This window comes from Carboxylicivirga sediminis, assembly GCF_018156225.1.
GTDB lineage: Bacteria > Bacteroidota > Bacteroidia > Bacteroidales > Marinilabiliaceae > Carboxylicivirga > Carboxylicivirga sediminis.
In genome coordinates, this window is sequence record NZ_JAGTAR010000016.1 from 1 (window position 1) to 57671 (window position 57671).

Annotated in this window: 29 protein-coding genes (1 of these 29 running past the window's edge); all 29 read left to right on the forward strand. The window is 40.6% G+C overall.

Annotated features, from left to right (window positions below):
* The first annotated feature begins 333 nt into the window (after positions 1–333).
* Positions 334–1794: a sulfatase family protein gene (locus KDU71_RS11285; RefSeq protein ID WP_212190908.1), complete on the forward strand. Its 1461-nt coding sequence runs from the start codon at positions 334–336 to the stop codon at positions 1792–1794.
* Between the two features lie 163 nt (positions 1795–1957).
* The gene (locus KDU71_RS11290) at positions 1958–3406 is read left to right on the forward strand and encodes a sulfatase (protein ID WP_212190909.1); all 1449 of its coding nucleotides are present in this window, start codon (positions 1958–1960) and stop codon (positions 3404–3406) included.
* 52 nt (positions 3407–3458) lie between these two features.
* Positions 3459–5099 carry a right-handed parallel beta-helix repeat-containing protein gene (locus tag KDU71_RS11295; RefSeq protein WP_212190910.1) on the forward strand — a complete coding sequence of 547 codons (1641 nt, stop codon included), beginning with the start codon at positions 3459–3461 and terminating at the stop codon, positions 5097–5099.
* Between the two features lie 660 nt (positions 5100–5759).
* Positions 5760–8795, forward strand: a complete 3036-nt coding sequence (locus KDU71_RS11300; protein ID WP_212190911.1) for a SusC/RagA family TonB-linked outer membrane protein — start codon at positions 5760–5762, stop codon at positions 8793–8795.
* 10 nt (positions 8796–8805) lie between these two features.
* Positions 8806–10701, forward strand: coding sequence for a RagB/SusD family nutrient uptake outer membrane protein (locus tag KDU71_RS11305; protein ID WP_212190913.1), 1896 nt, complete (start codon positions 8806–8808; stop codon positions 10699–10701).
* Between the two features lie 37 nt (positions 10702–10738).
* On the forward strand, positions 10739–13543 hold the full coding sequence (locus KDU71_RS11310) for a SusC/RagA family TonB-linked outer membrane protein (protein WP_212190916.1): 2805 nt from the start codon (positions 10739–10741) through the stop codon (positions 13541–13543).
* A 17-nt stretch (positions 13544–13560) separates the two neighbouring features.
* Positions 13561–15306 (forward strand): RagB/SusD family nutrient uptake outer membrane protein, encoded by a 1746-nt coding sequence (locus KDU71_RS11315; protein WP_212190918.1) that lies wholly within the window; start codon positions 13561–13563, stop codon positions 15304–15306.
* A gap of 26 nt (positions 15307–15332) precedes the next feature.
* The gene (locus KDU71_RS11320; protein ID WP_212190920.1) at positions 15333–16625 is read left to right on the forward strand and encodes a fibronectin type III domain-containing protein; all 1293 of its coding nucleotides are present in this window, start codon (positions 15333–15335) and stop codon (positions 16623–16625) included.
* 92 nt (positions 16626–16717) lie between these two features.
* Positions 16718–18223, forward strand: a complete 1506-nt coding sequence (locus KDU71_RS11325; RefSeq protein ID WP_212190921.1) for a right-handed parallel beta-helix repeat-containing protein — start codon at positions 16718–16720, stop codon at positions 18221–18223.
* A gap of 384 nt (positions 18224–18607) precedes the next feature.
* Positions 18608–20116, forward strand: coding sequence for a sulfatase family protein (locus KDU71_RS11330; protein ID WP_212190923.1), 1509 nt, complete (start codon positions 18608–18610; stop codon positions 20114–20116).
* A 31-nt stretch (positions 20117–20147) separates the two neighbouring features.
* Positions 20148–21554: a sulfatase-like hydrolase/transferase gene (locus tag KDU71_RS11335; RefSeq protein ID WP_212190925.1), complete on the forward strand. Its 1407-nt coding sequence runs from the start codon at positions 20148–20150 to the stop codon at positions 21552–21554.
* A 54-nt stretch (positions 21555–21608) separates the two neighbouring features.
* Positions 21609–24074: a glycoside hydrolase family 2 TIM barrel-domain containing protein gene (locus KDU71_RS11340; protein WP_212190927.1), complete on the forward strand. Its 2466-nt coding sequence runs from the start codon at positions 21609–21611 to the stop codon at positions 24072–24074.
* A gap of 156 nt (positions 24075–24230) precedes the next feature.
* A complete protein-coding gene (locus KDU71_RS11345) occupies positions 24231–25628 on the forward strand; it encodes a sulfatase (RefSeq protein ID WP_212190929.1) in 1398 nt (465 codons plus the stop codon).
* 157 nt (positions 25629–25785) lie between these two features.
* Positions 25786–28380 carry a GH116 family glycosyl-hydrolase gene (locus KDU71_RS11350; RefSeq protein WP_212190931.1) on the forward strand — a complete coding sequence of 865 codons (2595 nt, stop codon included), beginning with the start codon at positions 25786–25788 and terminating at the stop codon, positions 28378–28380.
* 48 nt (positions 28381–28428) lie between these two features.
* On the forward strand, positions 28429–30375 hold the full coding sequence (locus KDU71_RS11355; protein WP_212190932.1) for a sialate O-acetylesterase: 1947 nt from the start codon (positions 28429–28431) through the stop codon (positions 30373–30375).
* 17 nt (positions 30376–30392) lie between these two features.
* Positions 30393–31913 carry an alpha-L-fucosidase gene (locus KDU71_RS11360; RefSeq protein ID WP_212190934.1) on the forward strand — a complete coding sequence of 507 codons (1521 nt, stop codon included), beginning with the start codon at positions 30393–30395 and terminating at the stop codon, positions 31911–31913.
* Between the two features lies 1 nt (position 31914).
* A complete protein-coding gene (locus tag KDU71_RS11365; RefSeq protein WP_212190935.1) occupies positions 31915–32466 on the forward strand; it encodes an RbsD/FucU domain-containing protein in 552 nt (183 codons plus the stop codon).
* On the forward strand, positions 32459–33610 hold the full coding sequence (locus KDU71_RS11370) for a glycoside hydrolase family 43 protein (protein WP_212190937.1): 1152 nt from the start codon (positions 32459–32461) through the stop codon (positions 33608–33610). The genes KDU71_RS11365 and KDU71_RS11370 overlap by 8 nt, the downstream gene beginning before the upstream one ends.
* A gap of 571 nt (positions 33611–34181) precedes the next feature.
* A complete protein-coding gene (locus KDU71_RS11375; RefSeq protein WP_212190939.1) occupies positions 34182–36092 on the forward strand; it encodes a LamG-like jellyroll fold domain-containing protein in 1911 nt (636 codons plus the stop codon).
* 87 nt (positions 36093–36179) lie between these two features.
* Positions 36180–38174 (forward strand): T9SS type A sorting domain-containing protein, encoded by a 1995-nt coding sequence (locus tag KDU71_RS11380; RefSeq protein ID WP_212190948.1) that lies wholly within the window; start codon positions 36180–36182, stop codon positions 38172–38174.
* A gap of 42 nt (positions 38175–38216) precedes the next feature.
* A complete protein-coding gene (locus tag KDU71_RS11385; RefSeq protein WP_212190950.1) occupies positions 38217–40289 on the forward strand; it encodes a hypothetical protein in 2073 nt (690 codons plus the stop codon).
* A gap of 12 nt (positions 40290–40301) precedes the next feature.
* On the forward strand, positions 40302–42035 hold the full coding sequence (locus KDU71_RS11390; RefSeq protein WP_212190952.1) for a family 43 glycosylhydrolase: 1734 nt from the start codon (positions 40302–40304) through the stop codon (positions 42033–42035).
* Positions 42035–45286 carry a T9SS type A sorting domain-containing protein gene (locus KDU71_RS11395; protein ID WP_212190954.1) on the forward strand — a complete coding sequence of 1084 codons (3252 nt, stop codon included), beginning with the start codon at positions 42035–42037 and terminating at the stop codon, positions 45284–45286. The genes KDU71_RS11390 and KDU71_RS11395 overlap by 1 nt, the downstream gene beginning before the upstream one ends.
* 88 nt (positions 45287–45374) lie before the next feature.
* A complete protein-coding gene (locus KDU71_RS11400; RefSeq protein WP_212190956.1) occupies positions 45375–47543 on the forward strand; it encodes a sulfatase-like hydrolase/transferase in 2169 nt (722 codons plus the stop codon).
* Between the two features lie 12 nt (positions 47544–47555).
* The gene (locus tag KDU71_RS11405) at positions 47556–50270 is read left to right on the forward strand and encodes a sulfatase-like hydrolase/transferase (RefSeq protein WP_212190958.1); all 2715 of its coding nucleotides are present in this window, start codon (positions 47556–47558) and stop codon (positions 50268–50270) included.
* 5 nt (positions 50271–50275) lie between these two features.
* Complete coding sequence (locus tag KDU71_RS11410; RefSeq protein ID WP_212190960.1) at positions 50276–51670, forward strand: sulfatase-like hydrolase/transferase; 1395 nt, start codon at positions 50276–50278, stop codon at positions 51668–51670.
* Positions 51671–51699: 29 nt separating this feature from the next.
* The gene (locus KDU71_RS11415) at positions 51700–52155 is read left to right on the forward strand and encodes a DUF4625 domain-containing protein (RefSeq protein WP_212190962.1); all 456 of its coding nucleotides are present in this window, start codon (positions 51700–51702) and stop codon (positions 52153–52155) included.
* Positions 52156–52516: 361 nt separating this feature from the next.
* A complete protein-coding gene (locus KDU71_RS11420; protein WP_212190971.1) occupies positions 52517–54841 on the forward strand; it encodes a T9SS type A sorting domain-containing protein in 2325 nt (774 codons plus the stop codon).
* 68 nt (positions 54842–54909) lie between these two features.
* On the forward strand, positions 54910–57671 hold the 5' portion of the coding sequence (locus KDU71_RS11425) for a hybrid sensor histidine kinase/response regulator transcription factor (protein WP_212190973.1). 1285 nt of this gene lie beyond the right edge of the window; the window shows 2762 of its 4047 coding nt (coding positions 1–2762); its start codon is at positions 54910–54912; its stop codon lies off the right edge, out of view.

A 57671-nucleotide genomic window follows, 5' to 3' on the forward strand; every position in this document is an offset into this window, starting at 1 on the left:
AATCTGAATGAGGATATCAGTCAACAACATAATGTGGCAGAATCACATCCGGATAAACTAGCAGAGATGGTAAATGCTTTTAAAGCTATACGTGGTGAAAACTACTCTAAGACGCAGAAGTTAGAGTTGAAGTAAGCGACAATTAGTTTAATAAAAAGTCTGATCAAATCAATTGATCAGACTTTTTATTTGAAATAGAATGGATATGGCAGTTTAGCACTCATTCGTAATCGTTGATGAGTAGAAAAATAAAAATCTGTTAATAATCGTTCGATATGTGGTCAGCTACGTGATAAGACGAGTGTATCTTCGAACAATTAATTATCGATACAAATGAAGAATTTAGTATTAATATTCACCTTAGTAGTGGCATGTACCTGTCAAGTGTATGCCAAGAGTAATAATAAGCGACGACCAAATCTGGTAATCATCCACACCGATGAGCATAACCTGCGTACATTAGGTTGTTACCGCGAAACCATGAGTGATGAACAAGCTTTGATGTGGGGCCAAAAGACCATTGTTGAAACACCAAACTTGGATAAAATTGCCAGTGAGGGTGTATTATGCGAAAACTGGTACGCTACATCACCGGTTTGCACGCCATCCCGGGCTTCAATGATAAGTGGACTATATCCGATTGCGACTGGTTCACACCAAAATGATCTGCCTTTACATGATAACCTGATTTCTTTCGCTCAAATTCTGAAGGATAATGGCTATGCTACATCATATGTTGGTAAGTGGCACCTCGATGGTGAAGATAAACCTGGTTTTGCCCCAAAGCGTCAGTTTGGTTTTGCTGATAATCGTTACATGTTTAACCGGGGACACTGGAAGGCATTGGCAGAAGATGAAAAAGGATTACGCGTAGACCAGGCTATTACAAAAAAGGGAGTGGCTTTCGATGTAGAAAAGGTTACTGAAGAGTCTTTCACAACTGATTTCCTTATTGATCGCTCCTTGGAAATTATCAAACGAGATATGGATCAACCCTTTGCTTTGATGCTATCCATCCCAGATCCGCATGGACCTAATCAGGTAAGAGCACCCTATGACACTATGTTTGATCATATGCACTTCGAAGATCCACGAACCATGCATCCTGATCCGGAAATGTCGCCGAAGTGGTTGAATTTACAAGGGAAAAAGAATCGGGCATTGTCATTAAAGCAAGACCAAATGGCTGATTACTTTGGCATGGTAAAATGCATTGATGACAATGTAGGACGCATACTCAATTTTTTGGAAATGGAAGGATTGAGTGAAAATACCATCGTTGTTTTTACATCCGATCATGGCGACCTGATGGGCGAGCACGGTAAGCATAATAAAGGCTTACCATATGAGATGTCGGCTCGTGTACCATTCTTACTTAAATATCCAGACCAGGTGATAGCTGGAAAGCAAATTCAAAAAGCATTCACAATGGCAGATTTTACACCAACAATTCTTGGTTTAATGAATGTGGATCATTCTGCCTATAATTTTCATGGTGAGGATTTGTCCACAGATTTTACCAACAAAGCCAAGGTTCTGACAGATGATCGCATTGTTTATATCACTAATGCTTTTGGTCGCTGGGTGGCAGCAGTCAATAATCGTTATAAGTTAGTATTATCACCAACAGATGAGCCTTGGTTATTCGATTTGAAAAAAGACCCGGATGAGTTAGTTAATTTTTATGAACAGCCCGAATATAAGGAGATTGGGGAGCGATTGAAGAATGAATTATACAAGCAAATGGAGGACTTTGATGAGCCATTATTAAATGAAGGGACCATTATTCAATAGTTATTGAATAATAATATATTATACCACTCAGACTAAGGTTCATAAGGGGAAGGTTTTGCAACATTCTTTTTATTTTGAAGGAGAAATACCACGACGTGGGTAGGTGGTTATTTTAAGAATATAACTGCCTTAGTCATTTATGAAAAACTATTCAACTGTAGTTATGAAGCTAATAATAACAATATCGCTACTGCTGCTAATCACTTCATCAGCATGTGTTACTGCATCTAATAAAAAGAAATCGGCCGAAAAAGCACCCAATATTCTTTTCATCGCCATTGATGATATGAATGACTGGACGGGCTTCCTTGGCGGACACCCTCAGGCCATAACACCTAACATGGATAAACTTGCCGCTAAAGGTGTGAACTTCACCAATGCCCATTGTTCAGCACCAGGTTGTTCACCCAGTCGTAATGCATTACTTTATGGTGTAGAACCTTTTAATTCTGGCTTGTATCCTTTTTATGAGCATGATATTCATGAGCAGTTGATGGATCGCTACATAACATTGCCTCGTCTTTTAAAGGAGCATGGATACAATACCTATGGTGCCGGTAAAATACATCATGGCTTGAAAGATGATCCGCGCGAGTGGACAGGCTACTTTGAATTGAAATATTCCAACAAAGAATTTAAAGCAGGAGCCGGCTATCAGGTTGGGAATAGTAAAAAGAATTCCTTTCGGCCAACAGTGAATGCTGATGATGAACATGTTGATTACCAGGTGGCATCCTACGGAGTTGATATTCTACAAAGCGAACATGATAAGCCATTTTTTCTGGCTGTTGGAATTGTAAAACCTCATTTACCTTTTGATTGTCCTGAGCGATTCTTCAATGCATTGCCAGAAAAGATTGAGGCACCAGCCATTTTAGAAGATGATTTATTAGATATCCCGGCTGAAGGCAATAGTTTCAGAAGAGCGGGTGACGATAAGCGTTTTAAAAATGATAAAGCATGGGAAGATGTGCGCCGGGCCTATCTGGCCTGTATCTCATGGGCCGATTATAACATAGGTCGTGTATTGGATGCATTAGAAGCAAGTCCATATGCTGATAACACCATTGTGGTGCTTTGGTCTGACCATGGTTTTCATTTGGGCGAGAAGATGAGCTTTAAAAAGTTTACACTTTGGGAAGAAGCAACTCGTGTGCCTTTTATTATTTATGATGGTCGTGAAAAGGCTCATCAGGGAGGTCAAAACTATTCAGAGGCCGTTTCACTTATCAATATTTATCGCACCCTGGCTGAATTGTCAGGTATTGAAGCACCAGGATATGTTGATGGAGAAAGCCTTGTGCCTGTGTTAAAGAATACGGATGAACAATTAGTTAAACCAACCATCACCTCATGGGGAAGAGGTAACTATGCGGTACGCACCAAAGACTGGCGTTATATTCGCTACTTTGATGGGACCGAGGAGTTATATCATCACAAGTCAGATGCTAACGAATGGCACAACCTGGCCAACGATGTTAAGCATAAGAAGGTAAAAGAAGAATTGGCTGCCAGATTGCCTAAGCGGGATGCTGAAACCATTCAGGAGTTTATTTCTCCATGGAGTGTATATGGCGTCGATAAAGAAAAGTGGAAAACGAAGAAGAAATAGCATTAGATAATAAGTACTTAACCGTTATTTTTAATGGTATAAATAGAAAAGGATGATTAAAAAACTAAGCATAGTTCTCATAGCTTTATTAATAAGCTTACCTCTTTGGGCCAATACGTATTATGTTGACGCCAATAATGGAAGTGATTCCAATAATGGATTATCAAAAGATGCAGCCTTTAAAAGCCTAAACCGTGCCAGTGCATTGCCTTTAAAAGCGGGTGATAATCTATTGTTGGCCAATGGGCAGGTCTTTTCTGGAAGCCTGGAACTAAAGGATGTTAGCGGTAGCAAAAGTCACCCAATTATCGTGTCCAATTATTCACTCAGTAAAAATGACCTGAAGCACTTACCAATTATTGATGCAAAAGGTTATCCTAACGGACTGTTATTGATGAACTGTAGCCATATACATGTGAGTCATCTGCACATAACTGCTGATGCAGGTGGAGTACCTGAGGGAACATCTACAAAGGACGATATGCGCTGTGGCGTACTGATTACTTGTGATAATGCTGCAGAATACGAAAATATCAGATTATCACGGTTAAATGTAACAGATATATTCTACGCCGCTAAAAGTGTGGTTCGCAGCAAGAAAGAAACCAATTCGGCCAACGGAACGCAGGCTTATGGTTGGGGCATACGGTTGATTATTCGTACCAAAGGAGCGCTTTTAAAAGATATGATGGTAGAAAATTGTCATGTTGAGAATGTTGGGCATACCGGAATTAAAGCCACAGGAGGAAAGCACAGCATAAAGGGTTTAAAGTTGTATGATAATACGGTTAAACATACCGGAGGACCTGGTATGCAGATGAGTGGTATATTAGATGGACACGTCAAAGGCAATACCATCACTTATTCTGGTAGCACAACCGATACACGAAAATGGGGCAGAGGTAGCGGTTTGTGGACCTGGGGATGTTCACGCGTATTGATTGAGCACAACTCATTTCGATTCGCTAACGGTCCTGCTGATTCTGCAGGTTGTCACATTGATTTTAACTGTGATAATGTTATCGTTCAATATAATGTGAGTGAAGGAAACGCTGGTGGTTTCTGTGAAATTTTGGGAAATAATTATAATTGTGCCTACCGTTATAATATTAGTATTAATGATGGACACCGGGTTAAAAAAGTAAACGGTGCTTTTCAGGAAGGTAAAATATTTTGGCTGAGTGGTTTCAATGGTAAGGGAAAAGAACATAATGGCCCATTTAACTCGTATTTTTATAATAATACCATATACGTGAAAAATGATATTGTGGCAAAAATGGCCGTAACGCGAACTGCGCAAGGTGCTTTATTGGCCAATAATATCTTTTACATCGAAGGAGAGAGTAAACTGGTATTGGGCGATCAGTATAAACCGGCAACCACTGGAGAGTCGCTGGTTAAAAACATCATATTTAAGAACAACCTTTTTTTAAAAGCGGATAACTGGCCTGTAGATGCATTAATTCAGGATGAGGCACCAATAATAGGTAATCCTAAGTTCACCAACGTTAATGGTAATACAGCTGAAGATTTTGTTCCTAAGCATGTGCTTTTAATAAAGGATAAAGGAATTCAGATTGTTAGTATACCTGATGATAAAGAGGGTTTATTCGTAGGATTAAAAGTTGAAAAAGATATTCTTGGTAATAAAATTAATGGACTGCCAGATATAGGTGCAATTGAAATAGAATAAAGGTCTACAACTTCAACAATTGAAAAAGTGAATTCTTAAGAAGGTAATAAACAGAAAGTATACCTCTTAATGGTTTCACTTTTTTATTTTGACTATCTGCGGTTTAAGGGATATGAATAATAGTTAATCAAATATATTGTTAGTGCCCATAAACTTGCTTATTGCGTGATTTGAAAAATGAAGTGGTTTTTAAGTATACACCTGATAGTAATACAATCCGATCAATTAAATTTAAAAGTGAGTATTCTTCCAGATTTGTCCCTGATAGTTAATGTGGCAATATGTGGTCAGTATTGGATAATTAATGAAGAATTATAGTATTGGCCTCCCCCTATATTTGAAATGTAAATAACTGTTAAAAACTCATGCTAAAACATCAGTTTTCTTGATAGTATATCGACAATTTTATATATAAAATTAGCATTGTATCACAGGGTTTGAAATTTTCTAATAGATTGAAAAGCAGTGCTTGAAGTTGTTTTTTGACGCAAAACCAACAAATATTAACAAATAATGGACATGTCTTAATTATTGTCAATGTAAATGTGAAAATGTGTTAATGTAATATGTGTTGTAGAGGTAGTTTTGAGTGTAATTTTTCTCAGAAAGGGAGAACAAAATAACGAAGAGAGAGTAAATAGTAATATTAATTCAAAGTGTATGAAAAGATTCTTTAAAACATTCATTTTTGTCTGCACCTTGCTGTCAATAGCCATATCGGCTTCTGCTCAGCAAAATGTAACAGGTGTTGTGACCGATGATAAGGGTGATCCCATAGTCGGGGCCACGGTTGTAATCGAAGGAACAACAACTGGTACAATTACAGACTTTAACGGAGTGTACAACCTGCGGGTTGAAACGGGACAAACATTAAGCATTAGCTTTATTGGATTTACAACCCAGCAGGTTCAGGTTGGGAGTGAAACCACAATTAATGTTCAACTGGTCAGTGAGGATATAGGTTTGGACGAGGTTGTAGTTATTGGTTTTGGAGAGAAAAAGAAAGTAACAGTAACAGGGTCCGTATCAACAATCAACAGTGAGGAGCTACTAAAATCGCCAACAGCTAACGTGACGAATGCGCTGGCTGGTAAAATTTCTGGTATCTCAGCGGTTCAGAATACTGGTCAGCCAGGGGCTGATGAGGCAGCACTGGCTATTCGAGGCAACCGTAATATTCTAACGATTGTGGATGGAGTTGAAAGACCGTTTTCGCAGATAGATCCTGAAGAAATTGAAAGTATATCAGTACTAAAAGATGCATCCGCAACTGCCGTTTATGGTATTCGTGGGGGTAATGGTGTTTTAATTGTTACTACAAAACGTGGTGAAAAAGGTCGTGCGAAGATTTCTGTTTCTTCCTCAATTGGTTTTCAGCAACCAACCATGTTAGCTGAGAAATCCAATAGCTATACCTATGCCATGGCGCATAACGAACGAGCTGCTAATGATGGAACACCTGAGGAGAATTTTGTGTTTGGTCCTGAGGCACTTGAGGCTTTTGCAAATGGAGGTAATCTACTATATCCCGATATGGATTGGAATGAGTACTTATTTAGAGACAAGGCATTTCAGAGTAAAACAAACTTCACCATGAGAGGTGGAACTGACCGGGTTCGCTATTTTGTGGCTTTAGGTTATTTAACTCAGGATGGTTTATTGAAAAACCTGGACCCCCGATTTGATGAGAACTTTACCTTCGATCGATACAACTATCGCACTAACCTGGACATTGATGTCACAAAATCAACCTTGCTAAAATTGAGTTTGGGTGGTCGTACAGAAGTGCGCAATCAGCCAAGAGCTAAAGATGCAGAACAGGGAATCTGGAAAGAGGCCAGTTGGGCGCAACCAATGTCGGGTTCAGGTATTGTTGACGGAAAGTGGGTCACCACTTCTGCTGACAATGTATCTATTGAAATGAAAGATCCATTGAATGCCTTTTATGGTCTTGGTAACGAAAATCAGACAAGGGCTGTGCTAAATATGGACCTGGATGTTATTCAAAAGTTAGACTTCGTGACACGTGGCTTGAAATTGCGTGTGAAAGGTTCGTACAATACAACGTATACACATTCAAAAACGCGTAGCTCGTCACCAGACAGATACGAAGCGATTAAAGATCCCATGGATCCTGATAATATTGTGTTCAGAAAGATCAATGATGAAGGTTCTCTGGGCTATAAAGAGCCGGATCCAACCAAAGCACGTAACTGGTATGTGGAAGGTGGATTAAACTACAATCGCAAATTTGGTAATCACGATGTTAGCGGTTTATTATTATATAATCAGCGTACGGTTTATTATCCATCTCAATTCACCGATATACCAAACAGAACGTTAGGTTTGGTGGCACGTATGACATATAACTATAAGACCAAATACCTGGTAGACTTTAACCTTGGTTATAACGGTTCCGAAAACTTTCCTGAAGGCAAACGTTTCGACTACTTCCCTGCAGTATCATTGGGTTACATTATAACGGAAGAAAGCTTTATGGAAAATATAGGTGTGTTTGATTATCTGAAATTACGAGCATCCTATGGTCAGGTGGGTAATGACCAGATAGGTGGTGGTCGCTTCCTGTATCAGCCTGATGCCTGGAATTATGACGCTGCAGGTTATAGCTTTGGTTATGAATCAGATTATATCGATCAGGGTGCTCTTGAGCTTCGTATCGGTAATCCAAATATTACATGGGAAACAATTACACAGAGGAATATTGGTTTTGATGCCAAGTTTTTGAACGCACGTTTAAGTGCCAGTGTTGATTTATTCCATGAGAAAAGAGAAGACATGTTGGTAACACGTCAAACAGTACCAAACTATGTAGCTGCCGTATTACCTGCAGTGAACCTCAAAGAGCGTGAAAATAAAGGATATGAAGTTGAATTAGGTTGGGACGACAATGCCGGAGGTTTTAGATATTACATTAATGCCAACCTTTCATTCGCACGTAACAAGATTATTTATATGGACGAGGTGCCTCAGCCATATGCATACCTGGAAAGAACAGGTAAGCCTGAGGGACAGCCTTTTGCATACATCAGTGATGGCTTCTTTACTGAGGAGGTGAATACAGATATGGATCCAAATTATCCAAATCAAGGCTATCGTTTTCCAGGTGATGTGAAGTATAAGGATTTAAATGGCGATGGAAAGATCGATGATTTAGATCAGAAAGCAATCGGATACTCGCCTAATGTGCCAGAGTATAACTTTGGTCTGAATACCGGATTTAACTGGAAGAATTTTGATTTCTCGATGACGTGGTCGGGTGTGGCCAATACCTATCGTTTATTACCAAATGTTTTGCGTCAACCATTTGCAGGACAAAACCGAGCTTTATACGATCACTTGTATGATGGCAGATGGACACAGGAAAAAGCTGATGCGGGCGCGCACATTGAGTATCCGCGTTTATCATTGGCAAGCAAGGATAATAATTACCAGGTATCCGATTTATATTACCAGGATGCTTCTTTTATTCGATTGAAGAGTGTAGAGCTAGGTTATACTATTAAAGCAAACTTTTTTAAACGCGCTGGACTGCGTGATGTTAGAGTATATGCAAATGGATTTAACCTCTTGACATTTAGTGATTTTGATATCTATGATCCTGAGTCAAATCCGGGATCAAATGGTCTGTACCCAATGGTTAAGATGTATAACATGGGTGTTAAGTTTAATTTCTAAAAGAGCAGCGATGATGAAACATATAACATACTTAAAATTCGCTTTTCTGGCGGTTGTAATTAGCATCTTATCAGTATCGTGCGAAGATATTGGCCCGGGTGCGTTAGAGAAGCCTGATGGACAGGATGTGACCATTGACACCATTTTCTCGTCAACAGAGTATGCTGAACGGGTATTATTTAATTCCTACCGTTCATTACGATCAGGGATCTTAAAAAATGGCCGAAGCCATGCTATCGGACAGGATCTTCAGGAAGACATTACTGATTTATCACATACCTTTAAATCATGGGGTACGGCAATGACTACTTATTATGCAGGTGGCTTAAACTCAGCCAACTCACATGTAACTTCAGGTCATCCGGATGCCTGGTTAGCACCAATGTGTATTTTACCATATGGTGATAGACCAGACAAGGGGATTACGACGTTTAAGGCGATACGTAATTGTCATATTTTTTTAGATCATGTTCACAAAGTGCCCGATATGTCAGAAGGTTATCGTGAGCAACTAAAAGCAGAAGCGCGAGTAATTATCGCCTATAATATGACGGAGCTATTCCGCAACTACGGTGGAGTTCCAATGGTTGGCAAGGTATATACGCCCGATGACGATTTTACAAATCCACGAATGACTGTAGAGGCGACTGTGGATTCAATTGTGAGCTTATTGGATAAGGCGATACCAAATTTACCATGGCAATTTAGTGAGGCGGATATGAGTTCATTGGCGGGTCGTTTCACTCAGGCCGGTGCGATGGCACTAAAAACACGTTTATTATTATTTGCTGCTAGTCCGCTGTTTAACAGTTCAGAACCATATATGCCTGGTGCTAATTCTGAGGAGGAGCTATACTGGTGGTATGGCAACTACGACGACAGTCGCTGGCAGAGAGCTGCTGATGCTGCTAAAGCTCTGATTGATAAAATTGAAATAGAAGGTGGTTATGCATTGGAGATGCCCGAGACCAATGACGTTTGGGGATATCGTGATGCTTATCGCCGAGGCTATTATTTTGCGGGTAACTTCAGTACCGGCGCATCACGCCGCAGTACCGAGGTGCTGATAAGCATTCGTGATGGCTACGAAAGTCAAGCACGTTGGGGAGGTGGAATGTATGACTCCATGTTAAATTATGGCGGAGGTACCTGTACCAATGAATTTATGCGTATGTTCCCAATGGCTGATGGTACACCTATTAGCGATCCTACGTCTGGTTGGGACGAAGCAGTCGATCCATTGGGAAGTGAAAACCGCACGTTTAACCGTGACCCTCGTTTATATGAAACCATGCAGTGTTTAAATGATGACTGGGGTGGAGAAAAAGTTCAGAACTGGAAAAACAACCAGGGCGGATGGGCGAAGCACGTTGCAGGACCACGTCGTACTAATGGCTCAGGAAGTACTGTTATTCGTAAATTCATCCCAGGTTGGGCAGGAAACTTCTATCCAATAAAGGATCATCATTTTCCATACATTCGCTTACCCGAAATTTATTTGTCATACGCAGAAGCAATGGCTCATCTAGGTAATATGGGGGAAGCTTATACCTATATTAATAAAGTACGTAACCGTGTAGGTTTAAAAAATATTGAAGACATAAAAGCATGGGGACCCGATGAATTGGTTCAACAGATATTGACAGAACGAGCTTGTGAATTCGGTTTTGAACAGGTACGTTGGTTTGATATGACCCGTCATAAATTAGAAAGTGCATTTAACCAGACATTGCATAATGTATGGATTACTAAGAATGCCGATGGCACATTTAGTTATTCATATCCTGAAATTAATGTTAACAGCCGACTTTGGTGGACATTCTTCGAGCCAAAATGGTACTTGCTACCTTTCCCGATGAATGAAATTCAAAAAGGATATGGCTTAGTTCAGAATCCAGGTTGGTAACCAATGGGAAGAATGTAAAACAGAAAAAAGTTAGAATATGAATATAAAAAATATAATAAAAGCTCTTTTCGTATCCTGCACCAGCTTGCTGACCATTGGGCAACTATCAGCGCAAGAGTCAGATTCAACGCTTGTGAACCTTGGATATGGCATGACGCAGGCTGCTAATGAAACAACAGCAGCCACTGGCGTAGCTACCGCGGAGAATTTATCAAAGTATTTTGCTATTAATCCTACGAATGCTTTGTATGGTCAAATTCCCGGACTAACCGTTATGCAAAATGGGGGAGACTGGTGGGGCCAGGGTGCAAGTATGTTTATTCGCGGTCAGGCCAATTTAGATAACACATCAGCCCCATTGGTATTGGTTGACGGCTTTGAACGTAATCTGGCAACTCTAACTGTTGCTGAGATTGAAAACGTAACTATATTAAAAGATGCAAGTGCAACTGCCATTTATGGACAAAGAGGTGCCAATGGTGTTATCCTGGTGACCACTAAGCGCGGTAAAGATGAAGGCATGAAGGTGGATTTCTCTTATGAGTACAGCACCAATAAAGCCTTCCGTATGCCCAAAATGCTGGATGCTTATGGTTATGCCAGCGCAATGAATGAAGCTCTTGCATTGGATGGACAGGACTATCTGTACTCTGCTGAAGAATTGGATGCCTATAAGAATGGTACCTATCCGGAGTATTTTCCTAATGTCAATTGGATGGAGGAAGTACTGCAGAATACAGGATTTGTGCATGACTTTAACTCAACCTTCCAGGGTGGTAAAGGCCGTACACGCTATTTCGTTAGCTTGAATTACATGGATGGTAATGGGCTGTTAAAGCAAGATCGAAATGAAAACAGCTTTTCAACACAATTAAATTATCGTCGTGCTAATTTAAGAACGAACCTTGATATTGAGTTAACCAAAAGTACCTTGCTGAAGATCAACCTGGCCGGACGTATTTCGGGAACAAATCGCCCAGGTAAAGCAACTTCCGAAAAATTATTCGGACGTTTGTATGGGACACCTGCTAATGCCTATCCAATTCAGTATTCAAATGGTGTATTTGGTGGCTCTCCAACTTATCCATATAATCCTATAGCAGATGTGAATGAAACTGGTTATGCTATCTCTCACGAGCGCACTTTTTATGGTGATATTACGCTTGAACAGGATTTAAGTGCATTAACTGAAGGGTTGTCAATTTCAGCATCCGTATCTTTTGATAATAATGTATCATACTGGGACAACAAATCAAAGGACTATGCCTATGTTTATAAAACGGCAAAAATCGATGAAGTAAATGAGGAGTTATACGATTTTACATCAACCAGTGGTGGTGAAAATACAGCCTTAAATTTTAACACAAGTGTTGGTGGTCAGGCGCGTCATGCCAACGGAATTGTAAAGTTAAACTACGACAAACAATGGGGTAAACATAAAGTAAATGCACTGGGTTTATTTCATGCAGATACGGAAACAACTTTTGGGCAGAATAATACATTCCACCGTGTGAACTATGCAGCCCAGGTGAATTATGCATACAATAAAAAGTACCTGGCAGGTGTGACAGCTTCATATAGCGGTAATAATATTTTATCTCAGGAAAACCGTTTTCAGTTTTATCCGGCTGTTTCATTAGGTTGGGTAGTATCAGAAGAAAGCTTCTTAAGTGGTGTTGATGCGATCAACCTATTAAAGTTAAGAGCTTCGGCCGGTTTGGTTGGTTTGGAGCAGAATGAGCAGCACTTGCACCGTCAGAAGTTTAGCGGTGGAGGAAAATACTGGTATGGTGATAACAATAATCAACTAGGAGGATTACAGGAGAGTCGCCGTGCCAACCCTAATGTGTTACCAGAAAAAAGTACACAGGTTAACATTGGTTTAGATGCCCGACTCTTCGGAGGTTTGCGTCTGAATGCAGATGTTTTCTATGAAGAGAGGAGTCAGATTCTGGTATCTGAAGCCAGTTCAACATCCAATGTAATCGGTGTGCCGGCCACAATGGTGTCAGACGGTATCGTCGAAAACAAAGGGTTTGAGGTAGCTGCCTTATGGCAGGATCAGATTGGAGACTTTAGTTATAGCATTGGTGCGCAATACTCAATGGCACAGAACGAAATTATTGAACAGAATGAAGTGTTCCGTGAATGGGATTATCTGAGCAGAACAGGTCATTCAGTTGATCAAGTGTTTGGTTTGCAGGATGCTGGTTTCTTTAATGAAGGAGAAGTAAATGAGGTTGACAATATCTATAACGGCGTTGAATATACCTTTACACAGGTATTAAGACCGGGTGATGTGAAGTATGTCGATCAAAATGGTGACAACAGAATTGACGAGTTTGATGTTGTAGCCATTGGTAAGAACTGGTTACCTGAAGTGAATTATGCCTTAACATTGGGTGCAGAATATAAAGGTGCTGGTTTTAGTGCCATTTTCCAGGGAGCCAGCAATGTTTCTGTTATGCTCAATACACCAAGTATATTCTGGCCATTGTATAATAACAACAACATCTCTGAATTCTCAAATGACCGTTGGACACCGGCAACAGCTTCAACAGCCACATTACCACGTTTAACACCTGAGAAGAATGAGAATAACTACCGTGCCAGTACCGTTTGGCAGCGCGATGCTTCCTATCTTAAGTTGCGTACTTTAGAAGTATACTATCACTTACCACAGACATTGGTCGAAAAAGTGAAGTTGAAAAGAGCAAAAGTATTCTTCAGAGGCATGAACTTATTCTCTGTAGATAATATTGAGATTATGGATCCTGAGGAAATAGGAGCCGTTTACCCAACGCTCACATCGTATAATATTGGTTTAAGCGTAGGATTTTAATTTTAAAAAAGGTAGACATGATTAGAAATATTATATTATCAATTTTTCTGGTAACACTCTTCACTGGGTGTGATGATTTCCTGGACTACACAGAACACTCGTTTTACGATGATCCGGAAACCATCTTTAGTACCTATAACCGTACCCGACAATTTCTTGCAGATATTTATAGCACCTTGCCATCCGATTATGATTATGACGGCATTAAAAAGGATGAGGCCAATCAGGCTATGCGATCGGCTGCGACTGACGAAGCTGAGTATGTTAAGCAGAATCATGATGTACAGAAATTCACCAACGGTCAGTGGTCTGCGTTTAACGCTTTGGACAACAACTGGTCTAAATACTATACCGGTATTCGTTCAGTTAACTTATTTTTGGACCAGATTGATGGACGTACCTTCGACGATTACAAGTACAATGAAGATTATGAAGAAGAGCAGGAGCGTTATGACAAGTTTCAATACGAGGCTCGTTTCCTAAGAGCTTTCTTTTACTTCGAATTGGCTAAGCGTTATGGTGATATTCCAATGCCTGAAGGTGTCGTAAACGATGTGGACGCAATCAATAACATTCAGCGTTCAAGCTTTGAGGATGTAATTGATTACATTGTTTCGGAATGTGATGCTATTAGTGAAGAACTGCCCGTTACCTGGAGCAACCAGGTATTTGTAGAAACTGGTCGTGTTACAAGGGGTGCTGTATATGCCCTTAAAGCAAGGGCTTTATTATATGCGGCGAGTCCTCTGCATAATACCTCTGGCGATGTGACAAAGTGGGAAGCGGCAGCAACAGCTGCCAATGCGTTTTTGATTAACCCGGATTTTGCATATGGCTTTGATGCGCAATATTACAATAGCAGTGATATGGCAAAGGGTTCATTTAATAACCGTACCAGTGCTGAACTGATTTTTGAAAGAAGAGAGGAAAATTCTAATGCCTTTGAGAAAGCTAATTTTCCAATGGGTTTTGAAGGTGCCAATGGTAATGCTACCTGTCCAAGTCAGAATCTGGTTGATGCTTATCAAACAACAGATGGTTATGATGTGATATTAAACAATGGCGTTTGGTCGGCACCGGGTAGTTCGGTATTTGATCCGGCTAATCCTTATGAAAACCGAGATCCACGTTTAAAACAAACAATTATTGTGAACGGTAGTACATGGAAATCCACCACAGTTGAAACATTTAAGGATGGTGCAAACGGTTTACCATTAGCAGATGCCACCCCTACAGGTTATTATCTGAAAAAATATGTACGCGAGGATATTACAATTGCCGGGAGTAATACAAATACTAAAGAACATGCATGGGTGATTTTCCGCCTGTCGGAGGTGTATTTAAACCTGGCAGAAGCTTTAAATGAAGCTTATGGCCCAACAGGTGCACCTGCTGGTTTTGCCATGGATGCAACAACGGCTTTAAACATGGTACGTACACGAGCAGCAGTAGCTTTACCTGCAGTTTCCGGACTATCACAAGCTGAATTACGTGCAGCTATTATTCGCGAGCGTCAGGTGGAGCTGGCATTCGAAGATCACCGATTCTGGGATGTACGTCGTTGGCGATTATTTGATAGCAGTAATCCAGATAATGTGACGGAAGATATTTATGGCATTGATATTACCAACAATGGTGGTGCATTGAGCTATAGCAAAAAGCTGGTTGACGATCGTCTTTGGGATGAGAAGATGTATCTATACCCGATTCCTTACAATGAAACGACAATTAATACAAACCTTGGACAAAACCCGGGTTGGTAGGATATGAACATTTAAAATTTTTGAATATGATACGCAAAAATATATTTCTTACCCTGCTGACTGCCACAATGGTTTTTGCAGGTTGTGAAGAACAGTATACAATTGGGGATTTTGAAACAGATGCTACGCTAACACCTGGACCACGAACAGATGGTCCAATAGCACCAGCTGCAATTGTGGCTTCGTACGATGACTTTTGTGACAAAGTTGAAATCAACTGGATGCCAACAGTTCGTACAACAGCTTATGATGTTTACAAAAATGGTGAAGTATTAGCTGCAGGATTAACGGATACATTTTATGTTGATACAGAAGCTATGACTGTTGATACCGAGTACACCGTCTATTCTGTAAATGCCAATGGTGATTCTGAAACATCGGCAATGACAGTTGGTCGTATGGCAGCAACACCTGCTGCACCAACCAACTTTGAAGCTACCGACGGAGCGTATGAATCGAAAGTTGATTTATCATGGGATGCTGTTGATTTTGCTCAGCATTACATTGTTAAACGTGGTGATGTGGTATTAAGCGATGCAGTGATTGGTACAACTTTTTCTGATTCAGATAATGCACCAACTGAAGCGGCTGAGTATACCTTAATAGCGGTTAGCGTTTGTGGAGAGTCAACAGAGGTAACAACTACGGGTTATTGTGATCCGTTGATTGCCTTCAGGTTCCCAATAAATGAAAACTTTGATGGTTATGATGTTGGTTTTAACTTGAGTTCAATGGATCTATTCCAACACATGATTCAGTATGATCCATTAGGAGGTCCTGGTACATTTACTGTAACGGATGAAACATCAGTTAGTGGTGCAAAAAGTGCTAAAGTAATATACAATGATGTAAACGCTAACACCAGTGCAGCTGGTTCTATTCAGTTAATATTTAGCAATTTTAGCTTATTGGAGGGAGAGCGCTACCGTATCAGTTATAAGTTAAAGTGTACAATACCTACTTCAATGCACATTGCAGTTGATGGCGATGGAAGTGGTAATCCAAGTAAAGGAGATGGTGTTGATAATTATCTGTTGCCAACGGCTGTGAACACTAAAAATGGTAATTTATATGGTATCCAGATGGATGCTAAACCGGAATGGACTGAAGTATCCTATGAGTTCCCTGCAACAGGCGATTTAGTGCAAAACGACCTTGATCCGGATGCTACAGCTTTGGCATGGACACCAACAACCATTCAGGCAGGTCAGGAAACACCTTTAATTTCTATAACATACTGGGTGGGTAAGAATAAGGCTCCTAATTTGCAGAATCCTCCTATTTATCTGGATGATCTGAAAATTGAATTGATTAAGTAATGGATTTATTCAATTATAAATAGGATGTAATTGAATGGCAGGTCTCACTGAGGCCTGCCATTCTTTTCTTAAACATTTTGACTATTAAGATTATGAAGATTTCATATTATATATCATTATTAGTGATTGCCATTCTTTGTCTTGGTTGTTGTACAAAAGATAATATCAAACAAGCAGAAAAGGCTTTCATTACTTATTATGTTGATGCAAACACAGGTAATGACAATAACTCAGGAACTTCTCCAGATCAGGCTTTTGCTACATTAGAAAAGGTTAATACTCTATCTTTAAAAGAAGGAACTCATGTTTTATTTAAGAGTGGAACATCCTATGCCGGACAACTAAAACCAAAAGGAGGAGGTGTATCCGGGAATCCAATTATCATTTCAAAATATGGCGGAGAAGCCAGACCTGTTATAAATGGTGAAGGTCGTTATATTGCAGCTGTTCATTTTTATAACATGGCCTATATTGAATTACGAGATTTAGAAATTACCAATACGGGTGCAGAACAGCAAAATGGAAGGCGTGGTGTTGTTATCGAAGCCGAGAATTGCGGTAAGACCAAACACATTATCCTTGATAATCTGTTTATCCACGATGTAAATGGCAGTTTGGTAAAAAGCAAAGGAGGCGGCTCAGCCATTCTTTGGCGAAACCATGGTGATAAATCCATAACAACCTTCGATAGCCTCATAATTCAAAATTGCCATTTAAAAGACTGTACACGCAATGGCATCAATGCACGTGGTTATACTAAACGTGATAACTGGCACCCGTCAACAAATGTGATTATCCGTAATAACCTGTTGGAAGGTATTCCTGGAGATGGTATTGTACCTATCGGAACTGATGGTGCTTTAATTGAATACAATGTAATGCGCGATTGCCCGGATATACTATCACATGCAGAAGCAGCTGCAGGCATCTGGCCCTGGAGTGCTGATAATACCCTAATACAGTTTAATGAGGTTTCAGGCCATAAGGCTAAGTGGGATGGACAGGGTTTTGACTCCGACTGGAATTGTTTAAATACCACTATTCAGTACAACTATAGTCATGATAACTATGGTGGTTTTTTGTTGATTTGCAACAAAGGCAACACCATTAATACACCATCCAATATTGGGACAAAAAACACCATTGTACGCTACAATGTGAGTGTCAACGATGGTATTCGTCCTTATCCAACCGAACGACGAGGTTGGTTTTCACCATGCATGCACATTTCCGGGCCTGTAGAAAATAACTTCATTCACCATAACCTGTTTATTTTTCCTGAGAAAGCTAATGTTGATATTGACCGTACTTTTATTCAGATGGACAACTGGGGCGGTCCTTGGGCCAATAAAACCTTAGTTGCTAATAATTCACTAGAGTTTTCAGAGCCGTATAAAATGTTCTACGGTAAGAGTAAACAAACTTGTGGTATCAATAATGAATTTGATTCGAAAATGTTAGGTCTAACTCGAGAAGAACAAGTGCCGGTTTGGGCTAAGGATTACCTTAATGATTATGATACAGAGTGGAAAGAAAAGATGATTGAAGCTTTTTTTAAGGATGATGATGAGATGAAGAACATTCTAATAGATAATTAATAATATAATCAGATAAAATAAGTGTGATTACCAAGCTATTTTGTCTGATTAAGGCTAATATTAAATGGTTCAATAGCTGAATCAAAGAAATAAACAAAATGCTGTCGTGTAAACGAGTTGAGATCAAGCGTACTAATCATAGAAGTGGAATGTTTACTTTGCAGGTTGTCACATTAGGTAAGCAACAGTCAAAACGAATTATTGTATTGTAAATCAATAAAAAGGCCATAAGGCTTATCGAAAAAGGTGCACAAATCAACCCAAAAATTAACACAAAACCACCAATGGTATATATCAGATAGCCATTGATTAATCTGCGGACATATTTAACATGCTTTATAGCTAATTTTAAAATTGATAAAATGTCAAATTTTAGAAACGGATATGAAGAAACTATCTTTAATCATATTGAGCCTGCTGCTTATTAGTCTTGTTAGTGCTCAGAATACTAGACCCAATATCGTTATCATTTACGTGGATGATTTAGGTTATGGCGACTTAAGTTGCTATGGTGCTACTGAAGTACAAACCCCAAATGTTGATAAATTAGCCAATGGCGGTGTTAAGTTTACCGATGGACACTGCTCGGCCGCTACCTGCACACCATCTCGTTATTCATTGCTAACCGGACGTTATGCATTCCGTAAGGATGCGGCTGTATTACCCGGTGATGCCCCCTTATTGATTAGTGCCGACAGGCCAACTCTGCCAGGTATGTTAAAACAGAATGGATATCGCACAGCCGTTATTGGTAAATGGCACCTGGGTTTAGGAAATGGAGATGTCGACTGGAATGGCAAGGTGGCTCCGGGCCCGCTTGAAATTGGCTTTGATTACAGTTACCTGATACCATCAACCGGTGACCGTGTGCCGTCTGTTATGCTGGAGAATCATCACGTGGTGGGCCTTGATCCGGAAGATCCTATTAAAATTAATTACAAGAAGAAAGTGGGTAATGACCCAACGGGAATAGAAAATCCGGAATTACTACGTTATCCTTCTGATACCTTTCATGGTAAAACTATTGTTAATGGCGTTAGTCGTATCGGTTATATGTCTGGAGGTAATTCGGCACGCTTTAGAGATGAAACAGTACCCTACCAGATGTTGAATAAAGCACGTTTGTTTATCGACGAAAGCCAGGAGGAGCCATTCTTCCTGTATTTCGCCTTTCATGATATACATGTGCCACGCTTGCCGGATGCCCCGTTTATTGGCGCTACCAACATGGGGGTGCGTGGCGATGCCATTGTTCAGATGGATTACATAACCGGTGAATTAATTAATCATCTAGAAAAAAGAGGTTTAAGTGAAAATACCATTATTGTTTTTTCCAGTGATAACGGTCCGGTCTTAGATGATGGTTATTCAGATGAAGCTGTTGAGCTCTTGGGAAAACATAAACCCGCAGGTCCTTTTCGTGGTAATAAATACAGTGCCTACGAAGCCGGCACACGGGTACCAACCATTGTGTATTGGCCTGGTACATTGGAAGCAAAAGAAAGTGATGCGCTAGTAACTCACACTGATTTATATGCCTCTTTTGCCGAGTTAATTGGCCATCAATTGAACGAGACAGAAGCACCGGATAGCGAGGCCATGTGGTCAACTTTTGCAGGTGAATCAAAGAAAGGTCGTGAATTCCTGTTAGAAGAATCCGTCACGCTTTCTTTGCGTCATGGCAATTATAAATACATCCATCCGACAAAGAAAAATCCAAGTTGGATCAAGGTTGAGAAAAATATAGAGTCCGGCACTTCCATCGAGCCTCAGTTATTTGATTTATCAAAAGATATAGGAGAGAAAGTGAACATAGCTGCTAAGAATAAAAAGCTGGTTAAGAAGCTGCAGAAAGAAATAGAACGCATTCAAAACAACGAAGTAACACGTTAAACGTGCTTCAGATAAAAAAAACCTCACAACAATGAAGAAACTACAGTTTATATATCCATTAATAATGGCCTTTGCTTTGCTTTCGTGCAGCACAAAGGAAAAGACTGAATCGACCCAAAAACGTCCTAATATCCTCTTACTTCTGGCTGATGATATGGGCTATGGCGAATTGGGTTGCTACGGACAAGACAAAATTAAAACTCCTGTATTAGATAGTTTAGCCCAGCAAGGCATGCGTTTTACCGATTTTTACGCGGGTAACGCAGTCTGTTCGCCATCACGTGCTGTATTGATGACGGGTAAGTCCTCATCCTACAATACCATACGTGGTAATAGCGGATATTATGGTGATGACCAATGGATGCGTGTAGCGCTTAAAAAAGAAGATATTACCATGGCCGAAATGCTCAAACAAGCAGGTTATCAAACGGGTTTCGTTGGTAAATGGCATTTGGGCGACCCGAATGACCTGTCAACCTGGGCCTATAATCGTGGTTTTGATTATGCGGTGCAGGAGCAGTGGAGCTCACGTTTTGGAGGTCGTGAATTTGATGAGCGGATGCATTGGATAAACGGCATACAGGATTCTATATTCTATGATGTAAAGGAGTGGGAATGCCTGGATGACTTCAGAACAAACTTAGCTTTTAATTGGTTGGACACCCTAAATAACCAAGAACCATTCTTCTTATTTATGTCGTACCGGGCACCGCATGGACATGAATACACTATTGGCAACAATACACTTTATCAAGATACAGACTGGCCTGAAGCAGAGCGTTTACACGCGTCGAAAATAACCTTGCTGGACAAGCAGGTTGGACGTATGTTGACCAAGCTGGAAGAGATGGGTGAGTTGGATAATACCTTGATTATTTTCACAAGTGATAATGGTGCACACAACGAAGGTCATGGTCACAGTCCAAATTTTTTTAAGAGCAACGGGAAACTAAAAGGCATAAAACGTGATATGTACGAAGGCGGTATTTGTGTACCAATGATTGCTTATTGGAAAGACCACATAGAAGCAGCCAGCCTGTCACATCATATCGCAAGTGCCCAGGATCTGATGCTAACATTTGCCCAAGTGGCTGGCACTAAAGCACCGGAAGCATCCAATGGTGTTTCCATTCTACCTGCCTTAACTGGCGAGGAGCAAGCAGAGCATGAATTCTTAAACTGGGAATTTCAGTTGGACGGCTGGTTTCGCACGATGCCTAAAGGGGGATTCCGCCAGTCGGCTCGTATTGGCAACTGGAAGGGTGTACGCTATGGTATAGATTCAAACATAGAATTGTATAATCTGGATATTGATATTAAGGAGCAAAATAATATTGCAGCTGAACATCCTGAAATTGTTGAATTGATGGAACAGGCTTTTAAAAACCGCAGTGATAATGAAGCTTTTCCTGAGGGCGGAGTTATCCAGGATTATTAACCATCAGACAGGTATAAACAAGGCCATCAATAGTCTATCAGGAAAATGAAACTTATGAAGCATATTATAATTCATCTAATTTTTTTGGGACTGTTAGCTGTCAATTGTACTGTTCAACAAGGTAGTCGCAGAGTAGAAGTATTAGATAGTAATTGGCAATTTATTAATGAAGATGTCAAGGGAGCAGAACAACTCAATTTTAACACAGATAATTGGGAAATAGTAACAGTGCCGCACGATTGGGCCATCAAAGGACCTTTTGACGAGGCCGTAGATAAGCAAAGTGGTATCATTAAGCAGAACAATGAGAAAATTGCTAATGAAAAAACAGGTCGTACCGGTGCATTGCCACATGTTGGCGTAGGATGGTATCGTAAAGTTTTCAATGTCCCAGATTATAATAACAACAAGAAAGTGCTATTAACATTTGACGGTGCCATGAGCCAGCCGCAGGTATATATTAATGGAACAAAAGTTGGTGAGTGGAAAAATGGCTATAACTATTTCTATTTTGACATTAGTGAGTACCTACAGGAAGGTGATAACCTACTAGCCATTCGATTGGAGAATTTGCCCTATTCATCACGTTGGTATCCCGGAGCAGGCTTGTTTCGTAAGGTACAGTTAGTGATAAAAGATGAAGTGTCCTTCAAACATTGGGGGCATTTTATAACGACTCCTCAGGTATCATCAGAAAGTGCTACCATTACTATTAATAGCAAAATCAATGGCCGTGATTGCCATGTTGAGACGATTATCAAAGATGCGGCTGGAAACGTCGTGGCGAGTCAACAGTCTGAAGCAGGTGCCGGTGAAATAGAACAGATATTGACGGTGGAGAACCCAGCTATCTGGGATGTGGACACACCCAATCTGTATTATGCAGAGTTAAGTTTGTATCAGAATGGTGTATTAAAAGATATGCAGACTGTTCGTTTTGGTATCCGTAATATTGAATACAATGCCGATAAAGGTGGATTTTTATTGAATGATAAGGTCACCAAATTTAAAGGTGTTTGTTTGCATCACGATTTAGGTCCATTGGGTGCCGCCATTAATAAGGCAGCCTTAAAGCGTCAATTGACCATCCTGAAAGACATGGGCTGTAACGCCATTCGTTCTTCTCATAATATGCCATCGCTGGAGCAGTTGGAGCTATGTGATGAAATGGGCTTTTTGTTTCTGGCCGAGAGTTTTGACGAATGGAAAAAGCCAAAGATGGAAAACGGCTACAACCTGTTTTTTGATGAATGGGCTGAGAAAGATGTTGTTAACCTGGTGCATGCCACACGTAATCACCCATGTATAGTTATGTGGAGTTCGGGTAATGAAGTGCCTGACCAACATGGTAAAGAAGGTGTAGAAAGAGCGAAATGGTTACAGGATATATTCCATCGTGAAGATCCCACACGACCGGTTACTGTAGGGATGGATCAGGTTAAAGCAGTTATGAAAAGTGGCTTTGGGGCTGTGATGGATATTCCCGGATTGAATTACCGGGTGCACCTGTATGAAGAAGCCTATGAGAAATTTCCACAAGGCATGCTGTTAGGTTCTGAAACGGCTTCAACGGTGAGCTCAAGAGGGTATTACCGTTTCCCGGTTGAGCAAATCAAAGACAATTACAATGCTACAAAAGAACAGAAAGAGCACTTTTATGGAAATACCTACCAGTGCTCATCTTACGACCTGGAGTATTGTGGTTGGTCGAACCTGCCTGATGATGATTTTGTATTGCAGGATGATAAACCATGGGTAATAGGCGAGTTTGTATGGACAGGGTTTGATTACCTGGGTGAACCAACACCTTTCGACCAGTTCTGGCCATCGCGCAGTTCCTATTTTGGCATTTGCGATTTAGCAGGCTTACCCAAAGACCGTTACTATTTATACCGTAGTCGTTGGAATACCGAGGATGAAACCTTACATATCCTACCACATTGGAATTGGGAAGGCCGCGAAGGCGAAACAACACCGGTATTTGTCTATACTAATTATAACAGTGCTGAGCTCTTTGTCAATGGCGTTAGCCAGGGCATACAAAGCAAAACAAAGGATAAAAGTAAGCAACACCGTTACCGCTTAATGTGGATGGGTGTGAAATACGAACCAGGTACCATTAGAGTAGTGGCCTATGATGATAAGGGCAAAGTTGCAGCTGAAAAAGAAGTGCATACGGCAGGCAAAGCCCATCACATCGAATTAAGTGCAGACAGGAGGAACATTCATGCCGATGGGCAAGACCTTGCCTATGTGACGGTCTCGGTGGTTGATAAAGATGGCAATCTGTGTCCGCATGCCAACAACCAACTGGAATTTGAAGTAACAGGAGCCGGTCAATTTAAAGCCGTTTGTAATGGCGATGCCACCTCATTGGAAATGTTTCATAAGCCAACCATGAAAGCTTTTAATGGTCAGTTGGTAGTGACAGTTCAATCAATGAACGAGACAGGAGATATTCAGCTGAAAGTAAAGAGCGAAGGCCTGAAAACAGCAAGCATTACAATTAAAACGAAATAACAAAGACATTTCTTTGGGAGCCTTGATCTTTTTGCTTCGTTTTTGCATCAAGGCAAAAATGAAGAGCCCAGCCGGCTTGAGGCGAAGGTAAGATTAAAGCCTCCGTGGGTTGAACGGAAAGAAGAGAATAGGTATAAAAAAAGAAAATATATAATTATGGTACTTAATAAGTTGTCTATCATTTTCAGTGTGTTTTTACTGATTTTTCTGTCCTTGAATATAAGGGCTAAAAATAAAACTGATAAACCCAACTTCATCATCATCTTAGCTGATGATTTAGGATACGGAGATGTGGGTTTTACTGGTAGTACCCAAATTAGAACGCCAAATATTGATGCGTTAGCCAACGCCGGCGTAACCTTTACGCAGGGCTACGTATCGGCACCGGTTTGCGGACCATCAAGAGCAGGTTTAATGACAGGTCGTAACCAGGTGAATTTTGGTTTTGATAACAACCCAATCGTTGACCTGCCTCAGTTTGATGAAAATTTCGTTGGTTTACCTGTTAACGAAACCACTATTGCCGATCGCTTAGCTGAATTGGGCTATGTCAATGGTTTGATTGGTAAATGGCATTTGGGGGAAGCAGAGCATTTTCATCCCTTAAAGCGAGGTTTTCACGAGTTTTGGGGTTACCTGGGCGGTGGTCACAATTATGTACCTGTTAACCCCAAAGGTAAACCTTATCCATACAAGATTCTGTGTAACTATAAAGAGCCTCAACCCATCACTTATATTACCGATGATAAAGGTGATGAATGTGTTGATTTTATTAGACGTCATAAGGATGAACCTTTCTTTTTGTATGCATCGTTTAATGCTCCTCATGCACCCATGCAGGCTACCGAGGAGGATTTGAAGTTATATGCTCATATTAAAGATGAAAAACGTCGGACATACTGTGCCATGGTGCACCGTTTGGACGTCAATGTGGGCCGAATAATGAACGAGCTGAAAAAACAAAAGATAGATAAGAATACAGTAGTTGTCTTTTTTAGTGACAATGGCGGTCCTTGCCACCATAATGCTTCCTTAAACATGCCCTTACGTGGTGCAAAAGGTACCTTGTTAGAAGGTGGTATCCGTGTGCCATTTACGATGACTTGGCCTAAGCACTTAAAGGCAGGTACTGAGTTTAATCATCCTATATCAAGTCTTGATTTAACACCCACTTTTGTTGTTTTAGCCGGTGGTAGCATTGATGCCAAAGCCAAACTCGATGGTGTTAATATCTTCCCGTATGTTAATGGAGAAGAGGCGGGACGTCCGCATGAGCAAATATTGTGGCGTTTCACCATCAGTGCCGGTATTCGTGAAGGAAACTGGAAACTGGTACGATTGCCGGATCGTTTACCAATGCTTTATGATCTGTCTAAAGATATTGCTGAGCAAAACAATGTAGCCGATGAAAACCGGGAGTTAGTTGAATTGATGCTAAAAAAGCTGGGTGATTGGGATATTACACGTCCACAGGTATTGTACCTGGAAGGAAACAAATGGAGACGTGAGCAGGTGGATTTGTACGACAGGAAATATCAGTTGGTACAGCCGTAGAATCATAAATAGCGCAACATATGCAAGATTGCCAGCTCACTTTGATAAGCATTATCAAAACACAAACAGAGTTGGCAATCTGGCATTGTCTTTTATATAAGCTTTATGATATTGGTGTGACGTCTATGTATGATCTCTGCAATAAAACAATCAAACAATGAAATTATTTAACGCTTTGCTGTTACTCACCTCCATTCTTTGCGTGGTGAATGCATCAGCTCAAACAGAATTATTAAGCAATAAGATATTCCCCTTAAAAAAATACGATAAAGACCACCTATACCGCATCGCTTTGCCAATGGGTGGCATTGGTACAGGAACCGTTTCGTTGGGAGGTTCTGGTCAACTGCAAGACTGGGAAGTAATGAACGTACCGGCAAAAGGCTACAGTACCGTTACTACCGGTAATGATGCACCGTTCTTTGCCATTTATACTAAAAAGAAAGATGAGAAGCCGAATACAAAAGCTCTGTTAGGCCCTATTCATTATGCCGATTATCAGCATTACGAAGGACGCTCGGTTGATCACCATGGTTTTCCTCGTTTCCGTGAAGCTTCGTTCGAAACCACTTATCCCTTTGGTATCGTCAATCTGGCGGATAAAACCATGCCGGTTGATGTGAAAATCGTAGGTTATAATCCATTGGTTCCCGCTGATGCAGATGCCTCAGGCATTCCAATGGCAATTTTAAAATACGAGGTAACCAACACCAGCAACGCAGAACTAGAAGTTGCTGTTTCGGGTAATATCCGCAATTTTATTGGTAAAGATGGACGCAAGCATAAAACAGATTGGAAAGGCGATTTTATCCCTACAGGAGCAAAAGACAATAAGAACGAATATAAAGCAACTGATAAACTTCAAGGCATTTACATGTATTCCGAAGGAGTGGAAAAGGACGATGCAGCGTGGGGAACTTTTGCCATCTCAACACCGGCAAATGAGGGTAGAACAACATACCGTACAAGTTCGGTCCATAATAAATGGTACAACAGCACACTTAATTTCTGGGATGATTTTAGTGCCGATGGTCTGTTAACAGAAAAAGATAAAACAGCAGATGTCGATCCATTGGCTTCGTTGGCTGTACTGAAAACCTTAAAAGCTGGTGAGACTAAATCCTTTACCTTCTACCTAAGCTGGCATTTTCCCAATCGTTATGCCTGGTCGGCAGAGAGATTAACAAACTACTATGCCACACAATACACTGATGCCTGGAATGTAATAGAAAAAGAGATTGAGCGCTTACCTGAATTAACAGAGCAGACATTGACCTTTGTGAATGCCTTACAAGAGAGTTCGTATCCCAAAGTATTGAAAGAAGCAGCCTTATTTAATCTCAGCACGCTACGTTCTCAAACTGTTTTTCGCACCTCTGATGGATACCTATTCGGATGGGAAGGGGTGATGGATCGTTTTGGATCATGCATGGGTTCCTGCACGCATGTTTGGAATTATGAGCAAGCCACCGCTTTTCTGTTTAACGATCTGGCTAAAGGCATGCGTGAGGTAGAGTTTAAGTATGCCATGAACAGCGAAGGTCATATGGGTTTCAGAACCAAATTGCCCTTAAAAGAAGGCGCTTCTGGTATTGATGTGGCAGCGGCTGACGGACAAATGGGCACCATTATGAAGTTTTATCGTGACTGGCAATTATCTGGCGATGATGAGTTCCTGAATACATACTGGCCTAAAGTAAAAACAGCCTTAGCCTTTGCCTGGGTGGAGAATGGCTGGGATGGCGATGTGGATGGTGTCATGGAAGGTGTGCAGCACAATACCATGGATGTCGAGTATTTTGGTCCGAACCCGCAGATGCAGATCTGGTATTTGGGAGCATTGAAAGCTGCCGAACAAATGGCACTTCATCAGAAAGACAAAGCTTTTGCAAAGAAATGCGCTAAACTTTATAATTACGGATCAGCCTGGACGGATGAACACCTGTTTAATGGCGAGTATTATTTCCATAAAATTCAAACTCCTGCCAGCAAAGAGTACATTGCCAAAGGCTTAATGTCTAGTATGGGAAGTAAGGATATAGTGAATCCGGATTTTCAGTTAGAAACAGGTTGTTTGGTTGATCAACTGGTGGGACAATATATGGCGCACGTATTGGGTTTAGGTTATTTGGTGAAAGAAGAGAATGTAAAGACAGCATTGGAAAGTATATTGAAATACAACCAACGTGATGGCCTGTTTGAGCATTTCAACAATATGCGTACCTATGCCATGGGTGATGAGAAAGCCCTGCTAATGGCCAGCTGGCCCAATGGTGGACGTCCAACTGTACCTTTCCCCTATTGGGCTGAGGTAATGACCGGCTTTGAATATACGGCTGCCATCGGAATGCTATACGAAGGCATGGAGCAGGAGGGATTAGAATGCATTAAAAATATACGCGACCGCTATGACGGACAGAAGCGAAACCCTTTTGATGAAGCAGAATGCGGACACCATTATGCGCGTGCCATGGCTTCCTGGGCAAGCCTGTTGGCCGAAAGTGGATTTCAGTATTCAGGGGTTGACAAGTCAATCAGGTTTACTGATAAGCCAGGTAAATACTTCTGGTCGAATGGTTCGGCATGGGGTATGTGTGAAATAACAAAGGAGGGGAAAGATTATAGGGTTACTTTAGAAGTGCTTTATGGCAGCGTTGAGCTTCAGAGTTTCCAGTTGGAGGAATACAAAGTTCACAATTTTAAGTCAGCGAATGTAATCATTACAAACGAAAAGCTTGAGTTTAATTATTAAACTCAGTGATTTTGTGCTTCTGTGTTGAAGCCTTTTTAATCTAATGATATGAACAAAGTAATTACAATCCTTATAGCAATCGTATTCAGTACTTTTTCTGGAAAAGCTGATGTGAAGCTGGCTGATGTGTTTTCGGATAACATGGTACTACAGCGGAACCTGAATGTAAAAGTTTGGGGCAGTGCTGAGCCTGGTGAAAAAGTAGTATTGAGCTTTAACGGGCAAAAGCATAGAGCTAAAGCGAATAAAGGGGGGAAATGGAAGGTCGTTCTGGAACCTATGACAGCAGGCGGTCCATTTGACATGACCATCAATGGCAAAAATAAAATTGTCCTTAAAAATATTCTGATTGGTGATGTTTGGATTTGTTCCGGTCAATCCAATATGCAATGGCCGGTGTCAAAATCAATTAATGCAGAAGAGGAGATTAAAAATGCCAATTATCCAAATATGCGTTTGTTTGAAGTGCCACGAAAAGTGAGTAATGTACCTCTTGATGATATTCCCAATGCCACGTGGAAGGAGTGTAGTCCGGAGACGGTTAAAAACTTCTCGGCAGTGGGCTACTATTTTGGCAGGGATTTACAAAAAGAAATTGATGTTCCTATCGGACTAATTCACTCTTCATGGGGAGGAACTTGTGCAGAAACATGGACATCAAAAGCATCCATTACCAGCTTGCCTAAATACCTTGATTTTGGAGAACGGATAGATAATTACGATGTGTCAACCATGGCTCAGAAGTATGAGGATGATCTGAAGCAAGTTTTGGGTGGTTTTCCTGAAAAGGAATTAGGCATGACCGAACAATGGATGTTGCCTGAAACAGACCATTCTGATTGGTTGAGCATGAACTTGCCCACATTATGGGAAAATGCTGGCTATAAGCGCCTGAATGGCCGTGTGTGGTTTAGTTATGATTTTAATTTATCAAAGGAAGCGCTTGATTCTGCTCAATTACATTTAGGTAAAATTCACGATTCAGATATTACCTGGGTGAATGGCACAAAAGTGGGGCAAATGAATTGGGCCAACGAGGTAGAGCGCGTTTATACAGTGCCGGCTCAACTATTGAAAGTAGGTAAAAACAACATATCAGTGCGTGTTGAAGATAAGTATTACAAAGGGGGCTTCGCCAGTAAGGCAGAAAAACTCTTCTTTCAGATAGGAGAACAACAGATGCCGTTAAGCGGCGAGTGGCAGTTTAAAGTGGATACCGTTATTCCTGACTTTAAGCCCTTCCCCAATGATGTACCCAGCTTATTATACAATGCCATGATCCATCCGCTTATACCTTTTGGTATTAGAGGGGTCATTTGGTATCAGGGAGAATCCAATACACCGCGTTCGAAAGAGTATGCCATTACTTTTCCGAATCTGATTAGCAATTGGCGTGAGGATTGGCAACAAGGCGATTTTCCTTTTTTGTTTGTACAATTAGCTAACTATCAAAAAGCGACAGCTATTCCAAAGGAGGATGCCTGGGCTGAGCTGCGCGAATCTCAAATGATGACGCTAAGGTTAAATAATACTGGTATGGCAGTTGCCATTGATATTGGCGAAGCAAATGATATTCATCCCAAAAACAAACAAGAGGTTGGTCATCGATTGATGAAATCAGCACTAAAAGTAGCATATGGTAAAGATATAGTCCATTCCGGACCCATGTATAAATCCATGCAAATTGAAGGCAACAAAGCGATTATCAGTTTTGACCATGTGGGTTCTGGCCTGAGTGTGAAGAGCAAGCATGGTTACATTAATGAATTTCAAATGGCAGGTGCTGATAAACAATTCTATTGGGCCAAAGCCAAATTAGATGGGGATAAAATAATCGTTTGGTCCGATAATGTTGAACAGCCTGTTGCCGTTCGCTTTGCCTGGTCAAGAAATCCTGCTGAATTCAACCTTTACAATAAAGAGGGCTTACCGGCCTCGCCGTTTAGAACTGATGATTGGGAAGGAATTACAGACGGAAAGTCCTTTGATGATTAAAAACAAAAAGCACAATAATGATCAAAACAGTAACTTATAGCGCTTTATTTCTTTTACTCGCAACGGTTAGCTGTACCGGTAAAAGTAAACAAAAAGCCCATTCAACAGCTAGCAAAATCTATAATCCAAGCCATGAGTCAATAGCCACCTATGATGTGCCCTCATGGTATAGCGATGGTAAATTGGGGATATTTATGCACCTGAGTGCTTTTTCGGTGCCGGCGTATAAAAACGAATGGTATCCCACATTGATGTATTATGAAAAGGATAACCCAAATATAAAGCATCACGAATGGTCAAAAACGTTCCGCGATCATCATGAAGCAACTTATGGTTCTTTAAAAGAGTTTGGCTATAAGGATTTTATACCAATGCTAAAAATGGAGAAGTTTGACGCTGATTACTATGCCGATTTAGTGAAGAAATCGGGCGCAAGCTATTTCGCCGCACCTGCCGTTCATCATGATGGTTTTGCCATGTGGGACTCAAAGGTGATTGAATGGAATGCCGCTAAAATGGGGCCTAAGCGCGATGTGGTAGGTGAACTCACTGCAGCCATGCGCAGCAAGGGTATAAAAACGGGTGTATCTACCCATTACGGTCGCCACTGGAAATACTACACCTTTCGCCCTGAGTTTGATACCTGGGATCCAGCCAATGAAGGATTGTATGGTAAACGCCGTGGAGATACAGATCCGCCACGTCCCGAAGATGCTTTAAAGTGGGAATCTGTGATAAACGAGCTGGTGGATACTTATCAACCTGACTATATTTTTGTGGATGGAGGTATTTGTGATGCCTATGCCGAATATCAAAAAGAATACTTCCGTGATGCCATGTATCGCACGCTTGCACGCTATTACAATAAAAGTTTAGAATGGGATAAGGAAGTGGTCTTATCGTGGAAGCGCGACGCTATGCTAAAAGGAGAAGCCGTTTACGATACAGAGAAGAATTTGGAAGAGGGTATTCCATCACGTCCATGGCAAGCCCACTTTACCGCGAATGGCAGATGGGCATATACAGGCGAAACAGGCGCTTATCCAATCAATGCAGTGTTACGCTGTTTTATTGATTTAGTGAGCCGCAATGGCAATTTATTACTCAATATTGCACCTCGTCCCGATGGAACTCTCGATAAACCACAGGAAGAATTGTTACTACAAATTGGTGAATGGTTGACTATTAATGGCGAAGGTATAATTGGCTCACAGCCATGGACTATATATGGCGAAGGTCAGCTTAATTCACTTAGAGGTGGTTCAAACATTAATGATTACGATAAGAATGCAGTTCGTTATACCCAGAATAATGGGTCCCTTTATGCCTGGTTTGTTACCTGGCCTGAAGAGGGTAAGCTGACATTACCGCATGCCGCAAAATTTAATCCGGAAACAATTACTCCACTTGGAGGTGGCGAAAAACTGAAGTTCACAAAAGAGGGTGACAGTTTAATTGTTGAGTTGCCTAATGAACAATTTGGTAATTATTTGTGGGGAATAAAGTTGGTTAAAGATGAATTAGGTCAAAGAGAGTAAAATGAAGAAAAATGCATTAAAAATTGTTAGCCTGTTGCTTGTTGTCTCATGCTCGAGTCCAAAACAGAATAACCTGACAAATTTAGAAGACCAATTGGCGGAGACTATTGAAGTATTTGGTCATCGTAATTGGATTGTGGTTGCAGATGCAGCCTATCCCGAACAAAGTAATCCGGCCATTAAAACAATAACAGTTAATGCAAGTCAGTTAGAGGCTGTTGAAGTTATTAATAAACTCATAAAAGATGCTCCCCATGTGGATGCCAATGTATATATAGATAAAGAAATGGCCTTTGTTTCAGAAGAAAATGCAAAGGGCATCGATGTTTATAGAACGGACTTGCATCAAATATTGGAAGGGAAAAATGTAAATGCGCTGTTGCACCAAGATATCATACGTGAATTAGATACTTCGGCTGAGCTATTTAATGTATTAATCATCAAAACTGACCTGACAATTCCTTATACCTCAGTCTTTTTTCAATTGGAATGTGGATACTGGAATGCTAATGCCGAAGCACAACTAAGAAATAAAATGAAGAATAATGAATAGCTATTTAAAGCTTATACGAAATGTCCTTCTTATTGGCATATTTGTTTTGTGTGCATGTCAACAGGCTTCAAAGACATTTATGCCAGGGGAATTATGGCCCGATAACAATGGGGTTCATATCAATGCCCATGGTGGCGGTATCTTGTTTCATCAGGGCACCTATTACTGGTTTGGGGAGCATAAAATAGAAGGTAAAGCCGGAAACAAGGCTCATGTGGGTGTGCATTGTTACTCATCCACTGATTTGTATAATTGGCAGGATGAGGGAATAGTGCTATCTGTTGTTGAGGATACAACAAGCCTGATTGTTAAGGGTTGCATTATTGAGCGTCCAAAGGTGATTTACAACGCTAACACAAAGCAGTTTGTCATGTGGTTTCATCATGAGCTAAAAGGAATGGGTTATAAGGCGGCCATGACAGGAGTTGCCGTGAGTGATAAGGTAAACGGACCTTATACCTACCTCAAAAGTGTTAACCCAAACAAAGGCTATTGGCCTCTTAATTTTCCAGATTCTTTAAAGCAAAAAGAAGTTGATATGGATACCATTAAACAATGGTCGGTTGAGTGGCAAAAAGAGGTTGTTGATGGGGTATGGTTAAGGCGAGATATGGAAAAAGGGCAGATGGCCCGCGACATGACCTTGTTTGTTGATGATGATGGCACTGCCTATCACATTCATGCATCAGAAGAGAATTCCACCCTTCATATTGCTCAACTATCAGACGATTACCTGAGTTTTACAGGAAAATATGTTCGTGCTTTAGAGGGTAAAATGAATGAGGCACCTGCCTTATTTAAGCGAGGTGACAAATACTACATGATCAGCTCCGGTTGTACTGGCTGGAAGCCCAATGCAGCACGCTCTGCAGTGGCAGATCATCCCTTTGGCCCATGGACTGAGCTGGGTAACCCATGTCTTGGATCAGATGATGAAATAAAAACAACCTTCCAATCGCAAAGCACCTATGTATTGCCGGTTCAGGGTAAAGATGATACCTTCATCTATATGGGTGACAGATGGACACCTGAAAATGCCATCGATGGGAGGTACATTTGGTTGCCCATTGAATTTGAACACGACAAGCCGGTGATTAGTTGGTTTGACGAATGGCGTTTGAAAGAATTACCTGGTCAGTTTTAGGCTTTGATATGCTTGAAATACGCCTTTGCCTATTTGTTCAGCCTTTTGGTTTCACAGGATGAATGGTTTAATAAAGAATGCTGTAAGCTCTTATTTTACTGGTCCCGAGGCAGGTCATACCCTTCCCTTGGGACTTTTATGTATCCCCCTGTTAGTTTGAGTTTGTCAACTGGCAATTTGTGCCTTCACCGTATTTGTTTTATGAATTCAATCGGAATTATAACCTGCCAATAGGAAGGATATACTCATCCTTAAGTGATTTGATTCAGTCCATAGGCATATTTGCGCTAAGCATTGTCTAGTTTATGCCCATTAATGCTTCGATGAATATGTACTTTTAGCGTAGTTTAAATCTGGTAATATAGCAGAATATGAACACTTGTAAAAATCTCACGATTTTTTTATTTCAACTTATTAGACCTGTATCTGTAGCGCAAAATAAGTTGATAGAATAGTATTGTGAATGCATTTCGGAATTTGGAAAGACAACGATTACCCAGGTTTCATTCCAAGGTTTGATTGGTTATCCTGATATTAAGTAAAGATGGTTATTAGAAGTAAAATCAGAAATATGAAACATTATCTTGTAATAGTAATAAGTATACTTGTCATTAGTCGTTACAGTGTTGCTCAAGAATTTGATACCTGGCGTTTTATCAATATACCCGATTATCACAATGCCGAAGGCTTATCCAGAAATATACCAGAGCGTGAGCAAAGATTGACTGAGCAAACAGCACAGTTTAAAGATATGAAAAAGCGCTATGGCGGTGAATTAATTATTATGCCGGGCGATTGTAATGGCGGACATTGGTACAGACCAAAATACCTGAAGCTATTCAGAGCTCATCCTGATTATACCAACTATAGCACCAAGGAGGTTATTTTAGAAGCCTCACGCTTATGTTACAGTGGCTTGTGGGATATGGTTCACGATGGTGGTTATGAGCATTTTTTAATGGCTGTGGGCGACCATGAATTAGGCGATAACCCATGGCAGAAAAGCACTGAGGTGGTTAAACATATCTCAACTTTTCGTCAGGGCTTTGCCAATACATTTACCTTAAAAGATGATGGACAGTCACGCTTTACAGAGAAAATCGGTAAGGCACTCCCGAGGCCTGTGGGAACAAAATATGAACACACCTCCAATGCGGTTCAGTATAAAAATGTGCTGTTTGTGACGCTTGATATGTTTCATTACGATGCCGATGATATTGTATTAGGAAGTGAAGGCGTTGTTACGGGCGATATAGATGGAAATCATCTGCAATGGTTCGAGTCGGTATTATCAGAAGCTCAAAATATCGCCTCCATTAAACACATTGTGGTGCAATCGCATTTACCCATTATTTATCCGGTACGTAAATATGCCAGTAGTGGTATGCTGGTCGATAAAAAGGAGAGTGAAAAGATTTTAAATGTGCTTCGAAAATATAAGGTGGATTTATACCTGGCCGGTGAAGTGCACATGAATACGGTAACCAAAGATCCTGAATCCGATTTAATCCAGTTAGTGGCCCGGGGCAATAATTTAAGCAACATGACTTTGGTGGATGTGGATCCGGATAAACTATCGATTAATACTTTTCATTGGAATGGCGATCATTTGGGCTGTTTAACCATTGATAAGTCGGGTCGGGGCAGTAAAATAGAAGGAGATCGTTTATTGAAACCTATTCATCCCAAAGGATTACAGATTCATTGGAGTTTTGATGAACAGCTGAATGAGCAGCAATATAAAAGTAGTGTTGATGGTACTTTTCCCAAAAAGAGTAAGCACAATGTGTTTTTGTCTGAAATAAGTAATCCTAATGTCTATTCTAATGGTGGTGGATTTAATAAGGATTACTCCCTAATTGGAACCGATGCCAAAATAGTAAAAGGTATTATTGGAAATGCCATTGCCATTTCAGAGTCCAGCAAACTGTTTGTTTTACCCATGGGGCCATTTCATTCATCTTATGCGCGCACTGTATCGTGCTGGGTTAAGACCAGTGCCGATGGCAAGCGTTTGATTCTTAATAGCGGTTCGTTCTGGGGCAAATCAGGGCAGTTTTTTAATCTGGCGCTCGATAATGGGAATTTGCAGGTGGCTATTCGACCGGATGCATACATAACAACAAATAAGCAAATAGTTAATGATGATCAATGGCATCACCTGGCAGTGGTTATGACCGAAGATGCTACGTTGCAGGAGTTGAAGTTGTTTGTAGATGGCAAGCGTATTGACGATGTGCATATGATAAAGCCATCTGTCAAGATTTTGACTTCACAAGCCAATTGGATGGCCATAGCTACTCAAGGGGGCAAGTATAAAACAGATTACATCAAAGAAATGGGTATGCACAATTACATTGGCTTGCTCGATGATGTGGCTATCTGGACAAGAGCCATGAACGATAGTGATATAAGTAAACTTTATAGTGAGGGAATGAAAGGGATAGGAGCATCGGATGTGGAATCAATAATCCGTAAATAGCAGATTTACGCTAAGCATTGTCCAATATAAGCCCCTTTATTTGGTTGTCTGCCTCTATTTTTACATCGTCAGAAATTGATGTAAACTATGCAAACACGTTTTTTATTTTTCCTGTTTGTCCTGATGATTACTCCGGGACTGTTAGCTACCAATTACTATATCAGTGCCGATGGTAATGATAATAATGATGGATTAACGGAATCTACACCTTGGCAAACTTTATCAAAGGTATCCGAAGCGAGTGCCAACGATAAAAATGGTGGTTTTATACAGGCAGGTGATCAGATATTATTTCGGGCAGGCGATGTTTTTGAAGGACAATTGGTTATTAACCGTTCGGGTATTGCTGAAAATCCCATACTTATTAGTTCATACGGCGAAGGTGAGAAACCCATTCTGTCCGGATCGGGTAATATTCCAACAGGTGATTTTATTGAAACTGTGAAATTGGTGAATACCAGTCATATTGTGATGGATGGGTTATGGATTAAAAATGATCGTAAAAACCTGGGGGATATTACCTGGGGAACCAACTCAGCATATGGTATCAAAGTAATAGCTAATAAATGGGGTGGTATTAGTAAAAACTTAACGTTTCGAAACCTGAAAGTCACTGATGTTTTTGGCTACGACATGATGGATTGGGAGGGTAAGTTTACTTTGGATTACTACAATGCAAAAGGTATTTTCTTTGATTCAGATAAAAATGATGATACGGTAACGCCAGTTAAAGAAGTAAGGTTCGAAGATGTGTTGATTGAAGATTGTTACTTCTACAATCTTGGAAGTACCGCCATTAGTGCCAGAAATCTTAATCCGCCTAATAATCCGGTAAGTGAAGAAGGCCGTAATCGGAATTTTGTGATACGTAACAATACCTTCGAGCAGTTGGGAGGCGATGGTGTCGTGTTTGCATCAGTATGCAACGGACTGGTGGAGAATAATGAATTTATCGATTTGGGATGGGGCGACCACACATCACCAGCCGACCGTTATTACGGACGTGGCGAAGGCTGTTGGATATGGGATTCACACAACATCATCGTGCAATACAATAAGCAATACCGGGCAAGAGGATTTGGTGATACCTACGGTGCTGCCGGACATATCGATTTCTATTGTAAAAATGCCATTTTTCAATACAACTACAGTGAAGATACCGAAGGTGGTTTTGTGGAGATTTTAGGCGACTGTGAGAATAGTGTATTTCGATACAATGTGAGTGTTAATGATGGCCACCGAGCCAATGGTCACCACCGTTATAGCATATGGTTATCAGGATGGGTGGGAAAAGACATAACGCCAATACCCTCTCGTGAAAATTATATATACAACAATACTATTTATCTGGATGATGTAAAATGTCAGCCCGATATTTCCATTTTTGCCGAAGATACTTACATCTACAACAATATTTTTTATGCCATGAATGGGGCTCAAATTGGCTCAGGTGGTGTAAATATAGAAATGCAAAATGGTGGGAAGTTGAAGGTGTCCAATAATCTCTTTTACGGGAATGTAGCAACGGATTTTACAAACCTGGATGCTGGTAAAGTAATTGGTGATCCCTTATTCACAAATCCTGTTTCGGCCAATGGAGATGTGGCTAATTTTAATATTCAACCCGGCAGTGCAGTTGTTGATCAGGGCTTATCGTTTGAAGAGCCTGAGTTTACTATGGCCCAACAAGGTATTTTTGAGAATGTAGAGCTGATCCCTGCTGTAGATGCCTATGGAAATACCATCGATATGGCAAATCGGGTTTCGAATATAGGAGCCAGTAATGCATACAATTCTGGTGACCAGGTAGGAATTAATGATGGGCTGCGCGTCATGGATATGTACAGTATTTACCCCAATCCGGTAAGAGATGTATTAAAGGTCTGTTTTAATTTATCAAACCAGGAATTCAGTTACAGTATTTACACCATTGAGGGGCAAAAAGTGCAGTCGGCAAGGGCTGTATCAATTGCTGATGCATCAAGCATTGATTTGCCAGGTAATGCGAAAAACGGTATCTATTTTATTCGCATTGAGCAAGGCAATTATTACCAGGTAGAACGCTTTGTGCTGTACCGTTAAAGATTTGGTCCAATTAAGGTTAAACTAAAGGAAGAGACAAACATGTTGAAACAGTCAATGCTTATACTATTCATTTTTAACTTTCTTGTGTTGTCAGCTCAAGAGCAGAGTGAAAACCTTCTGAATATTATTAACGTTTCGCCTAAGCAATATAAATTACAGAATATTGAGGCCGTTGTTACTTCAGAGGCCATTATTTGCCATATAAAGGCCGGTGAAGGTGGCAGTATTGTGTTTTTTCCTGAAGATAAGTATTGGGATTTGACGGAGTGGGTGTTTCTGAGTATTGATATTGAGAATAAATCTTCTCAGGAAATACGTTTTGAGCCAATTATAGCCTATGATAATCCCCGAAGGGGAAAGACATTTTATCCGGTTAATAACAAGCACATCGGTTTTTTAAAAGCCAATGAAACATTAACATACAACTGTGTGATGATTCGTGATAAAATCAATGCTCCCGATTATCCGCAATATGCTGATTTTCCGCAGATGAAAGGCATGCCTGAAGGTGTTATTTTGAATTATGCCGGTATCGATGCCAGGCACATTAAGGCATTGGAAATTACTTTCCCGATTCAGGATTTTGAGAGAAAAGTGCGTCTTAAGCGCTTGTATAAAAATAAAGCTGCTTTACCTCATTTATATAAAAATGATAAAGCGGCTTTTTTCCCTTTCATCAATAAATACGGACAATACAAACATGGCAACTGGCCGGGTAAAATTACCAATGACAGCCAGTTTGAAGAGGCCATTAAAAAGGAGAAAGAAGATTTAAAGCAGTATCCGGGTTCTAAAGAGTGGAACCAATTTGGTGGTTTTGCCAACGGACCCAAATTTGAGGCTACAGGACATTTCAGAACTCAGAAAGTAAGTGGTCGTTGGTGGATAATTGATCCGGAAGGCTGTTTGTTTTGGTCAACCGGTGTCAATAGTGCTGGTCGTTTAGAGATTCCAACACCTACCAAAGGACGTGAGCACTTTTTTGAGGGTATTCCTCAAAAGGAATCTGGTAATAAAATGTTATTTGCCAGGAATGAATACAAGCATGGATTAGCCAACCTTTATCGAAAATACGGTGAGCATAGCGAAGCTAAATATGTTGCCACTTCTCTAAAGCGTATGAAGAGCTGGGGTTTAAATACGCTAGGTGGTTGGTCGGCAGAAACAATTGGAGAATATCCAGAAGAAATAAAATTACCATATACGGTCTATATCAATTCCGTATTTCCGGGCATTAATGAGAAGCTTCCTGACGTATTTGATTCGCGCTGGAAGGCCGAGTTAGAGCAAAAAATAATGGATAAAGCATCATTTGTAAAAGACGATCCCTATTTCTTTGGTTTCTTTATCAATAATGAAATTCATTGGGGTAATCCCAATAGTTTGGTCATATATTCTTTGGAAAAAGGTGCTGATTGTGTCGGAAAGAAAATATACATCAATCTCTTGCAACAAGAGTTAAAGCACATAAGCTCGTTTAATGAAATGACAGGTGCATCATTTAAATCCTGGGATGAATTGTTAACAAGCAAAGTGAAGGCCGGAGCAATAAAAGTGGCGGGGTTAAAGGAATACAATATAAAGCATTACACAAATATGTGCGAAGTGTATTTTAAAACCACTAAAGAGCTTATTGACAAATATGCACCTAATAAAATGTATATAGGTTGTCGATGGCATGGCAATCATAAAAACTACATTAACACATCAATAGCAGCCAAATACCTGGATATATTGTCTTTCAATGCCTACGAAAATGAGGTGGAGTTTTATCCTTATCCGGCCAAGGATATTGATAAGCCATTTATCATCTCTGAATTTAATTTTGGTGCTTTGGATGCCGGTAAATTCTTCACCGGACTTGGCTATGCCTCCAGCCAGCGCAACAGAGGGGAGAAATATCAAAATTTTGTGGAAGGAGCCATGAGAAACCCAAGGTGCGTGGGTACACATTGGTTTATGTGGGCCAATTCCACAACAGCCGGGCGTGGCAATGGCGAAAATGCTAATTGTGGGCTGGTTTCCATGACCGACCAGATATATTACGAATTGATTAGTTACATCCGTAAAACGACCTACGAGATGTATCGCTATCGTAGTGAAATAGATTAAGAAGATAAGAACATGAGAAAGAGTTTAATCATAAGTTTGATTTTTATTGTTACAGGAACTTTATATGCTCAAATAAAGCCGGATACCATTGCGGCTTATAAAACTATCAATGGAACTGAGCTAAATATGCATATTTTCTTCCCCACTGGTCACCAAATGGATGAAGCTAAACCTGCCATTGTGTTTTTTCATGGAGGAGGGTTTAAACAAGGAAGTCCTGATCATTTTTACGGGCAATGTCGCTACCTGGCTTCACGGGGCATGGTAGCCATGAGTGCGCAGTACCGGACAGAAAAGAGCAACGGCACAACTCCTGTAGAATGCATCAAAGACGGTAAGTCGGCCATGAGATGGGTGCATGTTAATGCGGAGAAATATGGTATAGATCCACAAAAAATACTTGCCGGAGGAGGTTCTGCCGGTGGACATATAGCAGCATCAACAGCAGTTTTGTCGGGTTTTAATGAATCGGGAGAAGACTCAACCATCTCGTGTCAGCCAAAGGCCCTGGTGTTGTTTAATCCGGTGCTGAATAACGGACCGGATGGATATGGATATGAAAGGGTTGGTGAATTTTATAAGCATTTCTCACCCCACCATAACCTGAGTGAATCAGCACCACCTACATTAATCATGTTGGGAACAGAGGACAGACTCTTTACGCCAGACATGGCAAAGGCGTATAAAACAAAGATGGAGCATCTGGGGCAACGCTGCGATTTACTGCTGTATGAAGGTCAGGGACATGCCTTTTTTAATAGAGGACAAAGTGAAGAAATGTACTATCAGACCATGATAGATGCCGATGAGTTTCTGATTTCGTTAGGCTACTTAAACGGCCAACCTGCTACCATACAATCGATCAACGAAGTCCATTTCAAGAAAAAAGGCAATCCTTTTGTGAAGCATCTTTATACAGCAGATCCATCCGCACATGTGTTTAACGATAGATTGTATGTATACACCTCTCACGATGAGGATACAGCCACCTATTTTAACATGATTGATTGGCACGTGTTTTCAACGGATAACCTGATTGACTGGACTGACCATGGAGCTATTTTGAGTTTAAAAGATATAGACTGGGCTAATAAATGGGCCTGGGCACCCGATTGTGTGGAGCAAAACGGCAAATACTACTTCTATTATCCGGTGGAGCGTGCCAAAATTGGCGTGGCAGTGAGTGATACCCCAACTGGCCCTTTTGTGGATGAGTTGGGAGAGCCATTGATTGATAATACCGGGCAGATAGAGCACATTGGCAAAGAACCCATTGATCCCTCTGTATTAATTGAGAAAGGGCAGGCATACCTGTACTTTGGCTGCCGCGAACCCAAGGTGGTGAAACTCAAAAATAACATGATGGCCTTAAAGGGTGATGTGCAAGACTTAAAGATTAAGGGTATTGAAGGTGACAAGGAACATTTTGGAGGTTTTTATGGTGAAGCGCCTTGGGTGTTTAAACGTAACGATACCTTCTATCTGTTATATTCCAATGGTTGGGGGAAGACCAGTACCCTGGTATATGCCACCAGTAAGAATCCCATGGGACCTTTTACGTTTCAGGGTGAAGTAATGGATGTGGTGAGCTCCTGGACCTCCCATGGTTCCATTGTGCAATTTAAAGGACGATGGTATGTTTTTTACCACAACATGGACTTATCCAACAACAACTACCGACGCTCAGTTTGCTTTGACGAGCTCACTTTTGACGAGAACGGAAAAATTAACAAACTGAAATTGTAATGATGCGAATATTTCTACCTATTTGTATGTTGTTGTTGACGGGTGCAATCGTTGCACAAACTAGCAGTGCTTTTCAGCCATTTAACACACAAGGTGATAATTTAATACATATTGCAACGGCTGATTTTGATGAGGTAGGAGCTAAAGATCATCTGGTGGCAATGACAGTTGAAGGCAAGGTAATTGCATTTAAGCGTGTTGACCAGATAACAGAACCTTCTGCCGACAATCGCTTATGGGAATATGATGCTTTGCCTTCAATGGGATTAAGAGTTGTTGCCGGTGATGTAACAGACGCTAGCTCTGGCGATGAAATTCTTTTGCCGGGCACCGACGGTCATATCAGAGTCCTGTCATCAAGCGGTGAGCTGTTAATTGATAAAGAGGTAAGCACAGGTGCTTTATACTCGGCAACGGTGGCTAAAGGCACAGGCGGCCAAACGGTAATTGTTACTTCAGGAGTTGATGGCATGGTTTATATTCTGAACAATGACGGTGTGTTGCTTAAAACCTTCCGTCCTGAAACAGGGAAAGCAGGTGGTGTGTCTGGCTTAGTTCGTCATGTGGCGGCCGGTGATTTTGATGGAAACGGAACCGATGAAGTAGTTGCTTTTGTCAATCGCAAGAGTTTTGAAGGCAATAATTTTATTGACATCATCGACCTGGCTACATATGAACGACCGGTATACTGGAATGGTGATGCCGATCCTGTAGCTGATAATGTGGTGTCAGGCCTAGGCTTTACCGATAAACAGTTGCCTCGCGTATTTGATGTGGATGGTGATGGCAGTCCGGAGCTGGTAGCGCATTGGGGTGTTTTTCATCCGGAAGATGGACCACGGACCAAGTTGTTTTCAAGCATGTTAGCCGATACAGAGAAACTGGCGCTTGGTAATTATAGAAGCTACGCCAAGACTTATCTGATTCAAAATCATGGCTTTCAGGATTCAGATAAAGAAGATTTAACAGCTACAGGCAAATACCTGATGCAGCATGGTGTTCCCGGTGATTTTGATGGCGACGGTAAAGCGGAAGTCTTCACCATATATGGCGATGACTTATTTCTTTCGCAGTATGATGCCTCAACTAAATCTCTCGCTATATCTGATTATACCTGGGCGCATTGTACGTATCATTTTTCAGATGGTGCTTGTTTGGAGAATAGAAATGGTGGGGCTGATAAAATGGTTCTGTCCGGCCCTATCAATGGAGATGATCATTTTTACGTGGTGGATTTCTCAAACCCGAATTGGAAAATTCAAGCACGAACAATAAACGGTTTAGGTAAATTGGGTGAGGTAGACCGGAATTTAGACCAACTGACAGATCAGATTGATCAGTTTGCTGGAACGCTGGCCGTTGGCGAACAACCTATTTGGTACCTCGATTATTTTGCCAGTGGCTTATGGTGGGAGATGACGCCAGAAAATAGCGCTGTACAGGCACAAAAGGTGTATGATGCACAGCAAGAGTGGTACGATAAAATTGGGGGGCAGGAAAACTATCGTTCAACAAAAATACGCCTGGCAGCCAGTGTCAATTCCTGTATTTACGGAATGGCTACCGAATGCGATAAAGAAACTGTCACTGCTGAAGGGGTTAAGAATTTTTGTGCAGCCCTGGCTCAAAAAGGGGCTTATTTCTGCCTGAAAATAGGGCATGGACCTCATATTTTCATCACCCCGGAAGACTTAGCAGATTGTTATGAGGCATCAGTTGTTGATGGCGAATGTTACATGATGGCGCGCACGCGTGAATTAAACGAACATGTTGATTTTGAATCTTATATTCCTCACCTTGATGCTTTATTGGCTCGTGCTGAACAAATAGGTGCAGTACCTCCAATGGTGATGCTATGTGCAAAGGGTGCAACGTTTACCGCTTTATCACAAAATCAGGCTGATAGCTATTTTCCAAAGTATAAAGATATACTGGTTCCTGGTGTCGAAAATTCAAATGTGACCGAATTGGACATTAGTCTGGCCGAGCGCGTTGGTTTATGGATGAATGGCGATGTGGAGACCTGGGGGTGTAACGTGATCGGTGATAACCTGTCGGCTAACCGCGTGGCAGAATGGGGGGGCATGCGTAATGCCCATGTTGTATTAAGACAGATGTTGTCGCAGTATAGCCTGGGAGCCAAAGTGTTTAGAGTAACTTCCATTACGGCACTCAATAATCCGTTATACGAACGTGGTGATGTCAGCGGCGCAGACCAGCAATGGACACAGGTCTTTCAGAAAGGAATTTTAAATTTTCTGAAGCTGGTAGACAAAGGGATTTATCCGAATTCACCTGATGTTGACCAAATAAAAGGTATTTCTCCGGTATCGGTAGGCATTTATAATCGAAGTAACCGTCTCACCGAGCAAAGCATTAATCACGATCATTACTTGTATCAGCCCGAAACCGATAACTACGTATTCAACCGATTGGCCTGCTGGAATGCCTATACTGATATTCCGGAAACTGATGCAACCGCCTACCTGTATGGAACAAAACGTCGCTGGGAAAATATGTTTCCTACTATGACCGGAGGGTTTGTAACCATTGTGCCTTCCACTCAGGCCTCTGAAATTGAAGCCAATTCATGGTGTAATGCTGCTTATCAAACCAATGGAGATACCTGGAACGATATGTCACTGTATGAAGCCAAAGAAACGATAAGTACTGAAGTGCTGTCTCAGCTTAATAACCTTGATTTTTATGTGGAGGGAGATTGCTTTTGGCAGTTCACGCAACAAAAGGATGATCCTTATACTTACTTTGCCTTTCTAATGGATAATCACGAATTATCGCCTGTGGAGCGCACTGTGAAATTAAAGGCTGGCACTTCCATCAATGGCGAGTGTCAGGTCTTTGATCAGTTGGGTGGTTCTGACGTGATTGGAACTATATCATCGTCTGCAGATGAGCTAAGTATCACAATCCCGGCCGGATCAGCCCGATTCTTAACGATTCAGTTAAGCGAATTACCAAATGAAGATGTTGGCATTAACAGGGTCGAAGCAGAGTTGATAAAGGTGTATCCAAATCCTGCCAATAAATTGGTAAATGTGGAAATGAAAGACTTTGCCGGGAGTAAGGCGGATGTGGCCATTTATAATGCAACTGGATCTAAGATACAGCAATTAGAGCTAGTGAGCGCGCATCAGCAGATTCCGGTAAATAGCTGGTCAACGGGAATATATGTTATGCACATTATGCAAGGCAACAAATTCCAGCTGGCCAAATTGGTAATATGTGATTGATAGTTGGTAATATACCTACAGTGTAATGATGAGTCTTTGACTTTATTTGAATGCTTTATTGATGATTAGTAAAATGAATCTAAGTTATATGAATAAGTGTATTGTATTGATTGTTTTATTGCTGGTTAGTTTGCTGGCAAGTGGTCAGGAAAAACCCAATGTTATTGTGATTATGGCCGATGACTTGGGCTATGCCGATGTGGGCTTTAATGGCTCCACCGAAATTCCTACGCCCAACATCGACCGCATTGCCGACAATGGTATTAAATTTACCAGTGCTTATACCACTTATTCCGTTTGTGGTCCGAGTCGGGCTGGTTTTATTACAGGGCGCTATCAACAACGTTTCGGTTTTGAGCGCAATCCTTTATACCGTGTTGATGATCCGTATATGGGCTTGCCACTCGATGAAATGACCATTGCTGAATCCGTATCACAGGTAGGCTATAAAACCGGTATTATAGGCAAATGGCACTTGGGAGCCCATATTTCCAACCATCCCTTAAATCGTGGATTCGATGAGTTTTATGGTCATCTGGGTGGGGGGCATCGATATTTTCCGGAAGACCTGACTATTGAAGATAGTTATGCAGCAACCAATGAGGAAGAAAGCTACCTGACATGGATTTTAAGAAACCATAAACCAGAAAAAACAGACGAATATATCACCGATGAATTTTCCAATGAGGCTGTAAATTTTGTCAGTCGTCATAAGGACCATCCATTTTTTCTGTTTCTTTCATACAATGCACCTCATTCGCCTATGCAGGCTACAGATGCAGATCTGGCTTTATTTCCGTCGTTAACTGATAAACGGAAAATTTATGCGGCTATGGTAAATGCGGTAGACAGAGGTGTTGGTAAAGTGCTTGATAAATTACAGGAGCTAAATATTGAGGAGAATACCATTATCTTTTTCTTGTCTGACAATGGTGGCCCAGAAAGTAAAAATGCCTCAGATAACGGTATTCTTCGTGGTGGCAAAAGCGATGTGTTTGAAGGCGGATACCGTGTGCCTTTTGCCATGCAATGGACTGGTGAGATTGATGGTGATGTAACTTATGATTTCCCGGTATCATCGCTCGATATTTTCGCCACTTTATCAGCACTGTCAGAATCACCAGTTAATCCTGATAAACCACTGGATGGTGTTAACCTGATCCCATATCTGAATGGCGAGCAAAGCGGAAGACCCCATGAAACAATTCATATCCGTAAGTTTGATCAGGATCGTCATGCCGTGCGTTACGGTGATTTGAAATACATACGGTTTATGGCTGAGAGTCCTAATCCAAGGTTATACAATTTGAATACCAATATCAGTGAAAGCGATGCAGATGGACAGAATCTATACTGGAATGCTGATTATAAGCCCCAGCGAGATGAATTACAAGCAATTCAAGCCGAATGGGAAAAGGGTTTAATTCACCCACGTTTTTTAGGTTTGGTACACGATGAGCTGGTGTGGGCAACGGAAGTGAACTTGTCTCGTGAGAATATTGAACTTAATAGCAATGATACATACCAGCTAGAGGCTTCCATCTTGCCCAATGATGCCTTTAATGATGTGATAGAATGGAACAGCAATAACCCTTCTGTAGCATCGGTGGATGAAAATGGTAAGGTCACCGCTCTTAGTGATGGGTATGCTATTGTTATAGCCCGGGTCGTAGATCTTCAACAAGTATTTAAGCAATGTGTTGTTAAAGTTGGCAGTCCGGATGAAGCCAGTACCATCACACTTTCAGATAATGTGCTGACAATAACCACAGGCAAGCCTGCCAGCCTAACAGCAGAAGTTAATTCCAGCCGCAGTTACGCCATTGAATGGAGCAGCAATAATATGGCTGTTGCAACGGTTAATGAGCATGGACAGATTCTAACACATCATCAGGGGCAGGCAGTTATAACAGCTAGGGTAATTGGCAGTCCAAACATATCTGCTGAGTGTGAAATTAATGTTGAAGACTACCAGGAAGATACCGGAATTTTTGATAATGATTTGGTACAGGCTGATTTCTTTTCGGTTTACCCAAATCCACTGGTGAACGGACAGGCCACTATTTTACTTAAAATGAATGAGCCCAAAGTCTATATGCAGCTTTATGATGTTTCCGGACAGTTGGTTAAGGAAAAGACTCTGGAAGGAGTCCGTCAGTATATTTTAAATGTGAGCGGCTTAGCGAATGGCTTGTACTTTATCAATATGAATACAGATAAAATGGTGCAGGCAAAAAAAATACTGGTCAGGAACTAAAATTGATAGAAGATGTTAAGAGGCGTATTTATACTTTTATTGGGAGTGATTTGTCTGGGCGGTAATGCACAGGAAAGGATGAATGCCGTGCTGATTGTACTGGATGATATGAACGACTACATTGGCGTAATGGGAGGTCATCCCCAGGCTAAAACACCCAATATCGACCAATTGGCGAATGAGGGTGTGTTCTTTTCAAATGCCCATGCCAATGCTCCAATTTGCGCACCTTCCAGAGCCAGTTTTTTATCGGGTTTGTATCCTTCAACAACAGGTAATTTTGGATTTGCCCATATTGCCGATAATGAGGTTTTGAGCAATTCCAAGTTCATTATGGAGTATGCTGCTGAAAATGGTTATGAAACTTATAGTACCGGCAAAATATTTCATCGAAGCGGGGATGATCCCTCAAAAGTAAAGGGAGAGAAGCAAGACCAGGGACCCTATGCCTGGGACGGTACTAATCCGATTCCGCATCCTTCGGTACCAGAACCATTTCGTAATGTTGGGCTTTTAAATGGCTCATTTGCGCCTTTATCTGATGTGCCACCAGGTGGATGGCGTAACGATTACAATGGCAGTACGCCATTTCGATATGTATCGTCCAGCGACCGGGATAAAATGTGCGATGAAATAAGTGCAGATTTTGTAATGCAGTGGATTGAACAGCACGAAACCTTAAAAGCTCAGGGTAATGACAAACCATTTTTTATGGCTTATGGAGGTATGAAACCCCATACCCCACATGTGGTGCCGCAACGATTTTTCGATATGTATCCCTTGGATAAGGTGATGATACCGGAAATACTAAAGAATGATTTAAAAGATACCTACGGGCAACATTTCAGTATAGGCGGATTTAATGACTTTGATTCCCTGCTGGTGTCCTACGCTACAGCTGAAGAAGGCTTGCGCCGTTATGTGCAAAGTAAACTGGCCTGTATTACTTTTGCCGACAGCTTGGTTGGAGTCGTTCATAATGCCATAAAAAACAGTTCGTTCGCTGATAACACAGTTATTATCCTGTGTGGCGATAATGGTTTTCATATGGGCGAAAAGTGTCGTTTGGCTAAAAATACCTTGTGGGAAGAAAGCACAAGAATTCCGTTTATGGTAAAGGCCCCGGGTTTTAGTGCCTCTGAAGGGGCTATTGTATCACACCCGGTAGGTTTGATTGATATCTACCCAACTTTTAAGGATTTATGTGCCTGGACAGGGGAGACCCAAAAGAATGCACAGGGAGCCGAATTGGATGGACACAGTCTACGTGCCTTTTTAGAGAACCCAAATACTGCATCTTGGGAAGGACCTGAGGTGGCTCTTGAATCAGTCGTTAATCCGGCTTCCTCAGAAATAGCTAAGCAAAACTATGCGGTTCGGTCAAAAGACTACCGATATATTCTTTATCCGTCTGGAGACGAGGAATTATACGACCTTTCGGTGGATAAAAATGAGTGGAACAATGTCATTTTTGATGAGACATATGCCGCAATAGCTCAAGAACTGCGTGAGCAATTAAAAGCGCTTGTGCCGGAAGTCAGTTTTGAGAAAACAAGTTCTATTGCTTATCTCTTTTACGATGATTTTGAAAGTTATAAAGAAGGTGATGATTTATTGACTGAGGGATATAAGCAAAAAAATGGTGAGGCTACCACAACAACACTAAGGCTTGAAGATGATAACCAATACGCTTTAAATGTATCTGTCAACGGAAGTGTCATAAGTATGCGCAGAAATATGAAAGGCCTGACGCCTGATAAACTCTACTTTTTCGAGGCTTCCACACGGGCTGAAACCACTGTGACTGCCGGCTCGTGGGAAGCGCTAACTCCCAATACCATCACCGGCCACAAATGTGCCGATTGGCAAACCTTTTCAGTGCCATTAAAACCTAACAAAGATTCGTGGGCAAAGGGTGAGGCCATGAATTTATTCATTGCTTCGGCACAGAATAAACCTTTAGCAGTTGATAGTTTTTCATTCTATGCTGCTGACCTTAAGATAACTGCTCAGGGCTTTAATGAAAATGAGCTGATAGCTGGTAATGATTATCAGTTTGAAGCGATAGCTACTCCTGCAAGGGAAGCCTGTATATGGTCGGTTATTGAAGGCAGCGGTTCGGCTACTATTAATACAAATGGACTATTAAATGCTATTTCTGAAGGAAGTGTTCAGGTGGTGACTACAATGGAAAATTACCCGTCGGTAAATTGCACAACAGATGTGTTTATTTGGGATGAGGCAGTTACTTCAATACTTACAATTTCTGATATTAAGGAGGCTTTAATGGTGGATGTACCAACTCAATTAACAGCCACTCTTAATCCTGAAGTAGATATCCCTGTATTATGGAGTGTTGACGATGAGAGCAAGGCCATTATTAGCCAAACAACGGGTTTGTTAATACCTATTGATTATGGGACTATTACTATTACAGCAAGCTTATACAAACATCAGGATGTATTTACTACTGTACAATTAGATATTAACGAAAATACTTCCGTTGAGGATCTTAAGGCATCCTATTTTAAAATCTATCCTAATCCATCCAATGGTACTTTTTACATTGATGGAGATGGCATTGAGCCATGCTATAAGGTGTATGATTCAATGGGAAGACTTATTAAAGATACCAAAGGTCCGTTATTAAACTTACAAGGGTATACTAAGGGTATTTATTACCTGGTAATTGATAAAGATAATGTTGAGAAAATCGTATTAAAATAAAACTCATGTTTAAACATCTACTTTTACTATTAATGCCACTTATAGCTGTTTCATGCAATATGTCGGCAGATAAAAATGCACCTAAGCAACCTAATTTGGTTGTGATCATGACCGATGATATGGGTTATGCCGATGTTGGTTTTAATGGGTGTAAAGATATTCCAACGCCCAATATTGATCAAATAGCCGATCAGGGCGTGCGTTTTACTCAGGGCTATGTGACTTTTCCTGTTTGCGGACCAAGTCGTGCCGGTTTCTTAACAGGGCGTTATCAAGATCGATTTGGATTCACAACAAATCCATCAATTGATCCAAATAATCCTATTTCCGGCTTGCCTGTGGAAGAAGAAACCATGGCTCAGGTATTGCGCAAAGCCGGTTATAAAAACGCCATAGTAGGTAAGTGGCATATGGGTACACATCCAAATTTTCATCCTCTGGAACGTGGCTTTGATTATTTCTATGGTTTTTTGTCGGGCGGACATAATTATTACCACGATGAATTGTATTTAAACGACCTGTCGGAAGTGACAAAAATGTGGGAGTGGTATCGTACCAAGATCATTGAAAACAGGGACAAAGTGGAAACAAATGATTACCTGACGGACGAATTATCTGATGCTGCGGTTAACTTTATTAAAGAGAAAGCGAGTAATGATGAGCATTTTATGCTCTACCTGGCCTATAATGCACCACATACACCATTACAAGCTACGGAAAAGTATTTGTCACGCTTCCCCGACATAAAAGATAAAAAGCGCCGGACTTATGCCGCCATGGTGAGTGCCGTTGACGATGGCGTAGGCCGTGTTTTAAATACCCTAAGGGAAAATGGAATTAATGATAATACCATTGTTGTATTTCTGTCAGATAATGGTGGCGCACACAATAATGCATCTGATAACGGACCTTTGCGAGGATTAAAAGGCGACTTGTTTGAAGGTGGTATACGAGTGCCTTTTGCCATGCGTTGGCCTGCTGTTATTCCTGCTGGTCAAACTTATAACAAAGCCATTTCCTCGATGGATATAATGGCAACCATTGTTGCACAAAATGGTATTGAAATAAGCGCTGAGCGCCCTTTGGATGGAGTTGATTTAGTTCCCTATTTGACGGGTGAATCAAAAGAAGAGCCTCATGATTATCTTTTCTGGCGCAAGTGGGAGCAAAATGCCATGGCTATTCGCCACGGTATGAATAAACTGGTAGCTAATAATAATCAAAATAGCAGTCCCTCTGAATTGTACAATATAGAGAATGAAATAAATGAGCAGACGAATATAAAAGCCGAAAATGAAGAATTATCAAATCATCTTCTGCAAGAATGGGAAAAGTGGAATGCACAATTGAAAGATCGTGTTTTTCCGACACTTGGGGGTGATGAATGGTGGATAGATTAACGCAAAAATAAATATTAGAACCTACTATTATGAAAAAGATTTTGGAAGTCAGTGTATTCTTATTGGTAATGTTTATTGCAGTAGGATGCGGTGGCAGCGGTAGCGAAGTGGAACCGGAGCCAAAGGATGTTATGAATCCTGAAATGACAATAACAAAACCTGTGGAAGGGGCCACTGTAATAAAGGGAAATAGTCTGGATTTATCTGGTACTTTTACTGATGATATTGAACTAGAAGGTCTAATCATAACTTTGAGCTTTAATCAGACTAAATCATCAAATGGTATAACAGATCCATGGGAACCAATCAACAATCCGGAGCTAATTGCTTTAACTGGAAAGGAAGACGAAGTAACCAACCACCAATTGTTTGAAGAATATATTCCTGCCGATTGTAAAGGCGGTCAATACCTTTTGACTCTTGAATTAAAAGATAAGGCAGGAAAGTCAATAAGCAAGCAAATCAATATCATTATTGAAGGATAATTGTGACATAACAGGGTAAACTGGCAACTGGGGAAACTTAGTTGCCAGTTTTATTTTATAGCAGTTTCTTTAAATTGGAATAGCGCTTAAAGACCCCTGCAGAGTGATTCAGTTTAAATGATTAATTCTTGTTCTGCCGAATTTTAATTCTGATTTTAAGCCCAGCGGAAATTGCAATATGAGTCGTGTTTTATTTGTCGTAACTTCTGAATGATGATGCATATTTGTGTCTTAGTGTTTGTAAATGTGATGATTGGGTTTGTGTAGTGGGCTTGATGTTTGCATAAATTTGCTAATCGTTGTCAGATATGTGTTAATGTGTATTGTTGGAGATGGATATTTTTGTGACAAAACATATAAGATGATGAAAGGTATATTCATATTGGCAGGCTTAACTTTTTGTTTAGCCTTAACAGCCCAAACAGTGGTATGGCAAGCCCAAGCCGAAGATGGAACATTGAGCGGAGCAGCTGAGGTTGTTGAAGGCTGTGCCAATGCGTCGGGTGGTTTCTTTGTTAAATTGTCCAATAAAGCCAGTAATACCCTTAGCTTTAATAATATTGAGATAAGCAAAGCAGGTAACTACAAACTATCGGTTTATCATTTTAATGCTAGTCCTGTGGATCTAGTAATAGAGGTGAATGGTGTTTCGCTGGGAACAAAAGAGTTTCCGGCGGGTGTCTGGTGTTATCAGGGGAGTGCCATCGAAACAGTTTTTGATGTTGAGCTTTCAGTGGGTACAAATTCCATATTGCTCAGCCCCGAGGAAGGTCTTGGGTCGCCATTGCTTGACAAGTTAGTGCTCATTGATGAGTCTGGCGACCTTAAGCCACAGAAGTACTATGTAAGTAGCTCTTTCGGAAACGACACTAATGCAGGAACATCGCCGGAAAATCCATGGGCCAGTCTGGCACGTGCCAGTGATCAACTCTTAAACCCGGGTGATTCGGTTCTGTTTAAATCCGGCGATACTTTTATTGGTCAGTTGCAAATCAATCACTCCGGAACAAAAGATATGCCATTATATTTTGGAAAATATGGTGAAGGAGATTTGCCTGTCCTGGACGGTGCATTAGCCGAAGGTGGTGCACATTTAACAACGGTTGCAATCACCAATCAGGATAATATTGAATTGGCGTTTCTCGAAATTACCAATGATCGTCAGACCTCTCGTGCCGGTGTGTCTGATAACCTGGCCTATGGTATTGATGTTCAGAATACAGGTCCTGATACGCTACGAAATTATCATTTTCATGATCTGACCGTTCGTGATATTTTTGCGCCAACTACAGAAAATCAGGATTTTAACGCTATAAAAGTTTCGGCTATTAACTTTTTCACAAGCAAAAATACCGAAGTAGGTAAAGAACGTAATATTCAGGATGTTTTGGTTGAGAATTGTTATATAGCCCGCACTACCCGTTTAGGCATAAAAACCGGTCATGCCGGAGGAGATGAAGGTGTAGGGAATGATTCTATCAACCGAAATATGAACCTGGTGTTTCGCAACAATCATTTCTACCAAACAGGCGGAACTTGTATTCTTCCTACCAAAACCTATAACTGCCTAATAGAACACAATATTTTTGAAGAGCCAGGGTCAGATGCCGATCCAAGAATGGCCAACCGGGGGAGTAGTGTTTGGTTCTTCAGTAGTCGCAATGGGATCTCTCAATATAACAAATGCTATAGTGTTCGTGGCTATGCCGATTCCTATAGTCAGCACATCGATTTTGGAAATCGCAACATCATCATACAATATAATTATAGCGAGGATAGTGAAGGTGGTTTTGTGGAAATATTGGGAGAAAATGTGAATTCAACCTACCGTTTTAATGTCAGTGTGAATGATGGTTTTCGAGATTTTAAAGGGAATACCTTATGGGTATCGGCTTATGCCGGTAAAGATCGTGACATTTTATCCGATAGTAGCTTTATCTATAATAATTCGGTATATGTGGATGCGGCCATTACACCGGATATCTCCTTTGTAGGAAAAAACATATTCGTTTATAATAATATTTTTCAAGCTACCGGAGCTGCTACTATCGGACAGGAGGTAACAATGGAAATTGAGCCAGGCAGCCAGTTGTACATGTCAAATAACCTATATTACGGCAACATTACTAGTACATTTAAAAATTATGATAGTAGTCCTGTAAATGGCAATCCATTATATGTGAATGGAGGTGGTTTAACAACTGAAGACTATAGAGTTACTGATGATAGTCCGGCTATTAATGCAGGGAAACAATTTCCTGAACCTGTTTTTCCAATGGCCGGCAAGGGAATTTTCAAGGATATTGCAATCACACCCAATGTAGATATGTTTGGCAATCCGGTTGGCGTATCAGATTCAGTCCCTAATATAGGTGCCGATAATCGAAATAATTCCTATGTGGGCATACATGATCTTGAGTTAGTTATTGAAGAGTCGATGACTATCTATCCCAATCCTGTAAAGGATCAGGTGATGGTAACTGTGCATGGCGTAAAAAAAGGAAAAGTATCGCTTGTTTTGTCTGATATAAAAGGAACCTTGTTACAGCAAAAAGAAATGGATATAAACCCTAATTTTAACCAACTGAAGATGACTATTAATCCTGATTTGCGCAATGGAATTTATATCTTAAGTATCGAGGAAAAAGGTAAGTATGTCAGCAAAAAAGTAGTGATCTACCGATAAGATGACCCAATAGCCACCTACCTGACTTTTTAAGTTCAATTATCTTTTAAAAATGGTATTTTTGAATTATGAGTAAAGGGAAAAAGTGTTTTTACATAGTAAGTTTAGGCTTATTACTTATAGGTTTTTTATCTAAAGCCAATGAAAATGTTCGCTTCGAACACCTGGCTTTGCCACCTGGCATTAATTCTACCGTAAAATGCCTGATAGAAGATTCAGAAGGTTTTATGTGGTTTGGCACTTCCAATGGATTGGCCATGTATGATGCCTATTACCTAAGGCAGGTTGATTTAGTATCTGATGGAATACCAGGGGCATTTGGCTCCATAAATGCTCTGGCTGAAGATAAGATGCAGCAAATATGGATTGGAACTGAAAATGGTGTTTTTATATACAATAAAACCACAGAAACTTCAAAACGAATTGATGATGAATACCTAAGGGGAGTTCAGTGTCGCACTATCCATATTGGATTGAATGATGAGATTTTTATCGGCACAGCAGCTGGTTTTTTTATTTACGATCACGAAGGGAGGTATCAGGAGCGTTATCTTCACCAGGCTGAAATGGGAAGTGGTTTAAGTCATAATATGGTACGTTGCTTTTATGAAGATAAAGATCAGCGTATATGGATCGGAACCTTTGATGGATTGAATTGCCTGGACAGGAAGAAGAAAGAAGTAAAGAAATACAGATTGCAGCCTGAATCAAGTTTAAAAAATAACAACTTGATCTTAAGTATTCAACCGCGTTATCAGGATTCGGATAGTATATTATTGGTTGGAACCGAAACAGGTTTATGTGTTTTCAATACTGTAACTGGTGAGTATTCAAACTTCCGGCATGTTAAAGGCAAAAAATCCCTTAGTAATGATGTGATCAAGTCAATCTGCGTAGATGGAGCCAATGTGTGGATGGGAACTGATCTGGGCCTGAATCTGTTTAATACAATTGAAGAGCGGTTTTATAATTATTTCCACGACTATAGAAATACCTTTTCAATAGCAAATAACGTCATTCACCAGGTATTTGTCGATCGACAGAAAAACCTATGGCTGGCAACTGACAATGGAATTGATAAGATGTACCTGCGCAGTAGTAAGGTGTTGCTCAATAGGTTTTATGAGTCGTCGAAAGTGCTGGAAGGAGAATTAAATGTCACAGGCTTATGTGGCACAAGGAATGGAGATGTATGGTTAGCTACCAGGGAAGGTTTGATTCAGTATAATAAAGAACATAATGAATATCAAAAATACTTGCCTCCCAAATTACTACACAATAAAATTAGTGATGTGCTTTGTGACAATAACGGGATGTTTTGGATATCAACTCCAGGAGGTTTAAATACTTATAATAGTCATACCGCTGACTTTAAAAGTTATGAGGCTGATGTTTATAATGATTACGCGCTAAAAACAAATTATATTCATGTTCTTGCTCAAAGTAGTTCCGCAATATGGATCGGTTCATACGATAAAGGTCTGCATAAGGTGGTAAAAGATGGGAAAGGGCAACTGAAATTCCATAATTTCCGTCACGAGTCTGACAACAGAAACTCTATCAATTCGGACAGGGTAACTGATGTAATTGCAGATCAAAAAGATAATATATGGATATCAACTAGTAAGGGACTTAATAAAATAGATGAATTAAGAGGTGTAGTTGAACGTTTAAAAGTTATCCCTAATGCGAATAATCAGTATGTAGGTGATTTGTTTATTGATAAAAGTAATACACTCTGGATTGCTACATATCACGGTTTGTTTTATACTGACACCGATGAGGTAAGGTTTAAAAGAGTTGAAGAGATTACATTTGATATTCAATCTGTAGCAGTTGTGGGATCAGGAGTGTACTTGATTTCAAATAATGTCTTCTACTTCTTTGATCTATCAAGTCGCGAACTTTTGCGCATTCCCAATGCAGATTTAGGCCTTAGATCAATTTTAAATGTAGAAATCCTCGAGGATGATAAACTTGTCCTTTATGGGAAAGAGGGATTTGTGACTTTCAATATGAATGATGTTGAAATTGACACAAATATCCCTAAAGTCAACTGGACCAACTTCTCAATACTAAGTGAAGATATTAAACCTTTCAGAATGCGTGATGACCGATACGTGATCAATCGTCGTATCAATGAAATGGAGAATATTGAGCTGAAATACAGTGAGAATACATTCCGTTTAGATTTTTCTTCATTGCAATATAGCCATGGTAAAGATTGTAGTTATATGTTTTTGCTAGATGGTTATGATAAAGAATGGCGAACGACCTTGCCAAATCAGGCCTATGTGTCATATACACAGGTGCGCCCAGGTAAATACACTTTGAAAGTAAAAGCATCAAATAAATATGGATTATTCAATGATGAATGGCGTGAAATAGCTATTAGGATCAAACCTCCTTTATACTTGTCTTTGTGGGCAATAATATTCTATGTTGTTGTTCTAGTTATGTTGTTTGTCATATCCAGGAAGTTGCTTATAGCTAGGGAAAAAGCGAACAGTGATATTCGATTCCAAACGATGCAGCGCCAAAAAAGTGAAGAACTGGTAGAAATAAAAACACGATTTTTTACCAATATCTCACATGAACTAAAAACGCCACTAACACTTATCAGTAGCCCGGTAGATGACTTGTTAGCATCGGAGCCTGATGAACCGATCAAATCGTCATTAATGTTGGTTAAGCGAAATACCGACAGGCTTAAGAATCTGGTCAACCAAATACTTGATATTCGTAAGATAGAAAGGGGAGGAGAGAAGTTATCCGTTCAGGAGTACGATATTATTCGTTTTTGCGATCGTGTTATTGGTCAGTTTAAAGA

Coding starts and splice junctions, on each gene's coding strand:
- KDU71_RS11285 (WP_212190908.1), top strand. CDS start 334: ATGAAGAATTTAGTATTAATATTCACCTTAGTAGTGGCATGTACCTGT.
- KDU71_RS11290 (WP_212190909.1), top strand. CDS start 1,958: ATGAAGCTAATAATAACAATATCGCTACTGCTGCTAATCACTTCATCA.
- KDU71_RS11295 (WP_212190910.1), top strand. CDS start 3,459: ATGATTAAAAAACTAAGCATAGTTCTCATAGCTTTATTAATAAGCTTA.
- KDU71_RS11300 (WP_212190911.1), top strand. CDS start 5,760: ATGAAAAGATTCTTTAAAACATTCATTTTTGTCTGCACCTTGCTGTCA.
- KDU71_RS11305 (WP_212190913.1), top strand. CDS start 8,806: ATGATGAAACATATAACATACTTAAAATTCGCTTTTCTGGCGGTTGTA.
- KDU71_RS11310 (WP_212190916.1), top strand. CDS start 10,739: ATGAATATAAAAAATATAATAAAAGCTCTTTTCGTATCCTGCACCAGC.
- KDU71_RS11315 (WP_212190918.1), top strand. CDS start 13,561: ATGATTAGAAATATTATATTATCAATTTTTCTGGTAACACTCTTCACT.
- KDU71_RS11320 (WP_212190920.1), top strand. CDS start 15,333: ATGATACGCAAAAATATATTTCTTACCCTGCTGACTGCCACAATGGTT.
- KDU71_RS11325 (WP_212190921.1), top strand. CDS start 16,718: ATGAAGATTTCATATTATATATCATTATTAGTGATTGCCATTCTTTGT.
- KDU71_RS11330 (WP_212190923.1), top strand. CDS start 18,608: ATGAAGAAACTATCTTTAATCATATTGAGCCTGCTGCTTATTAGTCTT.
- KDU71_RS11335 (WP_212190925.1), top strand. CDS start 20,148: ATGAAGAAACTACAGTTTATATATCCATTAATAATGGCCTTTGCTTTG.
- KDU71_RS11340 (WP_212190927.1), top strand. CDS start 21,609: ATGAAGCATATTATAATTCATCTAATTTTTTTGGGACTGTTAGCTGTC.
- KDU71_RS11345 (WP_212190929.1), top strand. CDS start 24,231: ATGGTACTTAATAAGTTGTCTATCATTTTCAGTGTGTTTTTACTGATT.
- KDU71_RS11350 (WP_212190931.1), top strand. CDS start 25,786: ATGAAATTATTTAACGCTTTGCTGTTACTCACCTCCATTCTTTGCGTG.
- KDU71_RS11355 (WP_212190932.1), top strand. CDS start 28,429: ATGAACAAAGTAATTACAATCCTTATAGCAATCGTATTCAGTACTTTT.
- KDU71_RS11360 (WP_212190934.1), top strand. CDS start 30,393: ATGATCAAAACAGTAACTTATAGCGCTTTATTTCTTTTACTCGCAACG.
- KDU71_RS11365 (WP_212190935.1), top strand. CDS start 31,915: ATGAAGAAAAATGCATTAAAAATTGTTAGCCTGTTGCTTGTTGTCTCA.
- KDU71_RS11370 (WP_212190937.1), top strand. CDS start 32,459: ATGAATAGCTATTTAAAGCTTATACGAAATGTCCTTCTTATTGGCATA.
- KDU71_RS11375 (WP_212190939.1), top strand. CDS start 34,182: ATGAAACATTATCTTGTAATAGTAATAAGTATACTTGTCATTAGTCGT.
- KDU71_RS11380 (WP_212190948.1), top strand. CDS start 36,180: ATGCAAACACGTTTTTTATTTTTCCTGTTTGTCCTGATGATTACTCCG.
- KDU71_RS11385 (WP_212190950.1), top strand. CDS start 38,217: ATGTTGAAACAGTCAATGCTTATACTATTCATTTTTAACTTTCTTGTG.
- KDU71_RS11390 (WP_212190952.1), top strand. CDS start 40,302: ATGAGAAAGAGTTTAATCATAAGTTTGATTTTTATTGTTACAGGAACT.
- KDU71_RS11395 (WP_212190954.1), top strand. CDS start 42,035: ATGATGCGAATATTTCTACCTATTTGTATGTTGTTGTTGACGGGTGCA.
- KDU71_RS11400 (WP_212190956.1), top strand. CDS start 45,375: ATGAATAAGTGTATTGTATTGATTGTTTTATTGCTGGTTAGTTTGCTG.
- KDU71_RS11405 (WP_212190958.1), top strand. CDS start 47,556: ATGTTAAGAGGCGTATTTATACTTTTATTGGGAGTGATTTGTCTGGGC.
- KDU71_RS11410 (WP_212190960.1), top strand. CDS start 50,276: ATGTTTAAACATCTACTTTTACTATTAATGCCACTTATAGCTGTTTCA.
- KDU71_RS11415 (WP_212190962.1), top strand. CDS start 51,700: ATGAAAAAGATTTTGGAAGTCAGTGTATTCTTATTGGTAATGTTTATT.
- KDU71_RS11420 (WP_212190971.1), top strand. CDS start 52,517: ATGATGAAAGGTATATTCATATTGGCAGGCTTAACTTTTTGTTTAGCC.